This is a genomic window from Halanaerobaculum tunisiense (assembly GCF_054657635.1).
In genome coordinates this window covers 115343-173013 of the sequence record NZ_BAAHYI010000004.1, presented here as the reverse complement: position 1 = coordinate 173013, position 57671 = coordinate 115343, and the positions used below count along the sequence as shown (strand labels likewise).

Genomic DNA, 57671 nt, shown 5'->3' with positions numbered 1-57671 from the left:
TGATATAAGTTACACTGTAAATTCATAATCGGTACTGGAGCATGCTTAGCCAAGCTTCTTAAGTATTCATTACCATGTCCTTCTTCCCAAAAGCAATTCCGACAAGCAATTGCATGACCAAAACTACCTAAAATAACACCTGTATCCTTAGCAACCTCACCATGACTGACCTGCATAGTACTAGTATCTAAGAAATTAGCATGACCTCCTAGCTGAGCCAATCCAGCTTCCATAGAATTTCTAGTTCTAGTTGATTCTTCGAAGAACATTAACATTGCAGTTTTGTTCTGTAAATATGGAGTATCAATTCCCATAGCAAATTTGCGTTTTAAATCAAAAGATACATCTAATAATGTATCAACCTCTTCTTTACTCCAATCTTGTAAAGAAATAAAGTCTTTCCCTCGCAATACTGTCTGCATCTTCTATCTCCTCCTTGAAAATTTTATTAGAGACTTAATCAAGTACTAAACTATCTTTACCGCCCCAGATTATTCTTCGATAATTAATAGGGTCCGTAGCTCCTTCCGTATTAAATAACAGAATAACTGAGTCTCGGTTTAAACCTAGTTCTTTTCGTAGTCCATCTAACTTAGATTCATCCCTTAATAATGAAAGTAACCCTAGACCTACAGCTCCAGATTCTCCAGCCACTATTCGTTGATCAGTACCTAATGGATTAGCTAACATTCGCATCCCAGTAGCAGCAATATTATCAGCACATTTAATATACATCTTACTGAAATCTCTTAAAATTTCCCAGGCTATAGGATTAGGTTCTCCACAAGCTAAACCTGCCATATCAGTCTCTAGTTCACTATTTACATTATGGGCTCTACCATCACCGATAGAGGCTGATTCGAAAACACAAGCTGCATCATTCGGCTCAATAATAGTAGTTATTGGCGGTTTCCCATTATAATAATTAGCATAATAACCAAGAACTGACCCTGCCATTGATCCAACACCGGCTTGCAAAAAAAGATGGGTTGGTTTATCAATACCATCTAATTCCATTTGAAGTAATGCTTCAGCTGCCATAGTAGTATAACCTTGCATAATCCAACTTGGAATTTCTTCATAACCTTCCCAAGCTGTATCCTGTACAATCAGCCAATCTTCTTTTTTAGACTGATCAATTGCATAACTAACTGTTTTATCATAATTCATATCAGTAACAACTGCTTTTGCTCCAGCTTCTCTAATAGCTTCAACTCTTCTCTGAGCTGAACCTTTAGGTAAGTAAACAATAGCTTTATACCCTAACTGACTAGCAGCCCAAGCTACCCCTCTACCATGATTTCCATCAGTAGCAGTAACAAAAGTTACATCACCGATTTCTTCTTTAACAGCTGGGGATTTTAGATAATCAAAATCAATTTCATTAATTTCTACACCTAACTCTTGGCAAAGTAACCTAGCAATAGCATAAGCCCCACCTAATACTTTAAAGGCATCTAAACCAAAACGATAGGACTCATCTTTAACATAAATCTGCTGTACATTTAACTTATCTGCCAAATTATCTAAACTGATTAAAGGAGTAGCTTTATAATCAGCAAAAGTAGAATGAAATTTTTTAACTTGTGTTACCTGTTCTTGATTCAAAAAATCTGGTGGTACCCCTTCTAAATTATCATTTGTAAGAACCTGCATCTCCACTGGATCCTTAACTGTCAGCATAATATTCCCTCCTTCTATATCTATTGCAGATATTTACTCTTCTTACATTATTATTATTTTGTAAAGATTAAAAATATTCAAGTTTACTTAAATTTTTTGAAGTTTTTTTACAGCAAAATTAAGCTTACTTTGCTAATTAATCTAACATATTTTTCTGAGTACTAAAATAATTTTTTGTTCAAAAAATAAAAGAGCCAACTTTTCTATCTCTAGATTGGAATAGCAAAATTATTTACAGATTAGAAGGATTAAAGTCTTATTTAGAAATTTCTCTATTACTGTATATTTATACAATATAACTACCAATAAATATTTTGTCGCGGAATCCAATCTCTGCTTATCCCCTATCAAATATACAATTGTTATATAATCACTAACTACAGAGAATATTATCTCTATATGCATAGTTTAGTTCACAATCACAAATAATAAGAAGTGCAAATTTAATTAATAAAAAGGAGGCAAATAAATGGCTAAAGGTATGGAAACACATATGGATAGATACCAACAATGTATCGATATCTGCAATAAGTGTATGACTGAGTGTGAATTCTGTTTGGATGCCTGTCTTCATCAGGCAGATGTAGACAAAAGAGTGGAGTGTATGGAATTACTAAAAGATTGTATTGAAATCTGTTCTCTAGCTGCTAAGTATATGTCAGGGAATAGTAAATATGCTGTAGAGATTTGCAAATTATGCGCCCAAATCTGTGATGATTGTGCTGCTGAATGTGAAAAATTTGCAGATGATCACTGTCAAAATTGTGCAGAAATTTGCCGTCAATGTGCTGACGAATGCCGAAAAATGGTACAAAATGCTTAACCAATAACAAAATTACATATTAAAAGCAGGTGCTAATTAGCACCTGCTTTATTCTTTAAACTATATTATTTAGCAACAACATCTACTGGCATTCTAATTCTATAGTTAGCAATCTGAGAAATTAAAATGCTCAGCTCAGTATTATCTATGGTTCCAGTCAGTTTATCTGCTTGTTGACCAGTAGCCATTACTGGTACCGCTGCCGCAGTATGAGCATTAGTAGTCCAATCTACCAAGGCTTTATTACTTAAGATCTTTCCAATTGTGTTCCCTGGTTCATAAGCACCTTTAGCCTGCTTAATCTTTTTAACTTCTTCTTTAGTTAAACTAACATCAGCATACTTGTTAATTACTTTTCTTACATTAGATCGTTTATCGTTTATTTTACCTACCATATAGCTAGCTGTCTTAGAGATTCCATTAATTACTTCCGGTTTGATCTCATAATCCCCATTGCTCAGTCCTAAACCACCTGTTTCATGGTCTGCAGTTACAACTAGTAAAGTATCAGGATTATCTTCTACAAACTCCATTGCTTTCTTAACTGCTTTATCAAAAGCTAATAAGTCATTTACCATTCCAGCTACATCTGTACCATGAGCAGCATGATCAATTCTACCTCCTTCTACCATTAAAAAGAAACCTTCCTGATCATTTTTTAATTTATCAAGTGCTACTCCAGTCATTCCTGCAATACTAGGTTCTGTTGCTTGATTTCGATTTAACTCATAACTCATGTGACTATCAGTAACCAAGTGTTTTTCCAGCATCTTTAGTTTTATTTCGTAATTCATATCGATTATCTACTACTTCATAACCCATATCTTCAGCTTTAGCTAACAAGTTAACTCCATCCGTTCTTGCTCCATCTTCAGATTCAGGTAGAAAATGCCTCTTTCCTCCTCCCAATAAAACATCAACTTTGTGGTTTAATATTTGCTTAGCAATTTCATTTTCTTTATCTCGATCTTTAATATGGGATACAAAAGTTGCTGGAGTAGCATGAGTTAACCGCGTAGTACTTACTAATCCAGTTTCTTTCCCTTGTCTTTGCGCAGCTTCTAATAGAGTTTGCGGCTTAAATCCATTTGGCAACATGCTGATCCAACCATTATTAGTTTTATAACTAGTAGCTAAAGCAGTACCAGCTGCTGCAGAATCAGTTACATAAGAATTAGCAGAATGAGTAGTCATAAATCCAGTAGATTCTAACTTATCCATGTTAAGTTCCTGGCCATTACAATATCGAGCTATTGACATCTGATCAATTCCCATCCCGTCACCAACCATCAAAATCACATTATCAACTTGAGCTTGCACCATACCCCAAATTGTAAAAGCCATCAGCAAAGTTAAAACAGCGACAACTCCATATTTCTTAAAATTCATAATTTAACCCTCCTATGACAATTAGGCATTAGACTTCTGACATATGTCAGAAGTCTAATGCCTAATAAATTAAACAACTTAAAAAATAATCCCTGCAATAAATTCAATAAAATGTAATTTTAGTACATAGCTCTCCCGATTAACTTTCTTAAAACTACCACAAAAAATAAAAACGCACCCTTCAAAGGATGCAGACTAAAATTTACTTTTTATATCTACCACTCTAAATATTTTAATTCACAATTCTATTCTTATTATTGGCAAATTACTTCAGATAATCATCCACCAATTTATTAGACATCCAGTTAAGTTGTATAATAAAAACAATAAAGATGCTAAAATTTGCTTAAACAGCATAGTATTAGATCTTCAATGAGTCGTAAAGGTGACTTCTGAGACAATGCAGTTGCTGAAAGTTTCTTTAGTACTTTAAAGACTGAGTTAGTTTATCATAAACAATATTTAACTAGAAAGCAAGCGATGTTTTGTAACTGATAGTTGGTTAACGAGAAGATGTGAAGAAGTGATGCCTTTCAGTCTCCTACTTAATGGAGGATGTTTTATAACCGCGCGAGATCAACAATAGTAACCCTATGATTTCAGGGGTTTAGAGTGTTTCCCTATTCTTAACTAGCACCTAAATTTTCGCAAACCAAATCTTGCACAAAACCCATAAGGGTTTGCGAAAATATTTTTAGATGACTAATATTTTAATTCTATTATTTTGATTCAATTCCTGCTTTATCAACTAATTTTTTAATCTCTTTTATATTAATGACATTTATCATAATAAGGACAAGTCTGATAACAATTTTGGGCTACTTCTGGTTCAATTTCTTCACTAACCATTCTTATTTTCTCATCTCTTTCTTCAATAAACCACTGTCTTAATTGATCATCAATAATCTCAAATTCTTTGTTAACTACTATTCTATCTTCTTTAAATTCGGGATATACTAGACAGCCTACTGATACTGGATAAGAATAGATAGACTCCATCACCAAATAATATCCAGTAATTGTTAACTTATGAAAATCTTTAGATTGACCAAACTTTAAATCTAAAATCCTTGGTTCACAATAGTTGCAAGCATCAGCACTTAAATAAGAACTAAGTCCGTTTCAATCCTTGTTGTAGTGGATGTTGTACTGTGATCCGTTATTAAGAACAGATCCCCGGCATATCAAAGGTCAGCAGCATTTTCTTTGCCGCAAGTTAAAGTTGGTTGCCAAAAAAATAAAATCTGCTATAATCCCTATTAATTCAATTAATCATCCGCAATTAATCTATTTTTTAAGTTTTCCCCTCTTACTGTATATTTATACAAAATAACACCTAAAAATTATCTATATTAATATTCAAATTAAGGCTAAGATCTAAGACCAAAAAATCTATTTCGATTATCAAAAAATCCTTTAGCTTTATTCTTAGCGTCACAAGTTTATTATTTTTAATCTAACCGAGAATTATTCATACTCCCAGCCAAATCAACTATAACCCTTCCTGACTCATCTCGCTTAAATGACTTACCTAACTTTTATTCAATTTGTAAAGTTTAATAATCAGATAACAAAAAATAAAAAACCGAGACATCTTCAGTCAGAAGCTGCCTCGGCTAATATATAAACTTAAGATTCAAGTCCTAAGATTTTCTTATTTAATACTTTCCCGATTAAAAATACACCAATTAAATAAACTGATATAGCTTCTCCTGCACCAACATATAAAGTAGTCATCCAGTAAGGCACTTCTAGAGTATAATATAAAATTAAAGCTACCCCGAAAGCATTGATTATTACTGGCGGAATCCCTGCTAGCCAAATATTTTTAGATCTTGCCGTTAGCAATCCCGCAATTAAAGTTAATAAACTACCAAATACAATATCAATCATTCCTAAACCACCAATGAAATTAGCAATCATACATCCTATCCAGAGAGCCACAGCAGCCCAAGATCCCAAAAAGAATGGCAGAATAGTCAACCCTTCGGAAATTCTAACTTGGATTGGCCCATAGGATATGGGAGAAAAAACAACTGTAATTACTACGTATAAAGCAGCAATGATTCCCATTTTAGTTAATTTATTAGTCTGTATCATCTATCTCAACTCCTTATTAATTGCTTATAGCTTAAATTTGCTATTAAAGGTATTATATATTAAAATGTTACTATAGTTAGCAAAAACCATAATATGGAGGAAAAACTATGATCAAATCAGCTTCTTTAGACGATGAATTTTTTATTGCATTAACTCTTAATCAACAACAATTACAAACAGCACTTAATTTACAAAAGATAGTGGCTGAATATTATAATCTATACCAGGATAATCTCTATCCTGAATTACATATCACTTTAGATAGAATAAAAAAAGAAAAAGTAAAACCAGCTAAAAAAATTCTACAAAAAATTGCTCATACTACTAACAAAATTACTATTGAAATTAATAATCTTAAATGTCTTCAACAACATGATAAATTCTTAACTCTAGAGGTAGAAGAAACTCCTTCACTAATTAACTTAGCCACTAAAATTCATAATAAATTAGCAACGGCTAATATCTCCACTATTACTAACTACAGTGATTGGCAATTTCATATCACATTAATCAGCAACCATTTTACTGATAATCCGATTCCTGAACCAGACTTAACCGCTTTATGTCTTAACCTAGATGGAGCCAAACAACAACTATCTACTACAGCTGATAAAATAGAAATCTGGCGTCCTACACTAGAACCTACTGCCAAAACGGTAGCTTCCTTTAATATATAATAGGTAATGGGGATAATCCCCATTACCTATTTACTAAATTATAGATCAATTTTTTCTATTAATTGCTCAGTAACCTCTGTTAGTTTATCTTCTTCTGGTACATACTGTAATTTGATCTGATCAATTAATTCAAAATTACACTCATCTTCTAATACTTCTGCTACTTGGCCAACGCTTTGACCACCCCAACCATAGGAACCAAAAGCTAATCCAGTTCTATCTTTAGGGGCCAACCCTTTTAAATAAGTTAGGAAAGAAGCAACAGAAGGTAACAGATTATTATTTAAAGTAGGTGACCCAACACAAATATATTCAGCTGTCAATACATCTGTCATAATATCTGAAATATGATTAGTATCTAGATTCTTCATTATAGTATTAACTCCTGCTTCTGTAAAGGCATCTTGGACAGCATAAGCTATCTTTTCCGTTGAGCCCCACATACTATCATAAACAATAACTGCTTGTTCATCAGTCTCATTAGCTGACCACTTTTGATACTTACTAATAATCTCTGGAATATTCTCTCTCCAAATAATACCATGAGACGGAGCAATTAAATCAATATCTAAGTCAGCTACTGCCTCTAAAGTACTCTGTACCTGTGCTCCATAAGGAAGTACAATATTAGCATAATACTTACTAGCCTCTTCAATAGCAATATCAAAAGGTATTTGGTCATCAAATCGCTCTGAAGAAGCATAATGTTGCCCAAAAGCATCATTAGAAAATAATATCTCCTCTTGTGGTAGATAAGCTACCATATTATCAGGCCAGTGAACCATTGGGGTTAAGACAAAGTTTAAACTCTTAGCTCCTAGATCTAACTCTTGGCCTGGAGTAGCAACTTGGAAATCCCAATCTCCTTGATAATGCTTCTCTAATCCTTCTTTTCCTTTCGGTGAAGTAACTACTGTCGCATCAGGAGCTACCTCTAGTAACTTAGGAATACCACCAGAATGATCCATCTCTACATGATTAGAAACCACATAATCAATTTCGGCTGGATCAATCACCTCAGAAATCCGATCTATCATTTCCTCATATAAATAATGCTTTACTGTATCAACTAGTGTTACTTCTTCATCAATAATCAGATAAGCATTATATGTAGAACCTCTTTGTGTCGAATAACCATGGAAATTTCTTAAATCCCAATCAATTCCTCCTACCCAATATACATCTTCAGTCAATTTTACTGGTTTCATTACTGTAACCTCCTTGAAGAATATAAAATTACCCACTTATTAAAATTCAATAAAATAATAATAATTCCTGCTTACAAAATAATTTTTATTTTATTCCTAGTGAAACCAACATTCCTTCCACTAACTGGAGGGCATAATCAGCGGTGCTACCTAAACTTACTTCTAATTATTCTTCCCTACTACAGCATATTGGCCAGGATTTAAATTAACCTCTTTAACCACTTCTAAACCTAACTTCTCTAATAAAGTGGTTACCTCTTGAGAGCTAATTCTATGCTCTATAGTTGGCCCTGCTTTAGTTTCTTGTTTCTTCCATTCAATAATTGCTAATCTACCATTACCATTTAAGTTTTCTAAATAATTTCGTAAAAATTCTTCCTTCTTCTCTACCTCATGTAGTACATTAGCAACTAACATAAAATCAACTAGATCATCACCAAGATGGGCTGAATACTCTTCTCCTGTAACTAATTCAATATTTTCTAGTCCCTCTTGGTGGGCTCTTTTATGTAGAGCAGTTAACATCTCCTCTACAATATCAATAGCATATACTTTACCACTAGCACCTACTATTTCAGCTGCTGGTAGAGAGAAAAAACCTACCCCACAACCTATATCAGCTACTCTATCTCCAGGTTGTAAGGATAAGCGTTGTAAAATTGCTTTAGGTGGTAATTTCTGATATCTTTCTTCACTTAGTAATTTATCCTTCTTTTGCGGGTTGAATTTATGGGTCATCTTACTACCTCCTTGAAATTAAAGTTATTTATAACTTTAATTAGGATTATAGTAATTTTAACATAATCTTGGTTAATATTTCAAATTAATCTTCAGGAATACACAACACTTGACCAATTAATAAAGCATCTGGATTCACGTCTGGATTAGCTTCTTTTAAGTCAGCTACTGTAGTACCAAATTCATTAGCAATAGAATAAAAACTATCTCCTGGTTCTACCTCATACTGAAAAGTTCCAGCTGGACAATCCACTGGTGGAGTAGCTAACGGAATACAAATCACCTGACCCACCTGCAGATTATTAGGATTAACAGCTGGATTAGCTTCTTTTAAATCATCTACAGAGATATTAAATCGCTGGGCTAGCTTATAAAAAGTATCCTGTTCTTGAATCCGATAGTAATTCCCTTCGGGACAAGAAGGAAACTGTTCCTGTTGAGGGATACATAACTGTTGACCAATCTGTAAATTATCAGGATCGATTGGAGAATTAGCCGAGATAATCGCTGCTACTGTAGTATCAAATCGTTCTGCCAATCCATAAATAGTATCTCCAGATTTAACAGTATAAGATTCAGTCCCGGGCGGACAATCACGAGTATCATCTACCATCTAATCACCCCTTCTAGTAAAGATATATTAAACTAACTAGAAAATATGCTACTATTTTTACATAATCTTTTCTTTATACTGCTCAATCACTCTAATATCTTCCGCAGTTAAATTATATAACTCATACACTAACTGATTAATCTGCTCTTCAATTTGACTTATCTCCTGCTTGTGATCAGCTATTTCAGTCTGAATCTTACTCCACTTCTTAACTAATTGCTCCCTTGTCGTTTTCTTATAAGCAGGAACCTTGAGTTGACTAATCCGGTCTGCTAAACCTCCTGTCAACTGTTGATTAATAGTTTTTAAATCTTCTGGACTTAAACTCTCTAACTGATACTTAATATAGTTAGCTGTTAAAGCAGAAGCAACTTTAAACTCTAAAACCTGATACCAACCAGTATCAGCCCGAGCACTATAGACAATACCAGAGCAATCTCGCACTTCTACCTGCAACTGACGAACTTTATAAGCTTGGCCCTGGTAGATAGTAGTTAATTGCTGACTTAGATCCTGCAAAGCAACTTCTTCTTCTCTAGTAGGCAGTAACTGAGACCAACTTTTCTTCTTTAACTCAGCTAAATCAGCTTGCAGACCAATTATCTGTTCCACTAGCCGAATGAATTCCTCTTGTTCAGACTGAGAACTGATTTTAATAGGGATCTCTGCTAAAGGGCCTTGGTATAACTCCAGTAAGTTGCCTTTTTTCTTACCCTTTCTATCCAACCAAACATAATACAGATCAGAATTTAATAAAGCTAGTAGATACTTAAGGTTAACATTTGCGTCAACTGCAGTAATAAAATAAACATCTGCGCTAGCATACCAGTCCTGTTCTGTATAAGCAAAGGTATTGCTTTTACTCCGCTGAGGAACAACTATTTTAGGGCCAGTAAACAACTGTTTACTTCTCGGCCACTGTAATTGCCACCACTTAATAGTAGCAGATTTAACCTCTCTTCTCTGCTTTAATAATGGTCGAAACTGCTCTAGATGAGGGCCAAAATCAGCTGGTAACTTTGGTAAATCATGATCTAAGTAAATTAGCCAGTTAGAATTATCCAAATTAGGTCGCCAAGAATCAATATCAGAGTTTTTAAACCATGGTTTAAGGTAGCGATTGTCAGTTGGATCCAGTGCTAAATCATTTATCTCTGCTTGATCTAAGATAAAGACTCCTTGGCCTGCCTCTAACTCTAAATCACACCGCTTAAGATGGCGCTTAGATACCCGATCACAACCAGTTACAATTCCTTGGTTAATAGTAGCTAACTTTCCTAATTGAGTTCCTTGCTGTCTGATTGTAGCTAGTAGCTCCTCTACCTTACCTGCTTCTAACTTAAGATAATTCTTCTCCCCTTCATATAATAACTGCTGAGAGACTTGATAGTAGTTAGTCTCTCTATCACAGCCAGCTAAGATATTAGCTACTGTTAAAGGACTAGCGATTCCTTGTCTGTAAGTAACAGCTGTCTGAGCTGGTATATCTCGTTGGCCCTTTCTAGCAATCGTAATCAAATTATGTTGGCCTCTAGCAGCCGGGAACAATTTTAAATTATTAAAATTAATTAACTGTTGAATACTACTTCTGTGCTGTAAATCTTCTCTTAACTTTTGAGCTCTAGTAGCCCGTAAGAAATAATTAGTCGTAATTAAAGCTAAATGACCTTGCTCCTTAACTAGATCAAGTCCTAAATGAAAGAAAAAATAAAACAGATCCATCTTACCAGTATAATACTGACCTAGTTTATACTTCTTTATCTTTCTAAATAACTTCTTATTCCCTTTCTCTCCTAAATAAGGAGGATTCCCAATTATTAGATCAAAACCAGACTGAAGAGTAAATACTTCGGGGAAATAAAATGAAAAAGAAAAACCGGCTCCAGTTAATTGGGCCAACTTATTATCTAGTTTAGCACCTAATTCATTTCGCAACTGAGCATCTGCCTGTTGATACTCCTCTTTTAACTCTTTAATCGGCTGTAAACTAGAGTTAAATAAATTATCCTCTGTAGTCAACAAGGAATTACCTGTTACATACTTATAGCGTAAATTAGAAAAAGGTTCTAGATTAGCCTGTTGCTCCTGGTCAGCTGCTAAGGATAACCATAATCTCAATTTAGTTATCTCTACAGCCTGCCTATCTAAATCAACTCCGTATAAAGCTTGTTTAATTGTCTCTAACTTCAGCTGATAAGTGGTCAACTCTTGGTTTAACTGACTTCTTAGTTGCACAATAGTCTGTAACATCCCAACTACAAAAGCTCCCGAGCCAACAGCAGGGTCACAAACTTTAATCTGGGCTAATTTATTATCTATCTTAGTTGCTTGCTTCTTTAAATCTTTGTCACTGCTACCTCTAAAAACTAAATTTCTTAGTCTACTATCTTTAATATCCAACTCCTCTGCTAAATAATTAACTACCCCTTCTTGGCACATATAATAGACAATCTTCTGCGGAGTATAAAAAACCCCTCGCTTCTTGCGACTAACTTCTTTAGAGAGATCTTCAAATAAGTCACCTAAAATCCGGGGCGTAACTGCTAGTTCCCTGTGCCACGGAAAATTCTCCTCTAAACTATAATTATATTTAGCCAAAGTAGTCAAGATTGTAAATAACAACTGATTATCAACTCTATAAGCAGCAAAGTCCTGCTGAGGAAAAAAATCATTAAAAATAGATGAACAATAAAAGGGCCAAGCTAACTCGTCATTAGCACTAGCTAAGTGATGGAGTTCTAATAGTGAATCAGCCAACCAATCCTTCTGTTCGATAAACTTAAGCACTAACAATTGTAAAAAAACTTCTTTAGCTGCTTGAAAAGAATCTTTGGCTCCAGTTTCTTCTAGCTGCTCAGCCAACCTACTAACTAAACTATTACAACTTCTAAAAAAATGATTACTTAACTTCTTCTGTTGAAAAGCTTGTTTAAACTCAGCTATACTAGGTTGTCGCTGATTGATTAAGCTCCCTATTTGCTCTCTAAACCAATAATCTTGGTTGTTAGTACCTAAAGAGTAATAATCTATCCGCGGTAGCGGAAAATCCAAATCAACCAAGGATAGCTTCCATTCTTGTCGGGAAGGATAAACAAAAACTACTAGTAACTGGGAAGCATAAAATTGATTTAAAAAATGATTAATCTGTTGGCCCGCATCTTGAGCCAGTCTAACCACTATAATTGGTAGTTGGTGCCCGTTTTGATCAGAATAAATGGCTTGTTGATGACAGCTTAAAATCTCTGGTCTATATAGTTGCGGAATCTCTAGTTGGTTACTTTTTTTCTTGATCCCTTGAGACCAAGAATTTAGTAATTGAAACAACTTATCAGTTGTAAAAGAACTACGATAAAGATCTGCTAAATCTACCTGTTTCATTAAATTACTCCTCCTCATCTCCTTCTTCATCGGAATCAGATATTCTTTCTAGCCCCTCTAAATTTAACCAAGAACTAGCTGCACCAAATTTAGTATCAACTACTACTCCTAAAGAAAAGGCAGCAATAACTAAATAAGCTAGGGCACCAAGAATTGGAATAGATTTAACTAACCACAGAGCAACCACCCCAAACAATAACTCCACTAGAATATTGACCTCTAGATTAGCAGTAGCTTTAATCCGTTGGCCCACTAATAAAGCAACTGCTACTGAACCAATAAATTGGATAATTAAAAAAGCCAATACGATCACTGGTACCAGCGGTAAACCTATAATTGATATAACAGATAATAAAATAAATACAGGCAACAATAAAAGACAAAGACTACCTATGCCTAACTTTTTAACAGGAGTTTCTGCTAAAGCAGCAGTCATTGTTTTCTCTCGTGTAGGAAATAAAGCAACTACTAATACAGCCAAACCATAAACTACAATTAATTTCAATATCTTAAACCCCCAACCTAACAAAATAAATGGGAGATCAAACTCCCAAGCAGTTTGAAAGCCATCTACTTCAACAACATCTCCTGCTATGTAAGTCTGAGGAGCTTGATCTATAGTCCCTAATAAAGATACTAAGTCTCCACCAATTGAATTATTAATCTCTATATCTCCTAAGACTGCTACTACATCCCCATTAACTTTTCCATCAATTTTAATATCTCCCAAGACAGCCACTACATCTTCTACAACTTCTTGCTCTTTCGAAACATGAATATCACCTAGCACTTTTACAATGCTACTATCTTGATCCACATTGATAGAAACCTCTGCAGCTGACGTAGCAGGTATTCCAAAACTAATGATTAATAATAAAACCATTATCAATATATACTTATTCTGCTCCATTAACTTCTCCCTCCTCAAATAAAATCTTACTTAAAACATCATTGTATATACTAGTGGTTTAAAAGTTTACACTTCACTAGATTATGATATGCAGCTTAAAGCCAAAAAACTATCCAACAGGCTTTTAATAATTATATACCTACTAACCATAAAAAACAAGATCCTCCTCAACCTCAAGTAGGACTTACAACTATTGATTCAAAAACCGGTCATATTAAAACAATAGTTGGAGGACGAGGAGAAGAAACTAAATATAATATGGAGTCTTAGCTAATCAAGGAATTAAAATAAATCCAATAGCTATTCAAAAAGTAATTGATAAACAATCACAAATGAAATATAAAGTTACTGTCTAAGATTAGCCAAGGAATTTATTGTAATTTAAAATTTTTTTACTCCTTTAAAATAAAAAGACCTAAGCATTAGCTTAGGTCTTTACTTATCTTGTTGCTTAAAAATTATAACTCTCCTTAAGATATTTAATTATAACTTTATCTAATTTTTTGCTTAATTTCTGAACTTCTTCATTAAGTAAATCTTCTTGTTGGGTTACCTTCTTTAATAATTTTCTCCTTTTATTATTAATTTTATCTTTCATATTATCATCTCCATTCTAAATTATCTTATGGGTTCCTTAAAATTATCTTCAAAAAAAATAAACCCATCCCTTGCAAGGGATGGGTTCACCACTAGCTCCATATAATCCAGGCAACCAAATAAAGATTATACTTCATCGCTCCCTATTTGGAATTTTTGCGATTAATTCATTGATCAATTTAATTATAACAAAAAAAGATCATATTTAAAGTAGAAATGTAATATAATTATAAAGTAATCAAATTAATGACTTAAATGATATCTTTTCTGTTATTATTTTTTTAGCATGAATTCTACCATCATTAATCATTGCCATTACTGCTGGAAAAACATTATTATAGGCTATAGTGCCTACTATTTCTCCAGCGAACTTATGACCTAAAACTACAGGAGCCTGTTCCTAATAGCCCACGACTCACAGCTCATAGCTGATATGAAATAAAAATATTAATTTAAGGTATATGAATTGCCTCATTATTTAAAGCATATGTCGCCTCCATAATAGATTCAGACAGAGTAGGATGAGGATGAATTGTTTCTGCTATTTCCTCTCTAATAGCTTCTAAATTAATAGCAAAAGTAGTTTCAGATATTAGTTCTGTAGCATGAGCCCCTATAATATGAACACCTAAAATCTCATCATACTTCTTATCAGTGATAATCTTTACAAAACCATTATCTTTTCCCATTACAGTAGCCTTCCCACTAGCCGTTAACGGAAACTTTCCTATTTTTAACTCATATCCTGCTTCTATTGCTTGTTCCTCTGTTAATCCTACTGCTGCTACTTCAGGATGGGTATAAATACATCGTGGTACTGCTTTATAATTAATTTGTTTATCTGCCCCACATATATTTTCAGCCGCAATTAATCCCTCTGCTGTAGCAACATGAGCTAATTGTGGAGAAGCTAATAAGTCACCTACAGCATAAATACCTTTAATCTCTGTTTCTAAATATTCATCAACTGGAATTTTCCCCTTATTTAATCTTAAATTTAAAGCTTCAATTCCATTAACATGTGGCTTACGTCCTACTGATATAAGTACCTTATCAGCCTTTAATTGGCTCTTTTGTTCATCAATAATAAATTGTATATTCTTTTCCTTTGTACCACTAACTTCTTTAACTTGAGCATTAGTTTGAATTTTAATTCCTTTTTTCTTAAGTTCTGTTTCTAATTCAACTGCTAATTCCTTATCTTCTCTAGGAATTAATCTATCCATCATTTCTATAACTGTCACTTCAGTACCTAAAGTAGAAAAGATTGAAGCAAACTCAACTCCAATTACTCCTCCTCCGATAATAACTAATCTATTAGGGATCTCTTCTAATTTAAGTGCTTCCTTACTAGTAATTACATTGGCTCCATCAATACCTGGAATAGGAACTGAAGCTGGCTTAGAACCCATTGCCAAAATAATATTTTCCGCTTCTATTTTCTTCTGTTCATCTTCAGTTTGAACCTTAATTAAACCTGGGCTTACAACTTCTCCATGGCCATTAATTACCTCTACTTGATTACTTTTCATTAAATGATCTATTCCTTGCACTAATTTATTAACAGCACTGTCTTTCCAATTCATAACCTCTGCAAAATCAATCTCATAGTCTGTAACTTCAACTCCAAATTTCTTACTTTCATCTATAGTTTCAACTACTTCAGCAGATTTTAAAAGAGCTTTAGTTGGAATACAACCTCGATTAAGACACGTCCCACCAAGTTTATCTTGTTCAATCAAAGCTACCTTTTTGTCATTTTGAGCAGCTCGAATAGCAGCTGGATATCCACCAGGACCGCCTCCAATAACTGCAACATCTATTTGTTTTTCAGCCAAATTTTTCACCCCTTTGCATTTTCAAAAACATCACGCGCATGATAAGAACTTCTTACTAGTGGCCCTGCATAAACTTCTTTAATCCCTATCTCTAGAGCCTGTTCTTTATAAGTATCAAATTCCTCGGGAGGAACATATCTATCTATTTCTAATTGCTTAGTAGTGGGTTGTAAATATTGTCCTAAAGTTAAAATATCACAATCTACTTCTCTAAGGTCGTTAAAAACCTCGATAAGTTCTTGTTCCTTTTCTCCTAGACCTAATATTAAACTACTTTTAGTTATTGTTTCTGGACTAATCAGTTTTATATTTTTTAAAACCTCTAATGAACGACTATAAATTGCTTCAGGACGAGCTCTAGGATAGAGCCGAGGTACAGTCTCTAAGTTATGACCTACTACATCAGGATTAGCTTCTAATACTTTACTTAATGCCTGTTGATCACCTTGTAAATCTGGAATTAAGACTTCAACTAAAACATTTGGATTAGATTCTTTTATTGCTCTTATGGTTTTAGCAAATTGTCCAGCTCCATAATCAGCCAAATCATCTCTCGTAACTGAAGTAATTACTACATACTCTAAGCCTAATTTTTTTACTGCCTGAGCAACGTTAGTTGGTTCTTTAGCATCAGGAGAGTTTAAATTACCATGTTCAACAGCACAAAACTGGCAGTTACGCGTACAAGTTGGCCCTAAAATCAAAAATGTGGCTGTGTTTTTTTGAAAACATTCTCCTGCATTAGGACATTTAGCACTTTTACAGATAGTATTTAACTCTAATGAATCAAGCAATTTTTCCATAGTCTGTAATTTTTCTTGGTCTGGACTCTTAACTTTTAACCATTTGGGAGCCATAGCCATAATTATCACTCCTATTTAATACTTCCTGACTTCTAATTTCTGTAAATCCAAACTGTTGCTTAAATTTTGTTAATAATACTTGGGATACTTCTTCTAAAACTAATTTCTGATTTAAAACTTCTTGCATGGAAGTAACATCTTTATCAATAATTCCACAGGGAACTATATAATTAAAATAAGACAGATCAGGATTTACATTTAGAGCAAAACCATGCATAGTAACCCATTTACGAGCTGCTATACCAATTGCCGTAATCTTCTCATCTGCTACCCAAACTCCAGTTAACCCCTTAATCCTACCTGCACTAATATTATATTTGGCTAAAAGAGCAATAATAGTCTGCTCTATTTTACGTACATAATAATGTAAATCCTGCTTAAAATTATTTAAATCTAAAATTGGATAACCAACAATTTGACCTGGTCCATGGTACGTAACATCTCCACCTCTTTCAATAGGTATTACTTCAATATTTAATTTCTCCAAAACTTTTTCATTACTTAATAAATTATCTTTGCTTGCACTACGGCCCATAGTTATCACATGAGGATGGGATGTTAAAAAAAGTGTATCATTAATTTTACCCTGTTGTCGCAAAGTAAATAATTCTTTTTGTAACTGATAAGCTTTTGGGTAACTCATATCATACTCTTCAATTAGATTTAATTTCATTTTTATCACCTGCTAAAAATTATAATTTTTAAATCATTAATGCAGGATTTTCAATATAATTCTTTAATGTTTGTAAAAATTCTGTTCCCTGGGCACCATCAATTGCTCTATGATCTAAACCTAAAGTTAAATTCATAACCTTCTTTTCTGCCACTTCTCCTGCTTTAGTTTTATATAAAACTTCTTTTATTGTTCCTACTGCTAAAATTGCAACCTCTGGTGGATTAATTATAGCTGTAAATTCATCAATTCCATACATCCCTAAATTTGATATAGTAAAGGTTCCACCATTCATCTCTTTTAAATCTAAATTATTATTTCTACCTTTTTGGGCCAACTCCCTTACTTTAGCCGATAAATCTATTAGATTATATTCTTCAGCCTTATTAATTACTGGAACAACTAACCCCTCTTCGATAGCTACTGCTAATCCTAAATTCACATTATCATGAATATAGTAATCACCATCTTCCCAAGTAGCATTTATATTTGGATGTTGCTTTAAGCTTGTTATTACTGCCTTACTGATTATATCAGTTAACGAAGGAACTTGTTCTTGATTCTCTTTAATCTTTTCTCTTAACCTAATAATTTCATCTACTTCAACTTCATTGCGAAGATAAAAATGAGGTGCATTCCAGCTTTCAGATAATCTATTACCAATTGTTAATTTCATCTGAGATAGCTCTTTTTTATTCTTAGTTTCTTCTGGCTTAGCTTCTTCTTTCTCTTCTTTCTCCTGCAAGGTCTCTAAATATCTATCAACATCATCAGAAGTAATTCTTTTACCTTCACTTATTTTCGCTACCTCTTCAATCTCTACACCTTTTTCTTTAGCTGCTCTTTTAGCCTTAGGAGAAGACCTAACTTTCCTTCCTTTACTTTTCTTTTCTTTCTTTTTTGGTTCTTCTTTCACATTATCCTTTTCTTCAGTATCCTGCTCACTACTTTCTCCAGCATTATAATTAGTAGCTACCTCCTCAACATTCTCGCTATCTTCTGCCATAATTGCCACTATATCTGTAACAGGTACAGTTGCCCCTTCTTCTGCTATAATCTTAGCCAACGTTCCTTCAGCATTAGCTTCAACCTCATTAGTGATCTTCTCTGTCTCTACCTCAAAGATCACTTCTCCCTCAGCTATTTCATCTCCTACTTCCTTATACCATTTAACAAGCTTACCTTCGGTCATTGTTAAACCAAGCTTCGGCATTACTATTTCCTGAGCCATTTACATTCCTCCCTAAACTATTTTATATCTAAAAATAACAACCTTTATCCCCTGCTAACTCCAAACTTACCCGATAATCAATAAATCTAACTGGAGCTTTAGCTAATTCAATTTCCACCTGATCATCCTCTTTCACCGTTATTTCCCGCTCGCCATCAAAGGCTAATATTCTTTTCTTAGATTTTAATTCAATCCTTTCACCTAATTTTATCTTCCTATAATCTTCAATATTAATTTCTTTAATCATTCCCGGAGCAATAGGTGCCTTAATTAATTTGCCTTTTTCCCCTGTTCTGATAAACATTCCTGTTTCCTCATCAAGCTGAATATCAGTTAATGCTCCAGCAATAGAAGCCATACCTATATCGCCTGATTTTCCTCTAGTTGTAAAAATCTCTTCTAATGCTTCTAGATTCCATAAAGCTCGAGTACCAATGTAACTTTTTTTGACAACCACAGCATCTATCAAAGCAATATCCTCCTGCTTACCATTAATATAAATCTTTAAAAGATTAAAAGGGGCAGAAGCTTGCATTTGCTCATCTGGACCTAGCTTAGTAAATGCTCCAGCAGCCATTCCAGCACAGGTACCTTCAATCATGAGGGGAAAAACATTATTAGTTCCAGTAGACAGAGGTAAAATAGGTGTCTCTTTAAGTGCTTTGACTACAATTCTACTTGTTCCATCTCCACCTAAAATAATAATACAATCTACACCTTCGCTTTCCATCATCTGAGCAGATTGATAAGAATCTTGAGCTGAGCCATTAATTCTTAAATCAAGAATATTAACATTGAGATTGAAATTATCTTTCTCATCGCCCCAGAGTCCATCTATAGCTGCTTGACCAATACCAAAAGAATCAGGCATAATCATAACTTCTTCAATCTCTAAACTATTTAAGGCTAATAGAATTCTTCGAACTATGTTAACCTTTTCAGCATTATCAAAGACTGAACCATGAGCTACTAACCTTCTAATGTCACGTCCTGAAGCTGGATTAGCAATAATACCTACCTTAGTCATATTCTTATTCTCCTTTTTAGAAATTCTAACAATAGGCTCTAAATTTAGAGCCTATTGTTAGATTTGCTTAAAGAGATTTCTTTACAGCATCAATTATCTCTTCAGTACTAGGTAAGTAAGCCTGTTCCAATACTGTACTAAAAGGAACTGGAGTATCAGTACTACAGACCCGTAACACTGGAGCTTCTAATGAAAATAATCCTTCTTCAGAAATCACTGCTGCTACCTCAGAAGCAAAAGAGCCTTGTTTAGATTCTTCTGTAGCAATTATTGCTCGCCCTGTCTTATCTACAGAATTAAGAATAGTTTCCTTATCTAAAGGAACTAAAGAGCGAGGGTCAATTACTTCTAACTCTATTCCTTCTTTAGCCAACTTATCTGCTGCTTCAAGGGCTTGAGAAACAAGCATACCTGTAGCTATAACTGTAGCATCTTCACCTTCACGTTTGATATCAGCTTTACCTAGTGAAACTACATAATCTTCTTCTGGCACTTCTCCTTTAGTTTCATATAAGACTTTGTGTTCAAAAAAGATTACAGGATTATCATCTCGAATAGCAGATTTAAGCATACCTTTAGCATCTGCAGGAGTGGAAGGAAAAGCTACTTTTAATCCCGGGATACTAACAACCCAAGATTCATTACTGGCTGAATGTTGCGCAGCAGCTCCTATTCCAGCTCCTAAAGGAGTTCTAAGTACCATAGGTACTTTAGCCTGCCCACCTGTCATATAACACATCTTAGCTGCCTGGTTAAATACCTCATCCATGGCAACCCCCATAAAACTAGCAAACATTAATTCAGCTACTGGACGACTACCAGTCATTGCTGCGCCTACAGCACTCCCAACAATAGCTGTTTCAGTAATTGGAGTATCTTTAACTTTTTCTTCTCCAAATCTTTCCACTAAATCTCCTGTTACTCCAAAACAGCCACCAAACAATCCAACATCTTCTCCCATTATAAATACAGAACTATCTCGTTCCATTTCTTCTGCCATTGCTTCTCTTAAAGCTTCAGCATAGGTTAAATTTTTCACTATTCCACCTCCTCAAAGTATACATGCTTTGTAACATCATCTGGACTTGGTTCTTCACTTTCTTGAGCAAATTCAACTGCTTCTTTAATTCTTTGCTTAATCTTATCTTGTAGTTGATCAAGTTCTTTTTCAGTAATAACGTCTTCATCTAATAAGAAATTAGTAAATTGCTTAATTGGATCCTTCTTCTTCCATTCTGCTAACTCCTCATCATCTCTATAAGGGGTAGGGTCACCTTCAAAGTGGCCTCTCCATCTATAAGTTTTACATTCAATTAAACTTGGTCCGCCATTATTTCTAGCTTTTTTGACAGCTTCATTTACAGCTTCATTTACTGCCATTACATCATTTCCGTCAATAGTAACACCAGAAATACCGTATCCAACAGCTCTATCAGACACATCTTTAATATTTTGGCCCTTCCGCCCATCATTTTGATACTGAGGCATTGAAATACCATACTTATTATTCTCACAAACAAATACAACAGGTAAATCCCAAACAGAAGCCATATTTAAAACTTCATGGAAAGTCCCTCGATTAGAAGCTCCATCTCCAAAAAAACAGATTGTTACAGCATCTGTATCATTAATTTGACTGGAAATACCAGAGCCAGCTGCAATTGGAAGTCCTGCTCCTACTATACCATTAGCTCCTAAAATACCAAGGCTTACATCAGCTATATGCATTGAACCACCTTTACCCTGGTTATAACCAGTTACCTTACCAAATATCTCAGCCATCATCTTCTTTACATCTCCACCCTTAGCCAATAAGTGTCCGTGACCTCGGTGAGTACTTGTAATATAATCATCTTCCTTAAGAGCCTTACAAGCCCCCACTGCTATAGCTTCCTCTCCTAAATACAAATGTACAAACCCTGGAATTTGACCTTCAGCAAAATGTTGTTGGAGTGAACTTTCAAATTCACGAATTTCCAACATCTTTTCTAACATCTCTAATAACTCTTCTTTATTCTCTCTCATTATTGTTCAACCTCCTTTATATTAAGTATTAATAAAGACTGTAACACTAGCATTAGCTACTATTATAGACTTATCAGTATCATTAAGACATTCTAATGCACAACCTCTAGCTAACATACCACCTTTTTTAACCTCAATCTCTTTCTTACCAAAAGGGATTACTTCAAGAACTTTACTAGAATCTACTTTATCAGGGGTAGGAACACTTATTAAAATATTAACTATCATTTCTTCTAATTCTCCTGTTTCTGATAAAGTCAACACACCACTAAGACAGGTATTAGAGATAGCATCTTTAACTGCCCGACAAGCTGCTTTGGTCATATCTTGCCCATGCAAGTCAACTCCAGATCCAATCTGAATTGCATAATTAACCTCCATTAGCCCTCCCCCTTTTATTGAATTGCTCTTCACCTAATATAAAATGCAAGTTCCATACCAAACAAGCAAAATATTATTATTTTTTCTGTGAAGCCTAGCAACTCAATAAAAAAAAGAGGGAATCTACTTTAGAGGTAGATTCCCATAATTATAATCTTATAAATTATACTGTATCATTGTGAAACATTTTCCTTAGAAATTCTCTATATAATACAGTATCTAATTTAACTTTCAACCATTCTAATACTTCTCCCTTCCATTCAGTTTAAAATTTCCTGTGCAATTAATTGAACAGTCTTTTCTAACTGGTCAGTAAATAGTTCTTCTAACTTTTAATTATTCTAACTAACAGCTTCTCCTTTTCAAAAACAGGTTGATTATATGAGTTCGGTCTAAAAATTTATATTTTAGGAAGTGAACCAGTTTTATATCCCTCTACAATAACCAGATCAAACTCTGAATCTATATATTTATCAACCAGCTTTTCTACTATAACTTCTTCCTCTAATTCTTTAATTACTGCTAGTTTTTCTTCTGACGATAAAATAACTGTTTCTGCCCCAGCTTGACTCTGAGTTAAAACAGCATTTCTATCAGTAGTTTTTTCTCTAACTAATCTTGTTTCATATTTCATTCTAGTCTTTAAAGTATGGTCACCTAGCATTACATCAGCATCTAAAGAAGTTAGATCTAATAAAAGGTTAGTGATTTTTTCATCATTTTAAAACATTTTTAAAAAATGTTTCTAAATAATACAATTAATTCAACTCATATTTATCTATTTTTCTATATAAAGTTGAACGACCTATATCTAATAATTCTGATGCCTGAGAAATATTATTTTCAGTTTTAGATAAAACCTTTTTAATAAGATTTTTTTCAACCTCTTCTAATGACATCAAAGGGACGTTAGAACTTTCATTATTTTCAAATATGGATCCCTGCTTTAATTTTTCTGGTAATTCCTTAACAGTAATTTGATTACTATCTTCAGATAATACCATTCCTCTTTGAATAATATTTTGTAATTCTCGAATATTACCTGGCCAACTATAGCGTTGTAATAATTTCAAAGCCTTATCTGAAATGTTTTTATTACCTAATTTAAAACTGAATTTTTCCAAAAAATGATTAACTAAAACTGGAATGTCTTCTATACGTTCTCTTAAAGAAGGTAATTTAATACTAAAATTATTTAATCTAAAAAATAAATCTTTTCTAAAGTTTCCTTCTTCTACTTCTTGCTCTAAATCCCTGTTACTAGCAGCAATAATTTTTACATCAACTGGAATAGCTTTAGAACCTCCAATTCTAACTACCTCTCTTTCCTGTAATACACGTAATAAACTAGCCTGCATTTGAAGAGGCATCTCACTAATTTCATCTAAAAATAATGTTCCTCCATTAGCTAATTCAAATTTACCTGGTCTTCCTTTATTTTGTGCTCCAGTAAAAGCCCCCTCTTCATAACCAAAAAGTTCACTTTCCAATAAACTCTGTGGGATAGCAGCACAATTCAGACTAACAAAAGGTCCTCTACAATGATCACCATAATTATGGATTGACTGAGCAAAAAGCTCTTTTCCAGTTCCACTTTCTCCTAATAATAAAATATTTGAAAAATTTCTACTTGCTAACCGAGACAATCGCTTTGCTTCTTGTAATACTACACTTTTACCAATTATATCTTTAAAAGTAAATTTAGCTTGTGATCCAACCATTTTATTAACAAAATTCTGTACAGCCTCCAATTTTTTAAAAGTACTTACTACTCCTATTGTCTCTCCAGTTTGATTAATAAGTGGTTGCGCAGTAGAACTAACACGAATTCTTTTATCATCTCTACAAATAACTATTTCTTTATTTATATAACCTGTTCCCTGTTCTAAAACATCAGTAATTTTAGTATCATTACCTAATACTTTTGTAACCTTCTTTTCTTTAACATCTACCTCTTCTAAGTCAAGAATTCTTTTTGCAACATTATTTACCTTAACTAGGCGACCTTCTTGATCAATACTTATTAAACCTTCAGAAATAGAATTTAAAACTGTTTGAGAAAATTCATTAGCTGCCTGTAATTGATTCTTTTGCTCCTCAATCCTTAAATGATTCTCAATTGCCTTTACTGCTGCTACAACTATTCCTAATGTATGAGAATGGGCCAATTCACAAGGCCCAGACATATCTAAAACACCTATTAATTCACCATTCTTATCATAAATAGGAGCAGCAGAACATGTCCAAGAGTGATGTTCTTTACAAAAATGCTCTTCTCCAACTACCTGTAGCGGTTTATCAACCTTTAAAACTGTACCTATAGCATTTGTTCCTACCTTTTCTTCACTCCAAAAAGCTCCCTTAACAAATCTTAAGTCTTGAGCATTTTTCATAATATTAGGATCTCCAATAACTTCTAGGATACATCCATTTTCATCAGTTAGCACAACAACAAATCCAGAATTTTTTACAAAATCAGAAATTTCAGACATAAAAGGTTTAGCAATATCAATTAAATTATTACACTTCAGTCTAATCTTTTTTAACTGTTTTTCATTAATACATACTCCTTTACCTTTCAATGGGTCTACGCCATATTCAGAGCATCTTTTCCATGAGTTTAGAATTAGTTTCCGCACATTCTCTGGATTATAATTCTTATCCTGTATAAAATCAGACCAAGCATTATAAATTATAGGTTTAAAAGGGGATTGTTCTGTCATAAAAATACCTCCTTTTTTACATTCGCTCTGTTAAGTTATATGAAAATTTAAACTCTCCCCTCCCATGGATTATAATAGTTTTTACCAATTCACTATAGCATCCAGAAAGGAGAAAGTTCCATGACTCAAAATAAAACACAATGTCCACGTTGTTATTCGACTGATCTATACAAATATGGTAAAGACAAACACGGTCATCAAAAGTATCAATGCAAAGAATGCAAGCGACAATTTGCTCCTGAAACTCTCAAAAAGAGAAAGCCCAAAGAACGAAAGCCCTAAGCCCACAGCCATTAAAGTATTACTATATAATAAATTAATCATTCCCTTAAAAACTTCACCTAAATAAGAACACGTGGTATTCATAAAAGAAATATTATTATAACCACTATCATTAGTTTCTAACCAAATAACTGGTGATTTATCTTCATTATTGCTTCGATAATTATTAATAATTGATAAAATCTTTTGAGATAATGAATGATCATTAGCTCAATGACTAGATTGGGAAGTATATTTATGACACAAATTTATAAACTCTTCTTAATCATAATATGCAACTACTAACGTAACTATTAAATATGAAACCCTTTAGTTTAAAGTTTACTAATCAACTTTCCTCTCTTATCAAGAAAACATTACCTCTACTCATTAAAAAAATAAAGAAGCCAGAACTTAATCTGGCTCCTTCATTAAACCTCACCTTTATACGCTTTAAGATATAGACTCCTGATTTCACTAATTAAAGGATAGCGTGGATTAGCTGCTGTACATTGGTCATCAAAGGCTAATTCAGACATTTCCTTTAACTGACTATAAAAATCATCTTCGGTAATACCTGCTTCTGAGATACTAGCTGGTATATCTAATTCCTCTTTTAAATCAGCAATAGCTTGGATTAATAACTCCACCTTTTCTTCATCACTAGTCCCACCTAATTCCAAATGATCAGCTATTTTAGCATATCTTCGCTTTCCTAAAGGATATCTATACTGGGGATAAGAAGTTTGTTTCAGTGGTACATCACTAGAATTATATTTAATCACTTGCTCAATTAATAACGCATTAGCTAATCCATGCGGCAAATGAAAAGTAGAACCTAGCTTATGAGCCATAGAATGACAGACTCCTAAAAAAGCATTAGCAAAAGCCATTCCCGCGGTAGTAGCAGCATAATGTAGCTTGGCCCTAGCTTTTCTATCTTCTCCCCCATTATGATAAGAACGAGGTAAATATTTAAAGACTAACCTGATTGCTTCTAGAGCTAATCCTTTAGTATACTCATTAGATAAGACTGAAGTATAAGCCTCAATCGCATGGACTAAAGCATCAATCCCGGAATAAGCTGTCAAATCAGGGGGCATACTTAATACTAAATCCGGATCAACAATTGCTATACTAGGTGTCAACTCATAATCAGCAATCGGATACTTAATCCCTGTCTCTTCATCAGTAACAACTGCAAAGGGCGTAACTTCCGATCCGGTCCCCGAAGTAGTAGGAATGGCTACCAGATCAGCCTTATTTCCTAACTCAGGAAATTCATAAATTCGTTTCCTAATATCCATAAAGGTCATAGCTAACTCTTTAAATTCAGCCTCAGGATGTTCATATAATAACCACATAATCTTAGCAGCATCCATTGGTGAACCGCCACCTAAAGCAACAATTACATCAGGTTGGTAACTTCTCATCTCGTCTACAGCTTGTTTAACAGTATCTAAAGTAGGATCTGGTTCCACCTGGGAAAAGATTTTAACATCAATATCATTCTTATCTAACTCATCACTAACTTCCTCAGCATAACCTAGCTCATACAGATCTCTATCAGTAACTACAAAAGCTTTTTTCTTACCTTTTAATTCAGTCAAGGCAATAGGCAATGAACCATACTTAAAATAAATATCTTCAGGGACTTTAAACCACAACATATTTTCTTTTCTTTCGGCAGTAGTTTTAATATTTAATAAATGTTTAACGCCTACATTTTCACTGACCGAATTACCACCCCAAGTACCACAACCTAAGGTTAAAGAAGGCTGTAATTTAAAGTTATAGATATCTCCAATTGCTCCTTGGGAGGAAGGCATATTAATCAGAATTCTACCTGTCTTCATCTGGGTATCAAAATAATCTATTCTATCTTCATTAGTCTGGTCAGTATATAAAACTGAAGTATGACCAATTCCACCAAAGGCCACTAATTCAACTGCATTCGCTACAGCGTCTTTAAAATCACTAGCTTGGTACATTGCTAAAACAGGTGATAATTTTTCGTAGGAGAAAGGCTCTTGAGCACCTACTTCTTCTACTTCTGCTATCAGCACTTTAGTCTTTTGTGGTACATCAATTCCTGCTAATTGAGCAATATAATTAGCTGGTTGACCAATCACTTGCTGATTTATTTTTTCGTTCTCTATTAAAACATTAGCTAATTTTTCCTGTTCGGCAGAGGATAGAATATATGCTCCTCGATCATCAAATTCTTGCTTTACTTCTTCATAAACTTTATCCACTACTGTTACCGACTGCTCGGAAGCACAAATCACCCCATGGTCAAAGGTCTTACTCATTAAAATCGAACTAACCGCCATCTTAATATGTGCTGTTTCATCAATGATAGCTGGCGTATTGCCTGCTCCTACTCCAATTGCAGGTTTCCCTGAAGAATAAGCTGCTTTAACCATACCTGGTCCTCCAGTAGCTAAAATCATATTCACATCATCATGTTGCATCAAATACTGGGATAATTCAATAGATGGTTGCTCAATCCAACCAATAATATCTGCTGGTGCTCCTGCTTCTACTGCTGCTGCTAAAACAGTTTTAGCAGCTTCTATGGTACATTCTCTAGCCTGAGGATGCGGCGAGAAGATAATAGCATTCCGGGTCTTTAGAGTAAGTAATGATTTAAAGATTGTAGTGGAAGTAGGATTAGTAACAGGTACAACCCCCGCAATCAGACCAATTGGTTCAGCTATTTTCCTGATACCATAGGACTCATCCTCAGAAATGACACCACAGGTTTGGTTGTCCTTATATCTATTATAAATATATTCAGCAGAAAAATGGTTCTTGATTACTTTATCCTCAATCACTCCCATTTCAGTATCTTTAACAGCTAACTTAGCCAATTCAATCCGCCGATCATTGGCTGCTATAGCAGCTTGTTTGAAGATTTCATCTACTTTTTCTTGCGAATAATTAGAAAATTCTTCTTGAGACTTTTTCACTCGCTGGATTAAATCATGTAATTGGTCTTCATTAGTTACTTGCACTCTAGTTCCTCCTCTGTTATATCTGTTTTACATTGGATTTTATTTTTAGAATGCCCTGGGATAGCTTAAGATATAAATATTCTCAATTAAGAAAAAATGGTAATTATAAAGTCATGAGTCGTGTGCTGTGTGCGGATGCTTTTTATCACGGAAAGTTTCTGTGAAACTTGTAGGATCAGCCAGTTCAAAACTATAGAAACATAAAAATACAAAGAAACATTTATCAATATTAGAATTAAATATTATTTTTTAATTGATTTTAGTGTTTTTGTCATAGAACAATCAGTGCCCTCTGATTAAGATAAGTGGACAATATATGTTCTGGAATTATTTTAAATGCTGTAGAGACTTTTTAATGGTAGAAAACATTGATTGTTTTACCTTGAAATATTTTGGTAACTTTTATATTTTGATAAAAGTTACTCGGAAAAAAAGCTACTTTGTAGCTTTTCCGAAATAGCTGTTGAATTTTTATTACTAAGTTTTTATTAAAAACTGAAGCATTATATCAATAATATTTCAGTAAACAAAATTATATTTGTTCCCTAAGTAGTTATTCAGCAAAATAATAAAGTAGGACCAGCTTCACAGCTGGGACCCCTTATCAAACTGCACGAACGGTTTTCCCGTATACAGCTTTCGGTTATTGGTGCTCCATATCAGAGAGTAAGTCAGCGACTCTATGTTACCATAGATGTATATTTCACTCTCGATTACAGCACATCAGTAAGCAGTGAATCTAGTCCTTCTTCTCTTAAAAACTTATTCGATAAGCGATAATTCTGATGAATTATCGCTTTCTTTCCTTCTATGAAAGAACGTATTCTCATTCTTATCCATTTATCTAATTTCCTATATAATGTTTTGATATTGCCTATTTTAAAGTAATGTCCCCAGCCTTTTAGTACTAAATTTAACTCATCAATTATTATTTCCAATTTCTGAGGTCTATTTCTTCTAGTTATATCTCTTATTCTATCTTTAAAGTTATTTATTGCTCTATCTCTTGGACTTTTATAATACCAATGATGAAATCTAAATCCTAGAAATTTAAACCCATCATAAAAGTTTGTTATCACTGTCTTCTCAGGATGGAGTTTTAATTTTAATTCATTTTCTATTATCTGACGAGTTACTTGTAATGCTCTTTTGGCTTTATCTTTACTTTTGGTCAATACTACAAAATCATCAGCGAAGCGAACTAGTTTATATCCCCTTCGAGTCATCTTCTTATCAAAGTAATGTAAATAGATATTAGCTAATAAAGGAGAGATCACACCTCCTTGAGGTGTTCCTTCTTTAGTCTCTTTTCTTCCTTCTTCGGTCATGACTCCTGCAGTTAGCCACGATCTAATTAAGTCTAATACCCATCCATCACTTATATATTCTACTATAAAATCCATTAATAAATCATGGTTTATAGTATCAAAATAAGATTTTATATCTGCATCTACTACCCAATCGTAACCTTGCTGTTTATATTCTTCTATTTTCTCTATTGCATCATGGGTTGATCTGTTAGGTCTGAATCCAAAAGAACATTCACAAAACAATCTCTCAAAGTGTATTTCTAAGATTTGTTTGACTGCTTGTTGGGCAATCCTATCTTTAATTACTGGAATCCCTAGTGGTCTCTTTTCTCCATTTTCTTTTGAGATATACGTTCTTAGTACTGGTCGTGGCTCATATCTATCCTCTCTTAACTGCCTATATAATTCTTGCATATTCAGTTTATAGTTATTTCTATATTCATTGATACTTACATTATCAATTCCACCACAACCACCATTAGCCAGCACTTTTTGTCCTGCCTTATGCATTCGCCATTTATCTGTGATTAAATCTTTCAGACTGTATAAGGTTCGAAATTTTTTTTCACCTATCCTAATTTCACTACTTACCAGTTCTTTCTTTCCTGTCTCGATATCTTAACCCTTATCTTCATAGTACTCCTAAGCACGTCTTTAGGCTCTCACCAATCGCACCTCTTAGTTCACTACTACTTAAGTCATGGTATTTCCTAAATTCATCATATTTTCAGTTATTATTTCCTGTCTATATTTCTTTTAGAGCTCACTATCTTTAATAGCGTCTAAACCATTCTTATTAAGATATCATTGACAGTCTATTCTTAACTTCAATAACCTGACTATCCTTCACTGTAATCAACTTTCATTGATTTTTTTCGCTACTATGATAGCTTCTGAACTCTAATATATCCTCACTCTGGCTTTCCCATTTTAGGTTATACCATCATTTATCTCTATAGATTTCTATACAGAACTATATTAGAGACTCCTCTGGTCAATTACGAAAACTATTATAGCCATCCCAACCATAATCACACCTAGTAATTCGACATGGACACTCTCGTTATCTCGCTTTTTATCCAGAGCCACCTGCATCCCCCAAGTCGACATTGGACTTCTTCATTTTTATGGTGAATCGCCACTACTAAATGCCACCGACGGTTCACATATTGTTTTAGGCTGACTATTCACCTCAAACTCTTCAGATTCTATCTCACGATAGACACCCTGTTACTATTGGTTTCACACACCGATACGACGAAAACAGCATGGATAGAATTCTCATCTACTATTTTCATAATCTACAGAGCACACATAAAAAAAGCACCTCCCATTAAGGAGGCACTTTTTGCTATACATTTATTTCTATTATTCAGTAATTAATTCTTGATACATTTCTTTAGTCTGCTCGGCAATTGCTTTCCAGCTGAATATCTCTTCTACTCGCTGCCGGCCCTTCTCCCCTAACTCCTGCTGTAATTCTTCATCAGCTAAAACTTTGTTGATATTCTCAGCTAATTTCTGAGAGAAAACGGCTGGATCTTTAGGTTCTCCGGTACCATCATCAACTTGCTCAAAGTCAACTTTGAATCCTGTCTCTCCATCAACTACTACCTCTTTAATTCCTCCTACTGCAGAAGCTACTACTGGCGTTTTACAGGCCATAGCTTCTAGGTTAATAATCCCAAAAGGCTCATACACTGATGGACAACAGAAAACATTTGCATTAGAATAAAATTCAATTACTGCCTCTCGAGAAACCATTTCATTAATCCAGATTACTCCGTCACGCTCCTCTTGAATAGCAGTAACTTTTTCTGTCATCTCCTGTTCAATTTCTTCTGTATCTGGTGCCCCAGCACAGAGTACAACCTGAGCTTCTTCATTGATATCTTTAATTGCATTTACCAGATGAATGATACCTTTTTGCCGAGTGATTCTGCCTACAAATAATACATAAGGTTTATCTGGATCAATACCATACTTCTCTCTATACTCAGTACTAGCAGTATATTGATACTTATCCAAGTCAATTCCATTATAGATAACTTCAATATTATCTGGAGCAACATCATAACAATCTAAAATATCTTGCTTCATCTCTTTAGAGACTGCTACTACCTTATCAGAAGCTTCTACTGCTGTCTGCTCCATCCAAGAAGATAGATTATAAGCATTGCCTAACTGTTCTTCCTTCCAGGGACGAAGTGGTTCTAAACTATGAATAGTAGTTACTAAGGGAATATCATATAATTTCTTGGCCCAGAAACCACCCATAAAAGTATACCAGGTATGACAATGAACAATATCAGCATCCACTTTATCTTTAGCCATCTCCAGATCAATTGATAAGGCATTTAAAGCTTTTATAAAACGAGGATCAGTATTCTTACTCATTTCTGCCCAAGGATTGTAGGCTACAGCATTACGTTCATCCTCTACTAGTTCTTCCTCTCCAGCAAAGGCTCTAACTTCTACATCCATAATTTCTGCTAAATTATTAGTTAAGTTATCAACGTGAACTCCTGCTCCACCATAAATATTATTCGGGAATTCTTTAGTTAACATCATTACTTTAGAATCTGCCATTGGTAGACTCCTCCTTGTTTATTTTAAATTATTTAAACAATCAATAATGCCTTTTAAAGGAATAGGTAACCAATTAGGACGATTGTTAACTTCATATAAAGCTTCATATAAGGCCTTTTCCAATTTAAATAGTGCAATTGATTGTACAAACTTTTCTTCCGGAGGTAAAAAGTTATCTTCTTGACGTACCTTAGTTAAATAAGCGTTCAAAAACCGCTGTACAACTTCTTCTTCCCACAGATTAACTGCTTCTAATAATTTATCAGTAGTTAACTTATCAGCTGAGTAATTAAAATATCCAGCATAAGCAGCATAATTATAAGACCGTATTAGTCCTGCTATATCTTTTAGCGGAGAATACTTTCGTCTTCTTTGGACAATACTTTTCGTTGGCTCTCCTTCAAAATCAAGCAGAATAATTTCCGATCCTTGTTTCAAGATCTGTTCTAAATGTAGATCTCCATGACACCGCATAAACTGGCCTAAGTCATCTCCTAAAGTAAAAATAGTTTCTATTAGTTCCCCTATATTATCCTCTACAGCTAAAAGTTGTTCTATTAAATCTTGATGGGCCTTTAATTCTGCTTGTTTATCTTTCAAATAACCAATTAAAGTTATTAAATTTTCTTTAACTCCTGTATACCATTGTTCTAATTCTTCTTCTGTAGGAGACCGAGGTTTGAACTGCTTAGTATTAATTGTAGATAAAGCAAGATGTAAATTAGCAACTGTATTACCAACTTGCTTTGCTATCTTATAATAATCTTGGTTATAATCTTTTGTTAAAGCGCTAATTTCTTGCTTACTCTGACTGAGATGTTTTAAAAATTCAGCTAAATGGTCTTGAGTATAAGACCATAAATCCCCTTCACTAGTAACAAACTGTTGGATTAAACTAATACTATACTCTTCTCCAGTTCCATCTTGGTAGGACATATATCCTTTCACCTTAGGAAACTGATCAAAATTAGTCTTTCGCTGTAAATTTAAACTGATTTCTAGATCAGGATTAATTCCTGGTTGTAACCTACGAAAAGTTTTAGCTATTTCATCCCTTTGTAACAAGGTAATACTATTACTAGAAACATCAGTTAATTTACCAGTAGCAGTAATATCTGTAACTGTAAAACTATCAGCTGTTAATCGACCATCTGAATTAAAATCTAACTCTTGGGCCTGCTCAATAAATTCTTTTACTGCCTTAACATAGCTCAACTCATGGACTCCGTCATAGAGATAAGCTTGATAATCAGCACCTGTGATCTGTAACCACTCAGAAGGTTCTAATTCTTCCTTACTAATCAATAAAGGAAAATAGTATTTTTCCTGCCACTTCTTATTATGAACTTCATCTAACAAATCAAAATCAAGAATAAGTAATAATAATAATTTACCTGCTGGTGGACTAGCTAATCGAGTGTAGTCAGCTAGTCTAATATCCTGGATTACAGCAGCCTTTTGTTGAAACCATCTTGCTTGCTTAAAAAAAGCTGGATCAATCTGAGCTAATAAAGTTTCTAACTCCTGATTTAATTTAGAAAAAGAAGTTGTTGTCTTAAACTCCTTAACCACTAGCTCCCCCTCCTTACTCTACATTAATATCAACTAAGGCATCGGCTGCTACCTCTGGTGGTGTAGGATTAATAAAGTTGCCAGTTCCTAATTCAAAACCAGCTGTAATAGATAACCGCGGTAAAATCTCAATATGCCAGTGATAACTAACTTCATCATCCTTCACTAACGGTGCTGTATGTAAAATGATATTATATGGTGGAGAATCAAACCCCACTTCTATTTTTCTAACCATCTTCTGTAACATTTGAGCTAAATCTTCAATTTGTTCTGCAGTAATCTCTCTAAAATCACTCTGATGTTTGTGAGGTAGAATCCACGTCTCAAATGGATAACGAGAAGCATAAGGATTAAAAACTACAAATTGATCATTAGTCGCTATAATTCTATCTTCTACTTCTAACTCATGATCTATCATTTCACAATAAACACAATCTCCATGTTGTTGATAATAATTTTGAGTTCCTGTTAATTCCTTATCTATTACATTAGGAACTACAGGAGTAGCCATAATCTGCCAGTGGGGATGTTCTAAAGAAGCTCCAGCTGTCCCCCCGAAGTTTTTAAACGTCTGGATATACTTTAACCTCTCATCTTGGGCCAACCCTTCGTGTCTCTGTTGTAAAACACTAATAACATCTGCAATCTGAGACCTACTATGACCTCCTAAGGTACTATCATGTTCAGCTGATTCAATTAGTACCTCTGCAGCACCAACTCCAGTCATTTGATTATAGAAGCCACTGTTATCTGTTTCCAATTGCTGGTCAATATCTAAAGCAGCAAATTTATTAGGAACCACTCTGATTCTCCAACCTGATTTATTAGCCTCTCTATCAGGATCGTCACTGATTGCCATAATCTCCTCGGGAGTATCCGCTTCATTACCATAACAAAACGGGCAATAACCTCCATCACTAGTTGCCTGATCACCATGTTCAAAGTCATGGGGGCGCTTACCTCTTTTAGAAGCAATTACTACATATTCTCCCGTAATAATATTCTCTCTAATTTCTGACATCCTTACCCCTCCAATATAGTATTATATCCAGTATGTGATAACGTTTGCACGAGATAATAAAAAAACTATTACTAATTTTATTTAAATCATGCTCATTATAACATTATAACTAATTATTTTCAATACTCTTCTCTAATTAACCCTTTAAACTACATTAGGCCCAGAATATTCTGGGCCTAAATATAATTTCTAACATTTGTTAACCCAACTGCGAGCAAACTGATCTATATCTCCGGCTCCTAAAAAGAGAAAAATAGCTTGATTATTCTTATTGTATTCAGTTAACCACTCTTCTAACTGAGACCAGTGATTAATATACTCCGTCTGATTATCACTAATTAAATCACTTAATTCGCGTCCTAAACTTTCTAATTCTTCCTCGGTAACTTTTTCTCTGACTTTATAAATTTGATAAATAATCTGGTAATCTAGCTTCTGGTTTAATATCCCTTGGTAGTCCTCTAATAATCGATTAGTCCGTAAGTACTGATGTGGTTGGAAGATTACTACCTTTTGCTTATCTGTTTTAATCCGCGCCAAATTGTCAACAACTGCTTTGACTTCACTAGGATGATGAGCATAATCAGTAATTACAACCTGTTGGTCACTCTTTTTCAGCACTTCAAATCTTCTTTTGACCCCTTGCCAAGCAGCCAATCCTTCTTTCATCTGGCCTACAGTCACCCCACAGTACTTACCAACTGCTATAGCTTCTAGAGCATGTTTGATATTATACTCTCCTAGAGCAGGAAGCTTAAATCTACCTACTTTCTCATTTTGATACTCTAACGTAAAGTAGGAGACTAATTCCTGTTGGGTAATAGCAGTAGCATTAAAATCAGCCTGCGGATCATTGATTCCTACTGTGACTACCTCAGCTTGTAGATCAGCAGAATATAATTCCAATTGGTCTAATACTTGCTGCTGGGTTACAAAGTATTCAGTTAGGCCCTGGACATACTCTCGATAGCTAGTTAACATATCCCCAAAATCACGATAAATATCCGGATGATCAAACTCAATATTAGTTACCACTCCAATATCAGATCGATATTCTAAAAAGGATTTATCATACTCATCTCCTTCTAAAACAAAATATTCTCCATCATTAATAGCACAATTACTAGTAAAATTATTTAGGATGCCTCCAATAATAAAACTAAGCTGGTTATCTCCCCTAGCTAATATCTGAGCTATTAAAGCAGAAGTAGTAGTCTTACCATGAGTTCCCGCAGCTGAAATAACTTGTTTATCTGTAGTTATCAAGGCTAATGCTTGTGATCTATTCACCAACTCTAGGTCATAATCACGAGCCTGCTGAAGTTCTATATTATCTTCTGGAATAGCAGCCGAATAGATAACTTTCTCCAACTCAGAGCTTATATTATCCTTAGTATGACCAATACTAATTTTAACTCCTTGCTGCCTTAACTTTGCTACCAACTCATTTTCCTCTAAATCAGAACCAGTCACCTGATAACCTGCTTCCAGAAAATACTGGGCAATAGCCGACATAGCAATGCCCCCAATTCCTACAATATGTATCTGTCCCATAATTTCCTCCTCACTTTTTTTAAAGTTATATCTTTAATTTACTCACGAAACATAGCTCACAGCTAATGACTACATCACTGAAAATAAGAGCTAACCTAATAAACATCCACTCTACTAGGAATTTACTATCAATTTTTCTGTCTGATCCTGCTATATCCTTCATTTTGATCTAAATTTATATAAGCTTGCTCTTTGAATGAATATTTCTCGGCTAAAAATATAACTCCTGCTAACTATCTTCATTCTCTTTAAAATAACAACACTTATCAGTTAAATAAACATGATGATTTAGCTTAGAACAATAAAATCTATTATACTTAAAATACTTACAGTTTTTACAATTAACAGTCATTTTTACTCCCTCCTTTAGCACAAACAACAGACTACTAACATCACTATGCGCAAACAATAATAATATTGACATGAAATAATTTCCTACCATCTCTGGCTTAAATCTGATACAATAAATATATATCTAGTAATATTATATAATTAGGAGGTTTAAAAATGACTTACCATACTCATTCATTCTTTGGATTTGCACTAGCAATAATTATCATTAAAGCACTAGCTACTTTAAAAATTCTTAATCTATCTTATTTAATCACTGGTTCTGTACTGAATAGTACCTTACTTAAATTTTACACAACAGCAATTATTGGGGGTTTAATTCCCGATATCGACCACGCTAACAGTAAAGCAGGGAAGAAATTCTGGTTTTTAAACAAACCACTTAAATTCTTAGGGATTAAACACCGTGGTCTGACTCATAGCTTACTAGGGTTGATTATCTTTGCTGGATTAAGTAAAAAATTAATCGATATAGGTTGGATTGAGTTTATCACCTGGCTTGGTTTATTAATCGGTTATCTAAGTCATATTGTAGCTGATATGTTTAATAAACAAGGAGTGCCCCTCTTTTTTCCTAATCGGCGTCGGTTTAAATTTCATACTAATATCACCACAGGTGACTGGGGAGAACAGTTTTTCTTCTTATTCTTTGTGCTTTTAACCACCATTTTAATCGTGGTAGAACGAGGCTATCTTAACTTAAATAACCTACTTGATTTACTTACTACATAAATTTAAACAACAAAAGAGGAAGCTAAATAGCCTCCTCCCCCTAATATTAACCACAACTACTATAACCACAATTTTTACAGGAATCACAGCCTTGCTCAAAATGTAATTCCTCTCCGCATTCCGGACAAAGTGGTTTATCCTCTTCAGTAACTGCTGTTTGTGATTTTGCTTCTTCTAACTCCTGGATCACTTCTAAATCAGAAGTTGAATGTTGAAAAGTTTTAGCTTCAGTTATCTCTTCTAAAGCTCTAGCTACTACATCAGGACAACTACGTCCTTCTAATTCTTGGCCAGTACCTTTTTCGTACATGAAACTAGGACAGGTAGTAGTAGATTTTAACTGATCTATAATCTCCTTAGGAGCAATTCCACTCCGTAAAGCTAAACTAGTCAATCTGCTAACTCCTTCAGTCATTACTTGACAGCCACCTTCACTGCCTGTAGTTAAGAAAGTCTCAATCGGATTACCATCTTGATCAAAATTAATAGTTAGATATAACTTACCACAGCCAGTATTATACATAATCGTCTCTCCAGCTGCTGCAAGTGGTCTTTTTTCGGGATAGATAGACTCTCCATTTGATTTGTTCTGTTCTTGATCATCCTGCTTTTCTTCCTGATTATCATCATCTGTACTTAATACCTGGGCTGTTCTACTACCATTGCGGTAAACAGTCAAGCCCTTACAACCTAACTCATAAGCTAACTGATAGGCTTGAGCAATATCCTCTTTAGTAGCTTGATTAGGAAAGTTAATCGTCTTACTAACAGCATTATCAACATGATCTTGGAAAGCGGCTTGGATTTTTACATGCCACTCTGGCTCAATATCCAAAGCAGTTACTAAAGCTTCCTCAGGAGCATCTGCAGTAAAGTCATACTCAAAATGACTTACATTACCATCAGCATCAGTATGAGAATACTTAAAGCTAAAGAAAGGTTCAATTCCTCCACTAGTTCCTCCTAAGAAACTAATCGAGCCTGTTGGAGCAATTGTAGTTAAAGTAGCATTTCTCTGAGGTACTTGATATTCACTTTCCTCATAAGCTGGAAAAGCTCCTTTTTCTGCGGCCAACTCTTGACTGGATTGATGAGCCTGCTCATTAATAAACTCCATTACCTGATCTGCCATCTCCACAGCCTCTTGACTATTATAAGGAATCCCTAGTCTGATTAATAACTCATGAAAGCCCATTACTCCTAAACCAATTTTCCGATACTGAAGCACCTTCTCTTCAATCTTGGGCAAAGGATACTCGTTGACTGAGACAACATTATCTAATAATCTAACTGCTAATTTAATAGTTTCTTGTAACTGATCCCATAATACTTCTCCGTCTTTTACAAACTTGGATAAATTAATAGAACCTAAATTGCAAGCTTCATCAGGTAATAACGGCTGTTCTCCACATGGATTAGTAGCTTCTATTTCTTCCGGAAGTGGATGTTGGTTATTAACTTCATCTAAGAATACAATTCCTGGCTCTCCATTCTTCCAGGCATAATTAACAATTAAATTAAATACTTTCCGAGCTGATAGTTGCCCAACTACTTCTTTAGTCCGTGGATTAACTAAATCATATTCTTTATCCTCTTTAACTGCCTGCATGAAATCAGCTGTAATACCTACTGATAAATTAAAATTAGAAAATTGATTATCCAATAGTTGTCGTTTATAATCTTTTAACTTATCTGCAATCTCTTGCTCTGACAAATCTGTAGCAGCTAAAGTAGCTTCAAATTCATTATATAACTCTTGGTTTTCCTCTGTCAATTCACCTTTAGCATGAATAAAATCTAAAATATCAGGGTGATCAATTCGTAACATTCCCATGTTGGCTCCACGCAATGTGTTACTTCCATATGGAAGAGTAGGTGATTTTATTTTTCCCTACCTCTCATGTTTTCACATGAGTTCAGACTATATCTTCAAGAGAACTTTTTCAGTTCTCTTGTCTCCTGTCAAAGAAAATTTTTCTCTAATTTTCTCTCCTACTTTAATCTTTTGCCCCATAATATTCACCACCTTGTTTATATTATATTAGTTATTTACAAATGGAACAAAAGATTATTTTGGTAGTCGTTGAAGATTTACCTAAATCACTTTAGGTGCTTTCCTGCTGATTGCCCATTATTATATCTTAGTAGTTTTTTAACCGTCACGCTTACCCTTGTGGATTACGTTGTGGTCTACTAAGCTTTAGGGGGTCCCAGCAATTTAGGAGATCAGCGCCGAGATAATAAAATTAACGCTTGCCACCCTGCTTAACAGTATCTGTAGCTCGATTAAAGACTTTCATAAAGCTTAAGGGCCCTGAACTAACTCCCCCAGTAGATTTTACAACATCATTTTTAGGTCGTAATCTACTAAAAGAAAATCCTGTTCCACCACCACTTTTATGGATTAAAGCAGCATTCTTAACTGCTGTAAAAATACCTTCCATACTATCTTCAACAGGTAGTACAAAACAAGCTGCTAACTGTTGTAACTCAGCTCCAGCATTCATTAAAGTAGGTGAATTAGGTAAAAACTTAAGCTCCGTCATCAATTCATAAAATTTCTGTTTATACTTAGCTTGTAATTCTTCCTCTTCTTCTGCGCTAGCAATATTTTCAGCTACTCGAGTAAACATTTCCTGAGGCGTTTCTTTTAGCTCTCCCGCTTCATCTCGTTGTAAATATCTTTTCTCTAATAAATTCATTGCATTATCTGATAATTCAGCTATCAATCCTAATACCTCCCTGAAAAATTATTTAAATTAAGCCTACTCTATAAATTATAACTACTAATTAAACTATTTGCAAATTAAAAAACAGACCTTACTAGAAAAATAGTAAGGTCTGTTTTAACTATCGATTCCTTATCTAGTAAATTTTAATACTGTATCTAAAGCTTCTTTTACCACCTGATCTATCTCTTCTTCATCTTCTATAGAATCTATAATACACTCACAAGCATCACTTTCTAATAGTGATAATCCTACTTTATTAATTGAGGATTTTATAGCTGATAATTGAATTAATAACTCTTTACAATCTTTTTCTTCTTCTAACATCTGTTCTACACCTTCTAGATGCCCTTTAATAGTTCGTAATCTAGTCTGTAACTCCTTCTTTCGTTCTTCATCCTCAATTACTGCCATTCAATCAGCTCCTAAAAAAACTATCCTAGTTTATGTTTATTATTTGATTTCCTCAATTTTATCTACTAGATCTTCTTTGCTAGAGAAACCAACCTGTCTATCCACTAATTCTCCATCTTTAAAGAAACCAAGATTAGGAATACTAGTTACCTCGTACTCCTCAGCTAAAGATTGATTATCATCAACGTTCACCTTAGCAACTTTCACTTCATTATATTCAGCTGCTAATTCCTCTAGTACTGGTGCAATCATCTTACAAGGCCCACACCAAGCTGCCCAAAAATCAACAACTACTGGTACATCAGCTTCTAATACTTTTGTAGAAAAATTATCTGCAGTTACTTCAATAGTATTGTCATCCATTAGTATCACCTCACTATGTATTTGCCCCCCCTACCCCAGGGGGTCTAAATAAATTATAACTAACAAGCTCCTAAATGTCAAACTGATTTTACTGGGGAGCTAATAGCAGACGCACACCTATGGCCAAAAAAAGAATCCCTATTCCTTGCGTCCAGTGAAAAGGAATTTCCTCTAAGCCCCAAAAACCAAAATGATCAATAATTACTGCTGTTAAGATTTGAGAAGTTATAATAGCAGTAGTAGCATTACCTACTCCTAACTGGGAAATACTATATAATACACCATATAGAATAACTACATTTAATACACCACCTAGATAACTATACCAGGGTGCTTGAGTAACTTTAGCTAAGTCTCCTTGGCCTAGACTAACCACAAATAATAGTATCGTTAACAATAATAAAGCTATTGTTTGCACCGCAAATGTTGCTTCTAATTGACCAATCACTTCGCCTAACACTGAATTCAAGGAACCTTGAATAGCCATGGCTGATCCAGCAGCTATAGCTACTAAAAAGAAGAACCAGTTATTCATTCCTTCACTCCTTTATACTACATTTATTTATTATTATTGTAAGGAGTTGTGAATATTTTATTCCTGTTTACAATAATTTTTCAATCTCTTCTTGGAGGGCATTACACTCAGGGCCAATTACCACTTGCACACCACCTCTCATTTTCATTACTCCCGAAGCACCTAGCTCTTTAAGTGCTGCTTCATCTACTTTAGAATCAGTTATAACTTCCACTCGTAATCGAGTAACACAGGCATCAACATCTTCTATATTAGCAATTCCTCCTAGAGCATCTACAAATAAGAGAGCTCTATCTTCAGAATCTAATAACCATTCGTACTCAAACTCATCTTCCTCTTCTTCTTTATTAGTCTCCTTAGTTACCTTATTATTTACTGGAGAGGCTTGTTTAACTTCTAACTCTTGTTGATCCTCTGTTTTTTCTACACCACGACCTGGGGTCTTAAAATCAAATAAAGGAATTGTTACATAAAAGACTGTAAAATACAAAGCACCTATCGCCGGGCCAACTATCAACCAAAATCCAACTTGATTACCAGCATTACTAATCCCTAAAATATAATCAATTAAGCTAGCAGAAAAAGTATAACCTAATCTAATCTGCAAAAGATTAGTCAAGATCCCAGACAGAAAACCACCTAAAATATGAAATATGTATAACGGAGGAGCTACAAAGATAAAGGAAAATTCAATTGGTTCTGTTATCCCCGTTAGAATTGAGGTTAAAGCTGCTGTAGACATTATACCAGCAACTGCCTTTTTATTTTGATCAGCTCTCAGATACATTGCTCCACAAGCAGCTGGTAGCCCAAATAACATTAACGGATATTCAGCTGCCATAAAATAACCTGCTGTAGGGTCACCAGCAAAATAACGAGCTGTTCCCCCTCGTAAAACTTCTCCTGTTTCAGTAATAAATCTACCAAACTCATATAAGAAAGGTGGATAGTAGACATGATGTAAGCCCACTGGAATTAATGCTCTCTTTCCAGCTGCATAAAGAGCTGGCCCTAGGGAAGAATCCATAGCAAACCCAGCAAACTGATTAATCTCAAGCTGAATAGGAGGCCATAAAAAGGCTAAGATAGCAGCTACTACTAAAGAAGAAATAGCAGTAATAATTGGCACTAACCTTTTGCCCGCAAAAAAACCTAAAAACTCAGGCAATTCTGTATCATAAAAATTTTCGTAGGCATAAGCAGCTACAACTCCTATTATAATTCCTCCAAAAACTCCTGTATTAATTGTTTCGACACTACCCCCTGATTGTTCAGAGAGGTTAATGATTTCAGCTATTGTACTTACTACTCTAGCATATACAACATAACCTACACCAGCTGCTAAACCAGCTATTGCTTCCCCAGCAAATCCAACAGCTATCCCTAAGGCAAAAATAAGAGGCAACCGTTCAAAAATAGAAAGTCCACCATTAAATATAACCTCACCAAACTGGCCTACTAATCCACTGTAGCCCATTAGCATTCTACCAAAAGCTACCAAAATACCAGCTGCTGGCAAAACAGATACAGGTGTCATCAAGGCTTTACCTACTTTTTGTAATCGTTTAAAAATATTCACTTTAGAAGCCTCCTTATTTAAAAATGATTAAACTTAATAAAAACTATTTAGTTATATAATCATTAACCCTTTAGGTCTATTAATAAGAGTTAAATTGGTTAATCCATAACCCCTAAATGTCTTTGCACCATCTAAAGTAGTAAAATTGCAGACTTTAGAATTATACTTATTGTTTTTAATTCTAAGTGAAGTAATATATCCTGTATAGGTTTCACCATTACGCTTGGTATAACGAATTAAATCTCTATGTTTAAAGCTATTTAATTCTTTGATTTTAGCTTTAGATTTCTTACGAAGTGGTTTAATAAAGTATTCTTTAATATTTAGATTATCTACTGATAACAAACCTGTAATACAGATACCATCATTAGAGTGTGTTTTCTCAATATCATAATCAATTCGCTTATTTGCTGTATCACCACCTGTAGTAATCTCTAAATTAGCTATTCTAGATAATCGTTCTCTTAACCAAGTTTTTCCCTGCATAACGTGCATTGGTGCTTTAAAATTTAACTCTTTGCTATCAATAATAGTTAAAAAATGATCTTTGTATTTATACTCATTATTATTCACTTTTTCTTTATGACAACTTCTACATAAAGTAATTAAATTGTAAATAGAATCTGCCCCATTATCTCTTTGTGGTATAATATGATGAGCTTCTAAAATTGTATCTGTTGCTCCACAAAGTTGACATTTGTAATTATCTCTTTTTAAAGTAGCTTTCCTTAAGTTTTCATCTAAACGGTTTGACTGTTGATATTCCCAATTATATAGTTCTCTACTTTCTGTTAATTTGCGAATATCAATTGCTACATCTTCTAAAATTATTTTATCTATCTTAATATATTTATTAAAATAATTAACCACTCTTAAAATTGTTTGTTTTTTCTGTTTAATAGAAGGTGGTATCCTACCTTTTCTTTTACTAGCAGAACGATTATTAAACCTTTTGGCTCTGTATCTTTTATGAGAACGTCTATATCTACGATATCCTTTACGTTCTTCTATTTTTTTAGAAACATCTTGACGTTGTTTCATTTCAGCTTTAAATAAAACTTTATTTTTAGTTTTACATTTCTGTACTAAAGCAAAACCTACTTTATCATAACCATCATCAATACCTAAGACTATTTGATCAGTATTAATTTGATTTTTAGGTATTTTCTTTTTTAGTTGAATAATAAGCGGATACTCTTCAACTAAATCAGCTTTTTCTTTACGAATTAAATACCATGCTTTCTTGGCTTTAGTTGGGTCTAACATTTTACCTTGACTATCTAATACAAAAGCATATTTAATATTTGCCATCTCTGGCTACCTCCTTTGCCGGGAACTTCTCGTCTTGGCAATGTTAAATGGGGCTTATGCGTTTATGGTGGTAGGCTACCATATCCAATAAGGACTTAGATAAGCGGTCTTCCTACGAAATTACAAAAGTAACTCCATACGCCACAGAGCAACGGACTGACGAACTACATCCGAGGATGTGATAAAAGCCTTGTTGAGCTGTTAATAACAACTCTTTAACCAAATAACGTAGATCAAAGAGCTATAAACTTTTCAGTTTCCTACTCTCTCTTTGCCTAGAGAGCAATGAAACAGTTTTACCCAACTTTAAGTAGTGTTAATTAGGAATTTATAAGCTGTTTCATAGCTCCTTTACTAATATACTAAATGACAAAAGTCCTACCTCTTAACGAAGTAGGACTCTAGGCAACTAAATAAAAAATTATTCTCCAAAACCATCTTCAATCAAGTCTACTAAAGCAGCTACTGCATCTTCCTCATCGCTACCCTCTGCTTTAATAGTTATTTCTGTACTCTGATTAACTCCTAAACTCATAATTCCCATAATACTTTTAGCACTAACTTCCTTATCATCTTTAATAATAGCTACATCAGAATCAAAGTTATTTGCTTCCTCAACTAACATAGAAGCCGGCCGAGCGTGAATTCCTGTTTCATTATTAACTTCTACTAATTGCTTTTTCATTATTAATTCACTCCTTAAGCTAAATTATTAATTTTTATTTATACTGTAACTGTTAAAACTTCATCTTCACCAGCAGTAACTTCTGTTACATCCGCTACTTCTAGCTCTTCAATTTGATCCATATTAGTAACTAAAAATGGAGTGATTACTGAAGTAGCATTCTCCTCAATATAATAATATAATCCATATCAAACTTAATTAACCCATCACCAGGCTTAACTTCTGCTCCTTCTGATGTTAACTTTTCAAAACCTTCGCCATCTAATTCAACAGTATTAACTCCAATATGCATTAATAACTCTACACCCTCTGATGTTTCCAGTCCTATAGCATGCTTAGTAGGGAATAATTGTTTTACTACTCCCTCAACTGGAGATACTAGAGTATCTCCAGTTGGTTTAATTGCTAATCCATCACCTACTACTCGATTAGCAAATACATCATCAGGTACTTCTGCTAAATCCACTACTTCTCCTGTCAATGGAGCTACTAGATTTAATTCTGTTGTACTACTACCAAATATGTTAAACATTATTCTCCCCCCTATAATCTTATTCTCTTATAAGTAATTATAACATTAATAATTTTATATTATCAACTACCAGAAATCAAGCTCTAAAGATAATTTAGTTCTCAAAATAAAAAGGACAAGCAATAATAGCCTGCCCTGATAACTAATTATCTTTTTATAATAATTTCTTGATCTTATCCTTTAGAGCATCAGACTTAGGCCCAAATATAACTTGGACACTACCTCCACCAGGCTTCATTACACCTGAGGCACCAAGATCTTTTAATCTAGCTTCATCAATCTTAGTATCATCAACAACTTCTAATCTCAATCTAGTAATGCAGGCATCAATATCTTCAATATTTTCTGCACCACCTAAAGCTGCAAGAATCTGGGCTGGTTTGCTATCATCAGCTCCCTGACTAGAATCATCATCGTCAGAAGATGGATTAGACATTACTGCTCCAGCAGCAGATTCTACTTCTCCTTCTTCTCGACCAGGCGTCTTTAGATCCCATTTTCTAATAGCAAATCTAAATCCAAAGTAATAAAGAACTGCAAAACCTAGTCCAACAATAATTGCTCTCCACCACGGAGTCATGCCTGGCATAACACCAAAGACAATAAAGTCAATAACTCCACCAGAGAAAGTCATCCCGATTCTTACATTTAACATATTCATCAACATAAAGGATAGACCGGCAAAAATAACATGAATTCCGTATAATACAGGAGCAACAAATAAGAAAGAGAACTCAAGCGGTTCTGTAATTCCTGTTAAGAAAGACGTTAATGCAGCAGAGAATAAGATACCACCAACTACTTTCTTCTTATGTTCCTTAGCTTCATGATACATAGCTAAAGCTGCTGCTGGTAATCCAAACATCATAAATGGAAACTTACCAGTCATAAATTTACCAGCACCTTGGTAAGACTCTGTACTGAAGTTTTGCACTCCATCTTGTAACATCTTCATAAAGATTGTCTGATCACCACTAACTACCTCTCCAGCTTTAGTGACATACTCACCAAACTCAAACCAAAATGGAGAATAGAAAATATGATGTAGACCAAAAGGAATTAATGCTCTTTCAAAGACACCAAAGACAAATGTAGATAGATTAGTATTAGTTTCATTAGCAAAGTAAGATAAAGCATGAAGTCCATCTTGGATTGGACTCCAGATTGTAGGCATTACTAAACCAATTAAAAAGGCTGCAACTGCTGTAACAATAGGAACAAATCTCTTCCCAGCAAAGAAGCCTAAGAAATCTGGCAGTTCTATATCAAAGAACTTATTATACATAATTGCCGCAAGAATACCAGCAATTAAACCACCAAAAACTCCTGTTTGTAAGGTTGGTATCCCTACAACTTCTGCGTATGCTGGATTACTACTTACCATTTCTGCTGTTACATTAGCCATTTGCCCCATAGTAGTATTCAAAATCAAGAATGCTACTACAGCAGCCAAACCAGCAACTCCAGCACCTCCAGCTAAACCAATTGCAGAACCTACAGCAAATAATAAAGCTAAATTATCAAAAATAACTCCACCTGCTTGCGCCATCATTGGCAAACCTAACTTAGAACCAAAAGCTAGTAGTAATCCTGCTGCTGGCAGAATAGCTACTGGCGTCATTAAAGCTTTACCTATTTTTTGTAATTTCTTAAATCCTTTCATTATCGAGAATCCCCCTTTAATGTGATTATAGTTTAGAAAAGGACCCTTATTCTTCTTATTATTATATTATTCCTTTCAACAATTCAATATCTGATCGAGTGTACTGGCCAGATGCTGCAGCATCTGTAAAAATAAATGACTAACTTACATTTTATATCCTCTTAAACTACAAAAGAGCTAGAAGAAGATATCCTTCTCCCTTGGTAAAGTAGACCACCAAGGAAGTGATATCTCCTCCTAGCTCATGCCTGCTCTACCAGTAACACGCTAGTTAGAGTTTATTTCCTAGGAAATATTCGCTTTTATTAATTGCAATTTATATTATACATGTTACTTTGCTTTTTGTCAATAATTAACTCAGAAAAAATAAGTAAAATGTCGATATCTGTAAAAATGACATTTATTCAATTGTTACTGTCAATACCTGATCTTGACCAGCAGTTACTTGTCCAGTATTTACTACCTCTAAATCTTCAATTTCATCCATATTAGTTACCAAAAAAGGGGTTACTGTTGCAGTAGCATTCTGTTCAATATACTCCAGATCAAATTCAATTAATTCTTGCCCCGCCTCAACTTCATCTCCTTCTTCAATTAGTTTTTCAAATCCGGCCCCATCTAATTCCACAGTATTGATCCCAATATGCAATAATAACTCTATTCCTTGGGCGGTTTCTAAACCAATAGCATGTTTAGTAGGAAATACCTGTTTAGCAACCCCTTCTACCGGAGCTACTAAAATACCTTCAGTGGGTTCAATAGCTAACCCATCTCCTACTGCTTTACTAGCAAATACATCATCTGGGACTTCTGATAGTTCTATTACCTCACCTGTTACTGGAGCTACTAACTCCACCTCTTCTTCTTGACTACCAAAAATATTAAACATAACAATTCCTCCCAATAACTAATTTTATAATAACTTTTTAATCTTATCCTTTAAAGCATCAGATTCAGGGCCAAAAATAGCTTGCACACTACCTCCACCCGGTTTCATAACTCCTGAAGCACCAAGCGCTTTTAATTTATCATCATCAATTTTGGATTCATCGGCAACTGCTAATCTTAGTCTAGTAATACAAGCATCAATATCCTCAATGTTTTCGGCTCCGCCTAAAGCTTCTAAAATTTGGGCTGGTCTACTCTCCTGATCCTCATCATCAGTTGGATTGGCCATTACATCTCCAGCCACCGAATCGACTTCACCCTCTTCGCGCCCAGGGGTTTTTAAATCCCATTTTCTAATAGCAAATCTAAACCCAAAGTAATAAATAACTGCTAGTACTAAACCAACAATAATTGCTCTCCACCAGGGAGTCATACCCGGCATAACCCCAAAAACAATAAAGTCAATAATTCCCCCAGAGAAAGTCATCCCAATTCTTACATTTAACAGATTCATTAACATAAAGGATAAACCAGCAAAAATGACATGAATTCCATATAATACTGGGGCAACGAAAAGAAAAGAAAATTCAAGTGGTTCTGTAATTCCCGTTAAAAATGATGTTAAAGCAGCAGAGAATAAAATACCACCAACTACTTTTTTATTATTATCTTTAGCTTCATGATACATAGCTAAAGCTGCTGCTGGCAGACCAAACATCATAAAGGGGAATTTACCTGTCATAAACTTACCTGCCCCTTGATAAGTGCTAGAACTAAAGTTTTCCACACCATCCTTTAACATTGCAAACCAGATTGCTTGATCACCATTAACTACTTCTCCAGCTTCAGTTATATACTTACCAAATTCAAACCAAAAGGGAGAGTAAAAAATATGATGCAAACCAAAAGGAATCAGAGCTCGTTCAAAAACACCAAATAAGAAAGTAGCAATATTCGTATTAGTTTCATTAGCTAAATAAGATAAAGCTTGTAATCCATTTTGGACTGGAGCCCAAATTGTGGGCATAATCAATCCTACTCCAAAAGCTCCAACTGCTGTAACAATAGGAACAAAACGCTTTCCAGCAAAAAAACCTAAAAAATCCGGTAGTTCAATGTCATAAAATCTATTATACATCATCGCTGCAATAATACCAGCAATTAAACCACCAAAGACTCCTGTCTGAAGAGTAGGAATTCCTATCACTTCTGCATACCGATGACTATTAGCTACCATCTCTGAAGTTACTCCGGCCATTTGGCCCATAGTTGTATTTAAAATTAAAAAAGAAACAATAGCAGCTAGCCCGGCTACTCCAGCATCACCAGCTAGTCCAATAGCAGAACCTACAGCAAACAATAAAGCTAAATTAGCAAAGATAACATTCCCTGCTTCCTCCATCATAGGAATGCCTAATTTATTTCCGAAAGCTAATAATAATCCTGCTGCCGGCAAGATTGCTACTGGTGTCATTAGTGCTTTTCCTATCTTCTGCAACTTTTTAAAAGCTTGCATTATTAGATCCTCCTTTAGATATCAAGCTAGATCTTTTTTTAAACGATGTAAGTGCATTGCTAAATAACCTACTTCGTCCTCTGGAATTTCATAATTCAATTCCCGTTCAATTAATTTAACTAATTTACTAGCTAACTGATAACAATCCGTAAAATTTTCTTTAATACTATCTAACAGAGGATTCTTATTAACCTCATCCTGTTCTATCCTCTCTAGAGCAAATCTTAAGTGAGTTACTAACCGAGCATAGCTCAAACTTTCATAAGAAAATTCAATATCCAATTCTTTTTTAACTATCTTAACCATATTTCCAATTAATGAAGTATATTTTACTGTTTCAGACATACCACGATTCTCTCGCGCCCCATAAATATGCAAGGAAATAAAACCAATTTCTTCCTCTGGAATGGAAAGATTAGTTCTCTCCTCAATCATCTCAGCAGCCTGCTGGGCCAACTGATACTCCTCGCTATATAAAGTCTTAGTCTCTGGCAAAAAGGGATTAGTAATTCCAGCCCCTTCTCTAATTCTTTTTAGAGCAAAACTAATATGGTCTGCTAATCCAAGATGAATATGATTGTCTAACTCTTCCTCTAATTTTGAAGAAACCATAGCAATAATTTCTTCGGTCAATCCAATTACTTCTTTATCAACTTCATCTACTAGCTGTTGATAAATTTCTTGTTTTTCCTCATGTACAGGAACAAACTCCTTCTCAATCTCCACTTCATCAGCTACAATAACATCTCCTGGTTGCTTAGAAAAACCTAATCCCTTACCTACTAAAACAAACTCCTGTTGTTGATTATTATTAACTTCTTTGTCAGTTAGTATCACATTATTATTAAAAATTTTTCTAACCCGATACTTATAATTATCTTCCCCAAGCTTGGTCATATTCACTTTCCTCCTATTAGTCCAAATACTAGATAGATTAACCCTTAAAGACAAAATAGCCAGGAAAAGATATAAACATGCTACTCTCCATTGTACAAGAAAGAGCATATTTATATCCTTTCCTAGCTGATGCCTGTTGATTCAGTAACAAACTAGTTGACTATAATTTAAGTTTAATTTTTATACATGATTATTATAATAACTAATATAATTAATGTCAAGAAACCAAAAGAAGGCTTAAAGCTTTCTAACAAAGAATAAGGGTGCTAAAGCACCCTTATCTCCTATAATCCTAATTTCTTACTAATTACTTTAGATGTGATCTTACTTATCTTCTTTTCAAAATCTCCTAGACCTTTTTCAGTAGTCGATAATATAACTGCTCCTAAAATATCCCCTTGTTTAACAATAGGAGTAACTAATAAAGAACCTAATTTATCCTCCTTCGTTCTAAAATTAACACATAAATCTTCATCTCTTGCCTCCTCTACTATACTTGTTTTTCGGGATTCAATTATTTCTTTAACTGTCTCTCCTAGTGTATGGTCTTGATATTCACCCAACAAGGAGGAAGTAGCTACTATTTTATCAGTATCAGAGATTAAAACATTACATTCTGTTGTTTCTTCTAATGTATCTATATAACTGCTTAAATCATCAAGTTCCTTAACGGGACTATATTTCTTTAAAACAACTGTATCATCTTTATCAACAAAAATCTCTAATGTATTACCATTATTAATCTTCATTTGAGTTCTGATTTCTTTAGGAATTACTACTCTACCTAAATTATCAATCTTACGTACGATTCCTGTGGCTCTCATTATTATCCCTCCTACCTTTTTGTATAGTATATTACTTCCAACTTAAATTTATTCTAATTTTGCTTTTCTATAATCACTTTCTCTCTATTCTTACAAAATTTATAAAGATGATTTATTGTATTTTATCCCCAAACATAAATAATACTAAATACTGAAGATAATAATTAAAGGAGATGATATAATATGAATCAAAACACTACAAATGATAATCTGCTTGAACAATTAATCAACCAGGAAATATCAATCCAAGAATATCTTCAATCATTATTCAAATTGGCAACTGAAAAAGAAAATTCTTATTAAATTATTCATATAAATTAGATAAGGTCCCTCAATGAGGGACCTTATCTACTTAAATCCTTCTATTTTCTTCTACTTGAGCATCTAATAATTCTTTATCGATAGTAGAATACTCAGATTTAAGCTCAATTAAACCCTCTTCCTCTAAAATTTCACTTACTTCAGCTAAACTTTCTCGTTTCTGCTCCGGTAACTGATTAATAAACTCCCGCACCTCTTCTTCTGAGGTTTTATACTCAAACTTAACTCCACCATATTTTAAAAAGTGTTCTGTTTTATCTGCCATTACACTACCTCCTTAGAGATCACTCTCTCCTATTTCCCGCTCATATTCAATATAATACTTAAGATTACTAACTACTGCTTTAATTAATTCTTCCTCTGGTACTTCTTCTAAAGTAGTATCCTGCTTTACTTCTTCAATATAATCAAGACTATTATCTGCTGGCAAACGGTCAAATCTAGGAATTATTATTTCACTTCTTACCTCATTATATAAATCAGGATATTCCTTTAGTTCAGAAATCAATTTTGTTTTAAAATCCACTCTGATACCCCGATTTATATTATTTGCAGTATTAATAAATAATATTTAGCTTATTGGAAAACTAAATATTACAAGATACAATTTTGGTTATTTAATCATTATTGATATAAAGTGGCACGAAAGTGCCACTTTATATCAATAAAAAAACTGACCTGCTCCCAAGGAACAGATCAGTCTAATAAACTACTATTCTTCTTTTTTCTTCCTAATAACTACAATTCCTAATTTCCCTTCTATATCTGTAGGGTTAATCGTCATCCCTTCTTCATCAGTCAATTTGAAATAATTTACTCCTGATTTATTAATGTCTTCTTTATCTAATTTAGGCATCTCTTGCAAATCAAAGTTAGTATAATTATAAATAGGATTATCTACTTCTTCTAAGCTATCTGTTAAATTAGTAGTTATCCAATTAAGATAGATCTTATTAAAGTCTCTATTAGTCACTTCTTCTATTACTTCTATAGGAGCTTCTGAACTAGTCATCATCTTCTTAATCATCTGTGGGCTATACTGCTCAGTTAAATAATTAGCAAATAAAGAAGCACCACCCATAAATGGTAAACTACCATCTTGAATTAGTAAATTAACTTGTTCAGAATTATTTAAGTAACCATATTCCTCACTATATACCCAACCATTTCCTTTATCTTGCGACCAACCTTTTCGTTCCGGATTAATATAACCTAACTTTTGCGGAGCTAATTGAGCCAGTGCCTGATCTATCCAAGCATCATTTGCTACTCTGCCTGTCTTAGCCTTAGCAGCAAAAAAGAATAAATGTTGATACTGATGAGCTGCTGCCGTCAATAAAGTATTTTTAGCTCGGTCAGGATTCAAGTAAAAAATTGGCCCTTCATTTCCTAGTTTTGGATATAAATCTGCTGGATCAAAGTAACCTGTCATATACTGATCAGCAAAATCTGTTAATAAGACTTCTACTCGACCTGTAGTATCTGTACCAGTGATCCCTGGATAAATTTGATTATCAAATTCTTTAACTAATGTATCAAGTTTTTCTTGACTAACTTCCTTATTATCAGCTACAAATACATTAATATGTTGACCAGATTTTTCTAAAGTAGCTGTTACTTTTCCTTGCTTCACTTTTTCAGGTAAAGAAAATTCTTTTCTAGCACCTTTAGAATAATCTGCTTTAAACTCAACAAAATTTGCTCCATATTTTTCAACTAATTGATTTCCTTTTTTACGTACATCATACACTTCATCCAAAGATAAATTATTCCAATTTAAATATGATAATGCAACAATTGTTTCTTCATCTTTAGCCAAATTCTTAATTACAATGTTCTCTTCTTGATCTTGACTATCGATTAAATACTGCTCGACTCTACCGCCTTCCATTACTACATCCAGATTTGATTTCTCCTGATTAAACTTAATCTTTTTTGTCCAATCTTCATATCCTGGACGAGAAATAGTAATCTCATACTCTCCAGTTACTAAATCTAAAAATTCTACTTCAGAACCATCCTTTTGCTTTTTAATTTTACCATTTTGTTTTAAGGTAACTTTAGCTGGTAGTTGATTGTGATTATTATCAGTAACATCTATTATTAAGTCACCTTGAGAAATTTTTTCTTCTAAATTTATAATAAATAAATCATCTTGCTCTATTGTTAATTCCTTTGTAACTGTATTATATCCTTCCTTACTTACTTTAACCTGATAATCTCCAGGAGATAATTCTTTTATTTTAAATACTCCTGCTGATTGCGACGACTCTTTAGTTACTTCTTGTTCATTATCTATAAACTTTAATTGACTATCTAATAAATTCCCAGCTTGATCTTTGACCTTCACTGTAGCCGTAACTGTTTTCTTTTCTTCAGATAAGGTTATAGTTGTTGGAGCCATATCCTGTTCTAAAACTAAAGAAACATTAGTATCTTGATATCCTTCTTTAGAAACTTGTATCTTGTATTCTCCACTTGGTAATTCTTCCTGCGTCAAAATTCCTTTTTCATTTGTCTTATCTTCTCCTACTTTTTGCCCCTTATGTATCAATTTTACATGAGCATCTGCTATACTTTCTTGCGCTTCAGTTTCTACTTTAATAGTTTGCTTCACCAAATTCTGATCATTACATCCTACAACTGTTATCGTTCCAATTAATAAAATAACTAACCATAATAATTTTCTGCTGTGTATCTTCTTCATCTAATCCCCTCCCTTTATTCAAACAAACTTATTTTTATAATCTATTTCTATAACCTATTTTTGTAATTGAATAAATATCACTAAACACCTTCTTTTTATTCAAATTGATTACTAAAAAATAAATAAGATTAGGTTTTAAAACCTAATCTTTATAAATCATTATTAAATTATAAAAAATTTATATCTGATTAATAATTATGTTTGAGGGGAGGAGGGTATTCCCCCCTGTTTTCTAAAATAAGTTTAAGATATCTTCATCAATTTTGTGGGATAAATTATTTTCTACTTCTTCTCTACCGCGTTTATAACTATTTTCAACTGTATTTTCAAAGATATCGTCAAATAGTGATTTGATCATCAGCATTTCTAAACTATTAAATCCTTCGTTTTCTACTTCAGCCTCTTTAAATCTATTCACCATATCATGAGCCACCTGCAAACAGTAATTGCCATCAACAAAGCCTTGCATTCTTTCCTGATCATTAAATTTCATTTTTTATCCCTCCCCTCAATTCTATTATTCACAAATTTAATAGTATTATTATACCAAAAAATTGCACTTATAAAATAATAAAAGAGCTGACTAAAGTCAGCTCTTTTCCTAATTAGTTAACTTTTTCAAACATATCCTTGCCTACTCCACAAACTGGGCAAGTCCAATCTTCTGGTAAATCTGCAAAAGCAGTTCCTGGTTCTATCCCATTATCTGGATCTCCTTCTTCAGGATCATAGACGTATCCACAAACTGTGCATTCATATTTATCCATATGTATCCCTCCTAATTAATAACTCTTACCATTAGTATAATACGCCACTTCAGAAATGTCAACTATTATCATCTCTAATATTATATTTCTCCGTTATAGATTTCTTCAATAGCTGTATCCACAATTACTCTAGCTTCACGAAAAGAACTTTTATATTTAATCTTCATCTTTTCTAAATGGTCAGCCCCTTTTTCAGTCAACCGATAATATCGAATAGATCTTTTATCAGGTTCATCCCACCAGGCTTTTAAATATCCTTCTTCCTCCATTTCTCTTAATAGTGGATACACCATTCCTCGCGATGGCTTCCAGCGAGTACCCATCTGTTCATTAATTGTATCTAAAATTTTTTGCCCGTACATTTTACCATACTTATCCATCAAATGAAGAATATAAATCGAAGTAAAAGCAGTAGTACTAATCTTAGCTGGAAACTGGCGGTTTAATTTCCCTTTATAATCAGCCATCTTAATCCCTCCTGTAATATTTAATCAACTTATATGTACTATTAAAGATAGTGTTTACTAAATCCTTCCTGAGAATAACAATAAACTAAAACTATACATCTACACTTATAAAATTCTGTTTTTTGTAGCAAACTAATTGTTAAGAAGGGAGGAAATTATAGCATGGGAATGACAGAAGGATCCGAAAAATATGAAGAAATAGATCATACGCACAAGGACAATCCTGCCGATCCAGCTAACGATTTAGCCAGTAGTAAAGAATTCACAGAACAAGTCCTTGGTGATAAGCAAGGACCAGAAAATACTCCTAAAGGCTATCCCGAAGGTCATAGTATGCCAGCTTTATTTGGCTGGATTACTTTTGAGTACCAAAGACAAATGGCCAATGATTTAGCAGAAATTGGCCAGGAAATAACTCCTAACAGCGAGATAGATAAAGAAGATAACTAATAACTAACTAGAGAATAGATCAGGTTAACCTGATCTATTCTCTAGTACTAATCAATATTTAATTTATAACACAGATGTCTTTAGATCTTCAAATAAAGAATAAACTGCTGGAACTATAAATAATAACAATAAAGTAGATGCAGTTAACCCACCAATTACTACTATTGCTAACAAAGAATACTTCTCTGCTCTTACTGCCAACTCTAATGCCAAGGGCAACATTCCTACATCAGTAGATAAAGTAGTCATCATAATTGGTCTAAACCTTAATCTAGCTGCTTTTAGAATAGCTTCTTTAGGATTTAATCCTTCGTTTTGGTTCTCAATAGCAAATTCAATTAAATGAATTGCATCATTAACAGCAATCCCTGTTAATAAGATCAACCCCATAATTGCAGGCATTGATAAATATTTTCCCGTTATTAGTAATCCAATTACAACGCCAATTAATTCCAACGGAATTGCTAACATAATAGTCAATAGATGCAAAAAAGATTTAAATTGAGCTACCAATAATAGATATACAAAAATTATCGCAAAAGCTAAACTAATCATCAATCTCTGCCTTGCTTCTAATAAATCATTCTTCTCCCCAGCAATATTTGCCTGATAACCTTGAGGAAGTTTGAATTCATCTATTACCTGCTGTAAATCTTGAGTTACCTTACTTAGTGGTCTATCTTTGGTATAACCAATTATATCTAAAGTATTCTCTAATCCTTCTCTAGTTACTAAATTAGGACCAGTTACTAATTCAATCTTAGCCAACTCTTTAACTGGCACTTGACCTTGGGGCGTAGTAATCATAATTTCTGTTAAATCCTGTTTGTCGGCCCTATCTTCTTCTTTATATCTGATATTAAGGGCCAAATCATCCTTGGTTTCCCTTTTATAATCTTCTGCAGTTTCTACTCCACTAACAGCAGTAGCTACTTGATTAGCTACTGCTTTAGTAGTTACTCCTAATCTAGCAGCTGTCTTACGATCTACCTGTAATTGATACTCAGGACTAGCTATTGTCCAAGTAGTAGTAATATTAGTAGCTCCTGGTACTTGTCTTAACTTAGGCAATAACTGCTTAGCTAACTGTTCTAAAATCTGTGTGTTCTCACCTGTTAAACGGACTACTAAAGGAGCCTTAGTAGTAGAAACAGCTGTAGTTCCTTTTTCTCTAACTACAAAAGATCTGATTCCTGGTATTTTAGCCATTTTCTGTCTAATTTCATCTTCTATCTCCCAAATATTTCTAGACCTCTGATCTCTATCACTTAAAATTACTGAACTAAATAACTGCTGAACACCATTGGCCCCTGTAATACTAGATACACTACTACCTGGTTTAGCTCCAATTTGACTAGAATACATTTTAACTTCTGGAACCTCTTTAATAATTTCTTCAATCTCGGTAGTGATTTCTGTAGTTTTAATTAACGAACTACCAGGTTCAGCTTCAACTGAAATATAAAGTTGACCACTATCCATTATCGGAACCATTCGTGAACCAATTAACGGAATTAAACTCAAACTAATTACTAATAAACTAACTCCTATTACTATAACTACTACTCGGTAGTTTAATACTTTATCTAACATTCTTAAATAAAATCCCCGACTATAGTTTTGTAAAAAGATTAACCGCTTTATAAAATATATTAGTTCTTTCTTCAGTTCGTCTCTTAAGCACTAGCGCCATAATCAAGGGAATAATTGTTAAAGCAGTAATTAATGAACCAGTCCAA

51 protein-coding genes, 6 pseudogenes and 1 riboswitch (2 of these 58 running past the window's edge) are annotated in these 57671 nt (G+C 34.0%); of the genes and pseudogenes, 6 read left to right on the top strand and 51 right to left on the bottom strand.

What is annotated here, in order from left to right; genetic code table 11:
• A protein-coding gene (locus ACYQ3D_RS05380; RefSeq protein ID WP_459836916.1) for an ornithine carbamoyltransferase crosses the window boundary here: on the bottom strand, positions 1-422 show its 5' end (the start). The gene continues 565 nt to the left of window position 1, outside the view; only the first 422 of its 987 coding nucleotides appear in the window; its start codon is at positions 420-422; its stop codon lies beyond the left edge, outside the window.
• Between the two features lie 34 nt (positions 423-456).
• Complete coding sequence (gene dpaL, locus ACYQ3D_RS05375; protein WP_459836914.1) at positions 457-1683, bottom strand: diaminopropionate ammonia-lyase; 1227 nt, start codon at positions 1681-1683, stop codon at positions 457-459.
• 469 nt (positions 1684-2152) lie between these two features.
• Here dpaL and ACYQ3D_RS05370 point away from each other — a divergent pair, with 469 nt between their 5' ends.
• On the top strand, positions 2153-2506 hold the full coding sequence (locus tag ACYQ3D_RS05370) for a four-helix bundle copper-binding protein (protein WP_459836913.1): 354 nt from the start codon (positions 2153-2155) through the stop codon (positions 2504-2506).
• Between the two features lie 65 nt (positions 2507-2571).
• Here ACYQ3D_RS05370 and ACYQ3D_RS05365 read toward each other — a convergent pair whose 3' ends face one another.
• Both ACYQ3D_RS05365 and ACYQ3D_RS05360 read right to left on the bottom strand, forming a co-directional pair.
• Complete coding sequence (locus tag ACYQ3D_RS05365; protein WP_459836912.1) at positions 2572-3300, bottom strand: alkaline phosphatase; 729 nt, start codon at positions 3298-3300, stop codon at positions 2572-2574.
• A complete protein-coding gene (locus ACYQ3D_RS05360) occupies positions 3251-3895 on the bottom strand; it encodes an alkaline phosphatase (RefSeq protein ID WP_459836911.1) in 645 nt (214 codons plus the stop codon). The genes ACYQ3D_RS05365 and ACYQ3D_RS05360 overlap by 50 nt, the downstream gene beginning before the upstream one ends.
• A 345-nt stretch (positions 3896-4240) precedes the next feature.
• On the opposite strand from ACYQ3D_RS05360, the pseudogene ACYQ3D_RS05355 reads away from it, so the two are divergent.
• Positions 4241-4375: pseudogene (locus tag ACYQ3D_RS05355) on the top strand (IS3 family transposase); the annotation flags it as partial.
• Between the two features lie 291 nt (positions 4376-4666).
• Here ACYQ3D_RS05355 and cas4 read toward each other — a convergent pair.
• Both cas4 and ACYQ3D_RS05345 read right to left on the bottom strand, forming a co-directional pair.
• Positions 4667-5002, bottom strand: a pseudogene (cas4, locus tag ACYQ3D_RS05350) (CRISPR-associated protein Cas4); the annotation flags it as partial.
• A 522-nt stretch (positions 5003-5524) separates the two neighbouring features.
• Complete coding sequence (locus ACYQ3D_RS05345) at positions 5525-5995, bottom strand: QueT transporter family protein (protein WP_459836910.1); 471 nt, start codon at positions 5993-5995, stop codon at positions 5525-5527.
• A 107-nt stretch (positions 5996-6102) separates the two neighbouring features.
• On the opposite strand from ACYQ3D_RS05345, the gene ACYQ3D_RS05340 reads away from it, so the two are divergent.
• On the top strand, positions 6103-6672 hold the full coding sequence (locus ACYQ3D_RS05340; protein WP_459836909.1) for a 2'-5' RNA ligase family protein: 570 nt from the start codon (positions 6103-6105) through the stop codon (positions 6670-6672).
• Positions 6673-6710: 38 nt separating this feature from the next.
• On the opposite strand, the gene ACYQ3D_RS05335 is transcribed toward ACYQ3D_RS05340, so the two are convergent.
• From ACYQ3D_RS05335 to ACYQ3D_RS05260, 16 genes are all read right to left on the bottom strand, one after another.
• Positions 6711-7880, bottom strand: coding sequence for an FprA family A-type flavoprotein (locus tag ACYQ3D_RS05335; RefSeq protein ID WP_459836908.1), 1170 nt, complete (start codon positions 7878-7880; stop codon positions 6711-6713).
• A gap of 162 nt (positions 7881-8042) precedes the next feature.
• A complete protein-coding gene (locus ACYQ3D_RS05330; RefSeq protein WP_459836907.1) occupies positions 8043-8618 on the bottom strand; it encodes a class I SAM-dependent methyltransferase in 576 nt (191 codons plus the stop codon).
• An 85-nt stretch (positions 8619-8703) separates the two neighbouring features.
• Positions 8704-9231 carry a LysM peptidoglycan-binding domain-containing protein gene (locus ACYQ3D_RS05325; RefSeq protein ID WP_459836906.1) on the bottom strand — a complete coding sequence of 176 codons (528 nt, stop codon included), beginning with the start codon at positions 9229-9231 and terminating at the stop codon, positions 8704-8706.
• A gap of 57 nt (positions 9232-9288) precedes the next feature.
• The gene (locus tag ACYQ3D_RS05320) at positions 9289-12609 is read right to left on the bottom strand and encodes an Eco57I restriction-modification methylase domain-containing protein (protein WP_459836905.1); all 3321 of its coding nucleotides are present in this window, start codon (positions 12607-12609) and stop codon (positions 9289-9291) included.
• Between the two features lie 4 nt (positions 12610-12613).
• Positions 12614-13519: a DUF8173 domain-containing protein gene (locus tag ACYQ3D_RS05315; protein WP_459836903.1), complete on the bottom strand. Its 906-nt coding sequence runs from the start codon at positions 13517-13519 to the stop codon at positions 12614-12616.
• Positions 13520-13970: 451 nt separating this feature from the next.
• Positions 13971-14117: a Spo0E family sporulation regulatory protein-aspartic acid phosphatase gene (locus ACYQ3D_RS05310; RefSeq protein ID WP_459836902.1), complete on the bottom strand. Its 147-nt coding sequence runs from the start codon at positions 14115-14117 to the stop codon at positions 13971-13973.
• 68 nt (positions 14118-14185) lie between these two features.
• Positions 14186-14267, bottom strand: a riboswitch (cyclic di-GMP riboswitch).
• Positions 14268-14568: 301 nt separating this feature from the next.
• Positions 14569-15954, bottom strand: coding sequence for a dihydrolipoyl dehydrogenase (lpdA, locus tag ACYQ3D_RS05305; RefSeq protein WP_459836900.1), 1386 nt, complete (start codon positions 15952-15954; stop codon positions 14569-14571).
• Between the two features lie 5 nt (positions 15955-15959).
• Positions 15960-16817, bottom strand: a complete 858-nt coding sequence (gene lipA / locus ACYQ3D_RS05300; RefSeq protein WP_459836899.1) for a lipoyl synthase — start codon at positions 16815-16817, stop codon at positions 15960-15962.
• Positions 16786-17490 (bottom strand): lipoyl(octanoyl) transferase LipB, encoded by a 705-nt coding sequence (gene lipB / locus ACYQ3D_RS05295; RefSeq protein ID WP_459836898.1) that lies wholly within the window; start codon positions 17488-17490, stop codon positions 16786-16788. Before lipB ends, lipA begins: the two co-directional genes overlap by 32 nt.
• Positions 17491-17518: 28 nt before the next feature.
• Positions 17519-18721, bottom strand: coding sequence for a dihydrolipoamide acetyltransferase family protein (locus ACYQ3D_RS05290; RefSeq protein ID WP_459836896.1), 1203 nt, complete (start codon positions 18719-18721; stop codon positions 17519-17521).
• A gap of 28 nt (positions 18722-18749) precedes the next feature.
• Positions 18750-19748, bottom strand: a complete 999-nt coding sequence (locus ACYQ3D_RS05285) for an ATP-NAD kinase family protein (protein ID WP_459836895.1) — start codon at positions 19746-19748, stop codon at positions 18750-18752.
• A gap of 67 nt (positions 19749-19815) precedes the next feature.
• Complete coding sequence (locus tag ACYQ3D_RS05280; RefSeq protein WP_459836894.1) at positions 19816-20787, bottom strand: alpha-ketoacid dehydrogenase subunit beta; 972 nt, start codon at positions 20785-20787, stop codon at positions 19816-19818.
• Positions 20787-21773 carry a thiamine pyrophosphate-dependent dehydrogenase E1 component subunit alpha gene (locus ACYQ3D_RS05275; RefSeq protein WP_459836893.1) on the bottom strand — a complete coding sequence of 329 codons (987 nt, stop codon included), beginning with the start codon at positions 21771-21773 and terminating at the stop codon, positions 20787-20789. The genes ACYQ3D_RS05280 and ACYQ3D_RS05275 overlap by 1 nt, the downstream gene beginning before the upstream one ends.
• 21 nt (positions 21774-21794) lie before the next feature.
• Complete coding sequence (locus ACYQ3D_RS05270) at positions 21795-22154, bottom strand: Lin0512 family protein (RefSeq protein ID WP_459836891.1); 360 nt, start codon at positions 22152-22154, stop codon at positions 21795-21797.
• A gap of 400 nt (positions 22155-22554) precedes the next feature.
• Complete coding sequence (locus tag ACYQ3D_RS05265) at positions 22555-22818, bottom strand: molybdopterin-guanine dinucleotide biosynthesis protein B (RefSeq protein WP_459836890.1); 264 nt, start codon at positions 22816-22818, stop codon at positions 22555-22557.
• 94 nt (positions 22819-22912) lie between these two features.
• Positions 22913-24877, bottom strand: a complete 1965-nt coding sequence (locus ACYQ3D_RS05260) for a sigma-54-dependent Fis family transcriptional regulator (RefSeq protein ID WP_459836889.1) — start codon at positions 24875-24877, stop codon at positions 22913-22915.
• 120 nt (positions 24878-24997) lie between these two features.
• Here ACYQ3D_RS05260 and ACYQ3D_RS05255 point away from each other — a divergent pair.
• Positions 24998-25153, top strand: a pseudogene (locus ACYQ3D_RS05255) (IS1/IS1595 family N-terminal zinc-binding domain-containing protein); the annotation flags it as partial.
• 416 nt (positions 25154-25569) lie between these two features.
• On the opposite strand, the gene adhE reads toward ACYQ3D_RS05255, so the two are convergent.
• From adhE to ACYQ3D_RS05220, 7 genes are all read right to left on the bottom strand, one after another.
• A complete protein-coding gene (gene adhE / locus ACYQ3D_RS05250; protein WP_459836888.1) occupies positions 25570-28155 on the bottom strand; it encodes a bifunctional acetaldehyde-CoA/alcohol dehydrogenase in 2586 nt (861 codons plus the stop codon).
• A 713-nt stretch (positions 28156-28868) separates the two neighbouring features.
• Positions 28869-29975 (bottom strand): group II intron reverse transcriptase/maturase, encoded by a 1107-nt coding sequence (ltrA, locus tag ACYQ3D_RS05245; RefSeq protein ID WP_459835361.1) that lies wholly within the window; start codon positions 29973-29975, stop codon positions 28869-28871.
• Between the two features lie 858 nt (positions 29976-30833).
• Positions 30834-32054, bottom strand: coding sequence for a glycogen synthase (gene glgA / locus ACYQ3D_RS05240; RefSeq protein WP_459836886.1), 1221 nt, complete (start codon positions 32052-32054; stop codon positions 30834-30836).
• Positions 32055-32072: 18 nt separating this feature from the next.
• A complete protein-coding gene (locus ACYQ3D_RS05235; protein WP_459836885.1) occupies positions 32073-33626 on the bottom strand; it encodes a hypothetical protein in 1554 nt (517 codons plus the stop codon).
• 13 nt (positions 33627-33639) lie between these two features.
• Complete coding sequence (gene galT, locus ACYQ3D_RS05230; protein ID WP_459836883.1) at positions 33640-34647, bottom strand: galactose-1-phosphate uridylyltransferase; 1008 nt, start codon at positions 34645-34647, stop codon at positions 33640-33642.
• Positions 34648-34836: 189 nt separating this feature from the next.
• A complete protein-coding gene (gene murC, locus ACYQ3D_RS05225) occupies positions 34837-36201 on the bottom strand; it encodes a UDP-N-acetylmuramate--L-alanine ligase (protein WP_459836881.1) in 1365 nt (454 codons plus the stop codon).
• A 229-nt stretch (positions 36202-36430) separates the two neighbouring features.
• Positions 36431-36553, bottom strand: coding sequence for a hypothetical protein (locus ACYQ3D_RS05220; RefSeq protein WP_459836880.1), 123 nt, complete (start codon positions 36551-36553; stop codon positions 36431-36433).
• Between the two features lie 155 nt (positions 36554-36708).
• Here ACYQ3D_RS05220 and ACYQ3D_RS05215 point away from each other — a divergent pair, with 155 nt between their 5' ends.
• The gene (locus ACYQ3D_RS05215) at positions 36709-37284 is read left to right on the top strand and encodes a metal-dependent hydrolase (RefSeq protein WP_459836878.1); all 576 of its coding nucleotides are present in this window, start codon (positions 36709-36711) and stop codon (positions 37282-37284) included.
• Between the two features lie 46 nt (positions 37285-37330).
• Here ACYQ3D_RS05215 and ACYQ3D_RS05210 read toward each other — a convergent pair.
• The 20 genes and pseudogenes from ACYQ3D_RS05210 to ACYQ3D_RS05115 form a co-directional block, all read right to left on the bottom strand.
• A pseudogene (locus ACYQ3D_RS05210) lies at positions 37331-39136 on the bottom strand (TSCPD domain-containing protein); the annotation flags it as partial.
• A gap of 397 nt (positions 39137-39533) precedes the next feature.
• Positions 39534-40013, bottom strand: a pseudogene (locus tag ACYQ3D_RS05205) (ribonucleotide reductase N-terminal alpha domain-containing protein); the annotation flags it as partial.
• 132 nt (positions 40014-40145) lie between these two features.
• A complete protein-coding gene (locus ACYQ3D_RS05200; protein WP_459836877.1) occupies positions 40146-40427 on the bottom strand; it encodes a metal-sensitive transcriptional regulator in 282 nt (93 codons plus the stop codon).
• 39 nt (positions 40428-40466) lie between these two features.
• Positions 40467-40790, bottom strand: a complete 324-nt coding sequence (trxA, locus tag ACYQ3D_RS05195; protein ID WP_459836876.1) for a thioredoxin — start codon at positions 40788-40790, stop codon at positions 40467-40469.
• Positions 40791-40878: 88 nt separating this feature from the next.
• Positions 40879-41325, bottom strand: a complete 447-nt coding sequence (locus tag ACYQ3D_RS05190; RefSeq protein WP_459836875.1) for a DMT family transporter — start codon at positions 41323-41325, stop codon at positions 40879-40881.
• 67 nt (positions 41326-41392) lie between these two features.
• Positions 41393-42904, bottom strand: coding sequence for a PTS transporter subunit EIIC (locus ACYQ3D_RS05185; RefSeq protein WP_459836873.1), 1512 nt, complete (start codon positions 42902-42904; stop codon positions 41393-41395).
• Positions 42905-42955: 51 nt separating this feature from the next.
• On the bottom strand, positions 42956-44215 hold the full coding sequence (gene iscB / locus ACYQ3D_RS05180; RefSeq protein WP_459836872.1) for an RNA-guided endonuclease IscB: 1260 nt from the start codon (positions 44213-44215) through the stop codon (positions 42956-42958).
• Between the two features lie 421 nt (positions 44216-44636).
• The gene (locus tag ACYQ3D_RS05175) at positions 44637-44900 is read right to left on the bottom strand and encodes an HPr family phosphocarrier protein (RefSeq protein WP_459836871.1); all 264 of its coding nucleotides are present in this window, start codon (positions 44898-44900) and stop codon (positions 44637-44639) included.
• Positions 44901-45045: 145 nt separating this feature from the next.
• Positions 45046-45432 (bottom strand): PTS sugar transporter subunit IIA, encoded by a 387-nt coding sequence (locus ACYQ3D_RS05170; protein WP_459836870.1) that lies wholly within the window; start codon positions 45430-45432, stop codon positions 45046-45048.
• A 154-nt stretch (positions 45433-45586) separates the two neighbouring features.
• Entirely contained in the window at positions 45587-47095 is a 1509-nt protein-coding gene (gene ptsG, locus ACYQ3D_RS05165; RefSeq protein WP_459836868.1) for a glucose-specific PTS transporter subunit IIBC, read from the bottom strand.
• Positions 47096-47495: 400 nt separating this feature from the next.
• Positions 47496-47984, bottom strand: a complete 489-nt coding sequence (locus ACYQ3D_RS05160) for a PTS sugar transporter subunit IIA (protein ID WP_459836867.1) — start codon at positions 47982-47984, stop codon at positions 47496-47498.
• Between the two features lie 24 nt (positions 47985-48008).
• Complete coding sequence (ptsG, locus tag ACYQ3D_RS05155; protein ID WP_459836866.1) at positions 48009-49499, bottom strand: glucose-specific PTS transporter subunit IIBC; 1491 nt, start codon at positions 49497-49499, stop codon at positions 48009-48011.
• Positions 49500-49520: 21 nt separating this feature from the next.
• Positions 49521-50396: a glucose PTS transporter transcription antiterminator GlcT gene (glcT, locus tag ACYQ3D_RS05150; protein WP_459836864.1), complete on the bottom strand. Its 876-nt coding sequence runs from the start codon at positions 50394-50396 to the stop codon at positions 49521-49523.
• Between the two features lie 284 nt (positions 50397-50680).
• Positions 50681-51220, bottom strand: coding sequence for a stage V sporulation T C-terminal domain-containing protein (locus tag ACYQ3D_RS05145; protein WP_459836863.1), 540 nt, complete (start codon positions 51218-51220; stop codon positions 50681-50683).
• A gap of 352 nt (positions 51221-51572) precedes the next feature.
• On the bottom strand, positions 51573-51806 hold the full coding sequence (locus tag ACYQ3D_RS05140; protein WP_459836861.1) for a hypothetical protein: 234 nt from the start codon (positions 51804-51806) through the stop codon (positions 51573-51575).
• Positions 51807-51818: 12 nt separating this feature from the next.
• A complete protein-coding gene (locus ACYQ3D_RS05135; RefSeq protein WP_459836860.1) occupies positions 51819-52067 on the bottom strand; it encodes a hypothetical protein in 249 nt (82 codons plus the stop codon).
• Between the two features lie 186 nt (positions 52068-52253).
• Positions 52254-54248: an MSCRAMM family protein gene (locus tag ACYQ3D_RS05130; RefSeq protein ID WP_459836858.1), complete on the bottom strand. Its 1995-nt coding sequence runs from the start codon at positions 54246-54248 to the stop codon at positions 52254-52256.
• Between the two features lie 232 nt (positions 54249-54480).
• A complete protein-coding gene (locus tag ACYQ3D_RS05125) occupies positions 54481-54741 on the bottom strand; it encodes a hypothetical protein (protein ID WP_459836857.1) in 261 nt (86 codons plus the stop codon).
• A 112-nt stretch (positions 54742-54853) separates the two neighbouring features.
• Positions 54854-55015, bottom strand: a complete 162-nt coding sequence (gene rd, locus ACYQ3D_RS05120; protein WP_459836855.1) for a rubredoxin — start codon at positions 55013-55015, stop codon at positions 54854-54856.
• Between the two features lie 80 nt (positions 55016-55095).
• Entirely contained in the window at positions 55096-55482 is a 387-nt protein-coding gene (locus ACYQ3D_RS05115) for a PadR family transcriptional regulator (RefSeq protein WP_459836854.1), read from the bottom strand.
• Between the two features lie 162 nt (positions 55483-55644).
• Here ACYQ3D_RS05115 and ACYQ3D_RS05110 point away from each other — a divergent pair, with 162 nt between their 5' ends.
• Positions 55645-55932 carry a hypothetical protein gene (locus tag ACYQ3D_RS05110; RefSeq protein WP_459836853.1) on the top strand — a complete coding sequence of 96 codons (288 nt, stop codon included), beginning with the start codon at positions 55645-55647 and terminating at the stop codon, positions 55930-55932.
• A 63-nt stretch (positions 55933-55995) separates the two neighbouring features.
• Here ACYQ3D_RS05110 and ACYQ3D_RS05105 read toward each other — a convergent pair whose 3' ends face one another.
• Complete coding sequence (locus ACYQ3D_RS05105) at positions 55996-57525, bottom strand: efflux RND transporter permease subunit (RefSeq protein WP_459836852.1); 1530 nt, start codon at positions 57523-57525, stop codon at positions 55996-55998.
• A 19-nt stretch (positions 57526-57544) separates the two neighbouring features.
• Positions 57545-57671 (bottom strand): annotated as a pseudogene (locus ACYQ3D_RS05100) (efflux RND transporter permease subunit) (it continues 793 nt past the right edge of the window).

Bases quoted from the DNA above. Each gene is read 5' to 3' on its own strand.
- dpaL (WP_459836914.1), bottom strand. From the start codon at position 1,683: ATGCTGACAGTTAAGGATCCAGTGGAGATGCAGGTTCTTACAAATGAT.
- ACYQ3D_RS05370 (WP_459836913.1), top strand. From the start codon at position 2,153: ATGGCTAAAGGTATGGAAACACATATGGATAGATACCAACAATGTATC.
- ACYQ3D_RS05365 (WP_459836912.1), bottom strand. From the start codon at position 3,300: ATGAATTACGAAATAAAACTAAAGATGCTGGAAAAACACTTGGTTACT.
- ACYQ3D_RS05360 (WP_459836911.1), bottom strand. From the start codon at position 3,895: ATGAATTTTAAGAAATATGGAGTTGTCGCTGTTTTAACTTTGCTGATG.
- ACYQ3D_RS05345 (WP_459836910.1), bottom strand. From the start codon at position 5,995: ATGATACAGACTAATAAATTAACTAAAATGGGAATCATTGCTGCTTTA.
- ACYQ3D_RS05340 (WP_459836909.1), top strand. From the start codon at position 6,103: ATGATCAAATCAGCTTCTTTAGACGATGAATTTTTTATTGCATTAACT.
- ACYQ3D_RS05335 (WP_459836908.1), bottom strand. From the start codon at position 7,880: ATGAAACCAGTAAAATTGACTGAAGATGTATATTGGGTAGGAGGAATT.
- ACYQ3D_RS05330 (WP_459836907.1), bottom strand. From the start codon at position 8,618: ATGACCCATAAATTCAACCCGCAAAAGAAGGATAAATTACTAAGTGAA.
- ACYQ3D_RS05325 (WP_459836906.1), bottom strand. From the start codon at position 9,231: ATGGTAGATGATACTCGTGATTGTCCGCCCGGGACTGAATCTTATACT.
- ACYQ3D_RS05320 (WP_459836905.1), bottom strand. From the start codon at position 12,609: ATGAAACAGGTAGATTTAGCAGATCTTTATCGTAGTTCTTTTACAACT.
- ACYQ3D_RS05315 (WP_459836903.1), bottom strand. From the start codon at position 13,519: ATGGAGCAGAATAAGTATATATTGATAATGGTTTTATTATTAATCATT.
- ACYQ3D_RS05310 (WP_459836902.1), bottom strand. From the start codon at position 14,117: ATGAAAGATAAAATTAATAATAAAAGGAGAAAATTATTAAAGAAGGTA.
- lipA (WP_459836899.1), bottom strand. From the start codon at position 16,817: ATGGCTATGGCTCCCAAATGGTTAAAAGTTAAGAGTCCAGACCAAGAA.
- lipB (WP_459836898.1), bottom strand. From the start codon at position 17,490: ATGAAATTAAATCTAATTGAAGAGTATGATATGAGTTACCCAAAAGCT.
- ACYQ3D_RS05290 (WP_459836896.1), bottom strand. From the start codon at position 18,721: ATGGCTCAGGAAATAGTAATGCCGAAGCTTGGTTTAACAATGACCGAA.
- ACYQ3D_RS05285 (WP_459836895.1), bottom strand. From the start codon at position 19,748: ATGACTAAGGTAGGTATTATTGCTAATCCAGCTTCAGGACGTGACATT.
- ACYQ3D_RS05275 (WP_459836893.1), bottom strand. From the start codon at position 21,773: ATGAGAGAGAATAAAGAAGAGTTATTAGAGATGTTAGAAAAGATGTTG.
- ACYQ3D_RS05270 (WP_459836891.1), bottom strand. From the start codon at position 22,154: ATGGAGGTTAATTATGCAATTCAGATTGGATCTGGAGTTGACTTGCAT.
- ACYQ3D_RS05265 (WP_459836890.1), bottom strand. From the start codon at position 22,818: ATGCTAGGTGACCATACTTTAAAGACTAGAATGAAATATGAAACAAGA.
- ACYQ3D_RS05260 (WP_459836889.1), bottom strand. From the start codon at position 24,877: ATGACAGAACAATCCCCTTTTAAACCTATAATTTATAATGCTTGGTCT.
- ltrA (WP_459835361.1), bottom strand. From the start codon at position 29,975: ATGCATAAGGCAGGACAAAAAGTGCTGGCTAATGGTGGTTGTGGTGGA.
- glgA (WP_459836886.1), bottom strand. From the start codon at position 32,054: ATGGCAGATTCTAAAGTAATGATGTTAACTAAAGAATTCCCGAATAAT.
- galT (WP_459836883.1), bottom strand. From the start codon at position 34,647: ATGTCAGAAATTAGAGAGAATATTATTACGGGAGAATATGTAGTAATT.
- murC (WP_459836881.1), bottom strand. From the start codon at position 36,201: ATGGGACAGATACATATTGTAGGAATTGGGGGCATTGCTATGTCGGCT.
- ACYQ3D_RS05220 (WP_459836880.1), bottom strand. From the start codon at position 36,553: ATGACTGTTAATTGTAAAAACTGTAAGTATTTTAAGTATAATAGATTT.
- ACYQ3D_RS05215 (WP_459836878.1), top strand. From the start codon at position 36,709: ATGACTTACCATACTCATTCATTCTTTGGATTTGCACTAGCAATAATT.
- ACYQ3D_RS05200 (WP_459836877.1), bottom strand. From the start codon at position 40,427: ATGGCAGTAATTGAGGATGAAGAACGAAAGAAGGAGTTACAGACTAGA.
- trxA (WP_459836876.1), bottom strand. From the start codon at position 40,790: ATGGATGACAATACTATTGAAGTAACTGCAGATAATTTTTCTACAAAA.
- ACYQ3D_RS05190 (WP_459836875.1), bottom strand. From the start codon at position 41,325: ATGAATAACTGGTTCTTCTTTTTAGTAGCTATAGCTGCTGGATCAGCC.
- iscB (WP_459836872.1), bottom strand. From the start codon at position 44,215: ATGGCAAATATTAAATATGCTTTTGTATTAGATAGTCAAGGTAAAATG.
- ACYQ3D_RS05175 (WP_459836871.1), bottom strand. From the start codon at position 44,900: ATGAAAAAGCAATTAGTAGAAGTTAATAATGAAACAGGAATTCACGCT.
- ACYQ3D_RS05170 (WP_459836870.1), bottom strand. From the start codon at position 45,432: ATGTTTAACATATTTGGTAGTAGTACAACAGAATTAAATCTAGTAGCT.
- ptsG (WP_459836868.1), bottom strand. From the start codon at position 47,095: ATGAAAGGATTTAAGAAATTACAAAAAATAGGTAAAGCTTTAATGACG.
- ACYQ3D_RS05160 (WP_459836867.1), bottom strand. From the start codon at position 47,984: ATGTTTAATATTTTTGGTAGTCAAGAAGAAGAGGTGGAGTTAGTAGCT.
- ptsG (WP_459836866.1), bottom strand. From the start codon at position 49,499: ATGCAAGCTTTTAAAAAGTTGCAGAAGATAGGAAAAGCACTAATGACA.
- glcT (WP_459836864.1), bottom strand. From the start codon at position 50,396: ATGACCAAGCTTGGGGAAGATAATTATAAGTATCGGGTTAGAAAAATT.
- ACYQ3D_RS05145 (WP_459836863.1), bottom strand. From the start codon at position 51,220: ATGAGAGCCACAGGAATCGTACGTAAGATTGATAATTTAGGTAGAGTA.
- ACYQ3D_RS05140 (WP_459836861.1), bottom strand. From the start codon at position 51,806: ATGGCAGATAAAACAGAACACTTTTTAAAATATGGTGGAGTTAAGTTT.
- ACYQ3D_RS05130 (WP_459836858.1), bottom strand. From the start codon at position 54,248: ATGAAGAAGATACACAGCAGAAAATTATTATGGTTAGTTATTTTATTA.
- ACYQ3D_RS05125 (WP_459836857.1), bottom strand. From the start codon at position 54,741: ATGAAATTTAATGATCAGGAAAGAATGCAAGGCTTTGTTGATGGCAAT.
- rd (WP_459836855.1), bottom strand. From the start codon at position 55,015: ATGGATAAATATGAATGCACAGTTTGTGGATACGTCTATGATCCTGAA.
- ACYQ3D_RS05115 (WP_459836854.1), bottom strand. From the start codon at position 55,482: ATGGCTGATTATAAAGGGAAATTAAACCGCCAGTTTCCAGCTAAGATT.
- ACYQ3D_RS05110 (WP_459836853.1), top strand. From the start codon at position 55,645: ATGGGAATGACAGAAGGATCCGAAAAATATGAAGAAATAGATCATACG.
- ACYQ3D_RS05105 (WP_459836852.1), bottom strand. From the start codon at position 57,525: ATGTTAGATAAAGTATTAAACTACCGAGTAGTAGTTATAGTAATAGGA.